General features: G+C 37.7%; 60 protein-coding genes, 3 pseudogenes and 1 riboswitch. Of the genes and pseudogenes, 43 read left to right on the forward strand and 20 right to left on the reverse strand.

What is annotated here, in order from left to right; genetic code table 11:
* The 3 genes from ACW2QC_RS16640 to ACW2QC_RS16650 all read right to left on the reverse strand — a co-directional run.
* Window positions 1-1,082: DegT/DnrJ/EryC1/StrS family aminotransferase (locus tag ACW2QC_RS16640; protein WP_457545069.1), on the reverse strand; the 1,082-nt coding region annotated here is incomplete at its 3' end.
* Window positions 1,072-2,412, reverse strand: a complete 1,341-nt coding sequence (locus ACW2QC_RS16645; protein WP_457545070.1) for a nucleotide sugar dehydrogenase — start codon at window positions 2,410-2,412, stop codon at window positions 1,072-1,074. The genes ACW2QC_RS16640 and ACW2QC_RS16645, both read right to left, overlap by 11 nt.
* A gap of 112 nt (window positions 2,413-2,524) precedes the next feature.
* Window positions 2,525-3,745 (reverse strand): glycosyltransferase, encoded by a 1,221-nt coding sequence (locus ACW2QC_RS16650; protein WP_457545071.1) that lies wholly within the window; start codon window positions 3,743-3,745, stop codon window positions 2,525-2,527.
* Between the two features lie 189 nt (window positions 3,746-3,934).
* On the opposite strand from ACW2QC_RS16650, the gene wecB reads away from it, so the two are divergent.
* On the forward strand, window positions 3,935-5,008 hold the full coding sequence (wecB, locus tag ACW2QC_RS16655; RefSeq protein WP_457545072.1) for a non-hydrolyzing UDP-N-acetylglucosamine 2-epimerase: 1,074 nt from the start codon (window positions 3,935-3,937) through the stop codon (window positions 5,006-5,008).
* Between the two features lie 46 nt (window positions 5,009-5,054).
* Here wecB and ACW2QC_RS16660 read toward each other — a convergent pair whose 3' ends face one another.
* Window positions 5,055-6,059 (reverse strand): glycosyltransferase family 4 protein, encoded by a 1,005-nt coding sequence (locus ACW2QC_RS16660; RefSeq protein WP_457545073.1) that lies wholly within the window; start codon window positions 6,057-6,059, stop codon window positions 5,055-5,057.
* 371 nt (window positions 6,060-6,430) lie between these two features.
* Between ACW2QC_RS16660 and ACW2QC_RS16665 the strand changes: the two genes are divergently transcribed.
* Together ACW2QC_RS16665 and ACW2QC_RS16670 are read left to right on the forward strand one after the other, a co-directional pair.
* Window positions 6,431-7,186, forward strand: a complete 756-nt coding sequence (locus ACW2QC_RS16665; protein WP_457545074.1) for an SDR family NAD(P)-dependent oxidoreductase — start codon at window positions 6,431-6,433, stop codon at window positions 7,184-7,186.
* Between the two features lie 162 nt (window positions 7,187-7,348).
* Window positions 7,349-8,428 carry a dTDP-glucose 4,6-dehydratase gene (locus tag ACW2QC_RS16670; protein ID WP_457545075.1) on the forward strand — a complete coding sequence of 360 codons (1,080 nt, stop codon included), beginning with the start codon at window positions 7,349-7,351 and terminating at the stop codon, window positions 8,426-8,428.
* 125 nt (window positions 8,429-8,553) lie between these two features.
* On the opposite strand, the gene ACW2QC_RS16675 is transcribed toward ACW2QC_RS16670, so the two are convergent.
* The 4 genes from ACW2QC_RS16675 to ACW2QC_RS16690 form a co-directional block, all read right to left on the reverse strand.
* Window positions 8,554-9,561 carry a D-glucuronyl C5-epimerase family protein gene (locus ACW2QC_RS16675; protein ID WP_457545076.1) on the reverse strand — a complete coding sequence of 336 codons (1,008 nt, stop codon included), beginning with the start codon at window positions 9,559-9,561 and terminating at the stop codon, window positions 8,554-8,556.
* Between the two features lie 619 nt (window positions 9,562-10,180).
* Entirely contained in the window at window positions 10,181-11,401 is a 1,221-nt protein-coding gene (locus ACW2QC_RS16680) for a glycosyltransferase (RefSeq protein WP_457545077.1), read from the reverse strand.
* 219 nt (window positions 11,402-11,620) lie between these two features.
* Complete coding sequence (locus ACW2QC_RS16685) at window positions 11,621-12,298, reverse strand: acyltransferase (RefSeq protein ID WP_457545078.1); 678 nt, start codon at window positions 12,296-12,298, stop codon at window positions 11,621-11,623.
* A gap of 19 nt (window positions 12,299-12,317) precedes the next feature.
* The gene (locus tag ACW2QC_RS16690) at window positions 12,318-13,241 is read right to left on the reverse strand and encodes a glycosyltransferase family protein (RefSeq protein ID WP_457545079.1); all 924 of its coding nucleotides are present in this window, start codon (window positions 13,239-13,241) and stop codon (window positions 12,318-12,320) included.
* Between the two features lie 146 nt (window positions 13,242-13,387).
* Between ACW2QC_RS16690 and ACW2QC_RS16695 the strand changes: the two genes are divergently transcribed.
* Entirely contained in the window at window positions 13,388-14,323 is a 936-nt protein-coding gene (locus tag ACW2QC_RS16695) for a Gfo/Idh/MocA family oxidoreductase (protein WP_457545080.1), read from the forward strand.
* Between the two features lie 345 nt (window positions 14,324-14,668).
* Here the strand turns inward: ACW2QC_RS16695 and ACW2QC_RS16700 are convergent, their stop codons facing one another.
* Window positions 14,669-15,076: a spore coat protein gene (locus tag ACW2QC_RS16700; protein WP_457545126.1), complete on the reverse strand. Its 408-nt coding sequence runs from the start codon at window positions 15,074-15,076 to the stop codon at window positions 14,669-14,671.
* A gap of 447 nt (window positions 15,077-15,523) precedes the next feature.
* On the reverse strand, window positions 15,524-15,715 hold the full coding sequence (locus ACW2QC_RS16705; protein ID WP_457545081.1) for a hypothetical protein: 192 nt from the start codon (window positions 15,713-15,715) through the stop codon (window positions 15,524-15,526).
* Window positions 15,716-16,061: 346 nt separating this feature from the next.
* Here ACW2QC_RS16705 and ACW2QC_RS16710 point away from each other — a divergent pair, with 346 nt between their 5' ends.
* Together ACW2QC_RS16710 and ACW2QC_RS16715 are read left to right on the forward strand one after the other, a co-directional pair.
* Window positions 16,062-16,451, forward strand: coding sequence for a DUF2642 domain-containing protein (locus tag ACW2QC_RS16710; protein WP_457545082.1), 390 nt, complete (start codon window positions 16,062-16,064; stop codon window positions 16,449-16,451).
* Window positions 16,452-16,465: 14 nt separating this feature from the next.
* Window positions 16,466-16,678 (forward strand): hypothetical protein, encoded by a 213-nt coding sequence (locus ACW2QC_RS16715; protein WP_457545083.1) that lies wholly within the window; start codon window positions 16,466-16,468, stop codon window positions 16,676-16,678.
* A 61-nt stretch (window positions 16,679-16,739) separates the two neighbouring features.
* Here the strand turns inward: ACW2QC_RS16715 and yidC are convergent, their stop codons facing one another.
* Both yidC and ACW2QC_RS16725 read right to left on the reverse strand, forming a co-directional pair.
* Window positions 16,740-17,534 (reverse strand): membrane protein insertase YidC, encoded by a 795-nt coding sequence (yidC, locus tag ACW2QC_RS16720; RefSeq protein ID WP_457545084.1) that lies wholly within the window; start codon window positions 17,532-17,534, stop codon window positions 16,740-16,742.
* Window positions 17,471-17,854, reverse strand: coding sequence for a hypothetical protein (locus tag ACW2QC_RS16725; RefSeq protein WP_457545085.1), 384 nt, complete (start codon window positions 17,852-17,854; stop codon window positions 17,471-17,473). Before ACW2QC_RS16725 ends, yidC begins: the two co-directional genes overlap by 64 nt.
* A 349-nt stretch (window positions 17,855-18,203) precedes the next feature.
* Between ACW2QC_RS16725 and ACW2QC_RS16730 the strand changes: the two genes are divergently transcribed.
* The 10 genes and pseudogenes from ACW2QC_RS16730 to ACW2QC_RS16775 all read left to right on the forward strand — a co-directional run bounded on the left by ACW2QC_RS16730 (window position 18,204) and on the right by ACW2QC_RS16775 (window position 25,690).
* Window positions 18,204-19,643, forward strand: coding sequence for a sodium/proline symporter (locus ACW2QC_RS16730; RefSeq protein WP_457545086.1), 1,440 nt, complete (start codon window positions 18,204-18,206; stop codon window positions 19,641-19,643).
* A gap of 239 nt (window positions 19,644-19,882) precedes the next feature.
* Complete coding sequence (locus tag ACW2QC_RS16735) at window positions 19,883-20,476, forward strand: Dph6-related ATP pyrophosphatase (RefSeq protein WP_457545087.1); 594 nt, start codon at window positions 19,883-19,885, stop codon at window positions 20,474-20,476.
* 68 nt (window positions 20,477-20,544) lie between these two features.
* Window positions 20,545-20,654: riboswitch (TPP riboswitch) on the forward strand.
* A 170-nt stretch (window positions 20,655-20,824) separates the two neighbouring features.
* Window positions 20,825-21,319: pseudogene (locus ACW2QC_RS16740) on the forward strand (ABC transporter substrate-binding protein); the annotation flags it as partial.
* 59 nt (window positions 21,320-21,378) lie between these two features.
* A complete protein-coding gene (locus tag ACW2QC_RS16745; RefSeq protein ID WP_457545088.1) occupies window positions 21,379-21,669 on the forward strand; it encodes a thiamine-binding protein in 291 nt (96 codons plus the stop codon).
* Window positions 21,669-22,416, forward strand: a pseudogene (locus tag ACW2QC_RS16750) (ABC transporter permease). Before ACW2QC_RS16745 ends, ACW2QC_RS16750 begins: the two are co-directional and overlap by 1 nt.
* 1 nt (window position 22,417) lies before the next feature.
* Entirely contained in the window at window positions 22,418-22,552 is a 135-nt protein-coding gene (locus tag ACW2QC_RS16755) for a hypothetical protein (RefSeq protein WP_457545089.1), read from the forward strand.
* A 497-nt stretch (window positions 22,553-23,049) separates the two neighbouring features.
* The gene (locus tag ACW2QC_RS16760) at window positions 23,050-23,760 is read left to right on the forward strand and encodes a hypothetical protein (RefSeq protein WP_457545090.1); all 711 of its coding nucleotides are present in this window, start codon (window positions 23,050-23,052) and stop codon (window positions 23,758-23,760) included.
* 48 nt (window positions 23,761-23,808) lie between these two features.
* Complete coding sequence (locus ACW2QC_RS16765; protein ID WP_457545091.1) at window positions 23,809-24,099, forward strand: hypothetical protein; 291 nt, start codon at window positions 23,809-23,811, stop codon at window positions 24,097-24,099.
* A 279-nt stretch (window positions 24,100-24,378) separates the two neighbouring features.
* Window positions 24,379-24,912: pseudogene (locus ACW2QC_RS16770) on the forward strand (ABC transporter ATP-binding protein); the annotation flags it as partial.
* Window position 24,913: 1 nt separating this feature from the next.
* Entirely contained in the window at window positions 24,914-25,690 is a 777-nt protein-coding gene (locus ACW2QC_RS16775) for a TatD family hydrolase (RefSeq protein ID WP_457545092.1), read from the forward strand.
* 42 nt (window positions 25,691-25,732) lie between these two features.
* Here the strand turns inward: ACW2QC_RS16775 and ACW2QC_RS16780 are convergent, their stop codons facing one another.
* On the reverse strand, window positions 25,733-26,191 hold the full coding sequence (locus ACW2QC_RS16780) for a hypothetical protein (protein ID WP_457545093.1): 459 nt from the start codon (window positions 26,189-26,191) through the stop codon (window positions 25,733-25,735).
* Window positions 26,192-26,464: 273 nt separating this feature from the next.
* Here ACW2QC_RS16780 and ACW2QC_RS16785 point away from each other — a divergent pair, with 273 nt between their 5' ends.
* Window positions 26,465-27,034, forward strand: a complete 570-nt coding sequence (locus ACW2QC_RS16785; protein ID WP_457545094.1) for a DJ-1/PfpI family protein — start codon at window positions 26,465-26,467, stop codon at window positions 27,032-27,034.
* 47 nt (window positions 27,035-27,081) lie between these two features.
* Here the strand turns inward: ACW2QC_RS16785 and ACW2QC_RS16790 are convergent, their stop codons facing one another.
* Window positions 27,082-27,564: a PaaI family thioesterase gene (locus tag ACW2QC_RS16790; protein WP_457545095.1), complete on the reverse strand. Its 483-nt coding sequence runs from the start codon at window positions 27,562-27,564 to the stop codon at window positions 27,082-27,084.
* 126 nt (window positions 27,565-27,690) lie between these two features.
* Between ACW2QC_RS16790 and ACW2QC_RS16795 the strand changes: the two genes are divergently transcribed.
* Together ACW2QC_RS16795 and ACW2QC_RS16800 are read left to right on the forward strand one after the other, a co-directional pair.
* Window positions 27,691-28,110, forward strand: coding sequence for a CotD family spore coat protein (locus tag ACW2QC_RS16795; RefSeq protein ID WP_457545096.1), 420 nt, complete (start codon window positions 27,691-27,693; stop codon window positions 28,108-28,110).
* Between the two features lie 121 nt (window positions 28,111-28,231).
* Window positions 28,232-28,783, forward strand: a complete 552-nt coding sequence (locus ACW2QC_RS16800) for an SLOG family protein (RefSeq protein WP_457545097.1) — start codon at window positions 28,232-28,234, stop codon at window positions 28,781-28,783.
* Window positions 28,784-28,910: 127 nt separating this feature from the next.
* Here the strand turns inward: ACW2QC_RS16800 and ACW2QC_RS16805 are convergent, their stop codons facing one another.
* A complete protein-coding gene (locus tag ACW2QC_RS16805) occupies window positions 28,911-29,669 on the reverse strand; it encodes a glycoside hydrolase domain-containing protein (RefSeq protein WP_457545098.1) in 759 nt (252 codons plus the stop codon).
* A 282-nt stretch (window positions 29,670-29,951) separates the two neighbouring features.
* Here ACW2QC_RS16805 and ACW2QC_RS16810 point away from each other — a divergent pair, with 282 nt between their 5' ends.
* Window positions 29,952-30,569 carry a DUF47 domain-containing protein gene (locus tag ACW2QC_RS16810; RefSeq protein WP_457545099.1) on the forward strand — a complete coding sequence of 206 codons (618 nt, stop codon included), beginning with the start codon at window positions 29,952-29,954 and terminating at the stop codon, window positions 30,567-30,569.
* Window positions 30,570-30,581: 12 nt separating this feature from the next.
* Window positions 30,582-31,580 carry an anion permease gene (locus ACW2QC_RS16815; RefSeq protein WP_457545100.1) on the forward strand — a complete coding sequence of 333 codons (999 nt, stop codon included), beginning with the start codon at window positions 30,582-30,584 and terminating at the stop codon, window positions 31,578-31,580.
* A 138-nt stretch (window positions 31,581-31,718) separates the two neighbouring features.
* Here ACW2QC_RS16815 and ACW2QC_RS16820 read toward each other — a convergent pair whose 3' ends face one another.
* Complete coding sequence (locus tag ACW2QC_RS16820) at window positions 31,719-32,885, reverse strand: acyl-CoA dehydrogenase family protein (protein ID WP_457545101.1); 1,167 nt, start codon at window positions 32,883-32,885, stop codon at window positions 31,719-31,721.
* 139 nt (window positions 32,886-33,024) lie between these two features.
* On the opposite strand from ACW2QC_RS16820, the gene ACW2QC_RS16825 reads away from it, so the two are divergent.
* From ACW2QC_RS16825 to ACW2QC_RS16860, 8 genes are all read left to right on the forward strand, one after another.
* Window positions 33,025-33,657 (forward strand): YczE/YyaS/YitT family protein, encoded by a 633-nt coding sequence (locus ACW2QC_RS16825; RefSeq protein ID WP_457545102.1) that lies wholly within the window; start codon window positions 33,025-33,027, stop codon window positions 33,655-33,657.
* Between the two features lie 68 nt (window positions 33,658-33,725).
* Window positions 33,726-33,878: a small acid-soluble spore protein P gene (locus ACW2QC_RS16830; protein ID WP_106498234.1), complete on the forward strand. Its 153-nt coding sequence runs from the start codon at window positions 33,726-33,728 to the stop codon at window positions 33,876-33,878.
* A gap of 190 nt (window positions 33,879-34,068) precedes the next feature.
* Window positions 34,069-34,269: a hypothetical protein gene (locus tag ACW2QC_RS16835; protein ID WP_457545103.1), complete on the forward strand. Its 201-nt coding sequence runs from the start codon at window positions 34,069-34,071 to the stop codon at window positions 34,267-34,269.
* 15 nt (window positions 34,270-34,284) lie between these two features.
* Window positions 34,285-34,668: a VOC family protein gene (locus ACW2QC_RS16840; RefSeq protein ID WP_457545104.1), complete on the forward strand. Its 384-nt coding sequence runs from the start codon at window positions 34,285-34,287 to the stop codon at window positions 34,666-34,668.
* A 14-nt stretch (window positions 34,669-34,682) separates the two neighbouring features.
* Complete coding sequence (locus ACW2QC_RS16845) at window positions 34,683-35,096, forward strand: alpha/beta fold hydrolase (protein ID WP_457545105.1); 414 nt, start codon at window positions 34,683-34,685, stop codon at window positions 35,094-35,096.
* 139 nt (window positions 35,097-35,235) lie between these two features.
* Entirely contained in the window at window positions 35,236-35,445 is a 210-nt protein-coding gene (locus ACW2QC_RS16850) for a hypothetical protein (protein ID WP_457545106.1), read from the forward strand.
* 193 nt (window positions 35,446-35,638) lie between these two features.
* On the forward strand, window positions 35,639-35,812 hold the full coding sequence (locus tag ACW2QC_RS16855) for a DUF4025 domain-containing protein (protein ID WP_457545107.1): 174 nt from the start codon (window positions 35,639-35,641) through the stop codon (window positions 35,810-35,812).
* A gap of 238 nt (window positions 35,813-36,050) precedes the next feature.
* On the forward strand, window positions 36,051-36,479 hold the full coding sequence (locus ACW2QC_RS16860) for a cell wall hydrolase (RefSeq protein ID WP_457545108.1): 429 nt from the start codon (window positions 36,051-36,053) through the stop codon (window positions 36,477-36,479).
* A gap of 146 nt (window positions 36,480-36,625) precedes the next feature.
* Here the strand turns inward: ACW2QC_RS16860 and ACW2QC_RS16865 are convergent, their stop codons facing one another.
* Both ACW2QC_RS16865 and ACW2QC_RS16870 read right to left on the reverse strand, forming a co-directional pair.
* Complete coding sequence (locus ACW2QC_RS16865; protein ID WP_457545109.1) at window positions 36,626-37,159, reverse strand: shikimate kinase; 534 nt, start codon at window positions 37,157-37,159, stop codon at window positions 36,626-36,628.
* A 94-nt stretch (window positions 37,160-37,253) separates the two neighbouring features.
* Window positions 37,254-38,138 (reverse strand): aminoglycoside phosphotransferase family protein, encoded by an 885-nt coding sequence (locus tag ACW2QC_RS16870; RefSeq protein ID WP_457545110.1) that lies wholly within the window; start codon window positions 38,136-38,138, stop codon window positions 37,254-37,256.
* A 93-nt stretch (window positions 38,139-38,231) separates the two neighbouring features.
* Between ACW2QC_RS16870 and ACW2QC_RS16875 the strand changes: the two genes are divergently transcribed.
* The 10 genes from ACW2QC_RS16875 to ACW2QC_RS16920 all read left to right on the forward strand — a co-directional run bounded on the left by ACW2QC_RS16875 (window position 38,232) and on the right by ACW2QC_RS16920 (window position 49,048).
* On the forward strand, window positions 38,232-38,690 hold the full coding sequence (locus tag ACW2QC_RS16875; protein WP_457545111.1) for a GNAT family N-acetyltransferase: 459 nt from the start codon (window positions 38,232-38,234) through the stop codon (window positions 38,688-38,690).
* A gap of 317 nt (window positions 38,691-39,007) precedes the next feature.
* Window positions 39,008-39,412, forward strand: coding sequence for a VOC family protein (locus tag ACW2QC_RS16880; RefSeq protein WP_457545112.1), 405 nt, complete (start codon window positions 39,008-39,010; stop codon window positions 39,410-39,412).
* A gap of 262 nt (window positions 39,413-39,674) precedes the next feature.
* Entirely contained in the window at window positions 39,675-40,073 is a 399-nt protein-coding gene (locus ACW2QC_RS16885; protein WP_457545127.1) for an NUDIX hydrolase, read from the forward strand.
* 164 nt (window positions 40,074-40,237) lie between these two features.
* Entirely contained in the window at window positions 40,238-40,537 is a 300-nt protein-coding gene (locus ACW2QC_RS16890; RefSeq protein ID WP_457545113.1) for a hypothetical protein, read from the forward strand.
* Window positions 40,538-40,704: 167 nt separating this feature from the next.
* Complete coding sequence (gene csaA, locus ACW2QC_RS16895) at window positions 40,705-41,034, forward strand: chaperone CsaA (RefSeq protein ID WP_457545114.1); 330 nt, start codon at window positions 40,705-40,707, stop codon at window positions 41,032-41,034.
* A 42-nt stretch (window positions 41,035-41,076) separates the two neighbouring features.
* Window positions 41,077-42,243, forward strand: coding sequence for a lactate 2-monooxygenase (locus tag ACW2QC_RS16900; RefSeq protein ID WP_457545115.1), 1,167 nt, complete (start codon window positions 41,077-41,079; stop codon window positions 42,241-42,243).
* A gap of 32 nt (window positions 42,244-42,275) precedes the next feature.
* Window positions 42,276-43,928, forward strand: a complete 1,653-nt coding sequence (locus tag ACW2QC_RS16905; RefSeq protein ID WP_457545116.1) for an FAD-binding dehydrogenase — start codon at window positions 42,276-42,278, stop codon at window positions 43,926-43,928.
* A 591-nt stretch (window positions 43,929-44,519) separates the two neighbouring features.
* Entirely contained in the window at window positions 44,520-45,995 is a 1,476-nt protein-coding gene (gene putP / locus ACW2QC_RS16910; protein ID WP_457545117.1) for a sodium/proline symporter PutP, read from the forward strand.
* A gap of 886 nt (window positions 45,996-46,881) precedes the next feature.
* Window positions 46,882-48,048 (forward strand): TraB/GumN family protein, encoded by a 1,167-nt coding sequence (locus ACW2QC_RS16915; RefSeq protein ID WP_457545118.1) that lies wholly within the window; start codon window positions 46,882-46,884, stop codon window positions 48,046-48,048.
* A 769-nt stretch (window positions 48,049-48,817) separates the two neighbouring features.
* Window positions 48,818-49,048: a YdbC family protein gene (locus tag ACW2QC_RS16920; RefSeq protein ID WP_457545119.1), complete on the forward strand. Its 231-nt coding sequence runs from the start codon at window positions 48,818-48,820 to the stop codon at window positions 49,046-49,048.
* Window positions 49,049-49,134: 86 nt separating this feature from the next.
* Here the strand turns inward: ACW2QC_RS16920 and ACW2QC_RS16925 are convergent, their stop codons facing one another.
* Entirely contained in the window at window positions 49,135-49,296 is a 162-nt protein-coding gene (locus tag ACW2QC_RS16925) for a hypothetical protein (protein WP_457545120.1), read from the reverse strand.
* A gap of 137 nt (window positions 49,297-49,433) precedes the next feature.
* Between ACW2QC_RS16925 and ACW2QC_RS16930 the strand changes: the two genes are divergently transcribed.
* The 4 genes from ACW2QC_RS16930 (at window position 49,434) to ACW2QC_RS16945 (ending at window position 53,004) form a co-directional block, all read left to right on the forward strand.
* On the forward strand, window positions 49,434-49,976 hold the full coding sequence (locus ACW2QC_RS16930; RefSeq protein WP_457545121.1) for a DinB family protein: 543 nt from the start codon (window positions 49,434-49,436) through the stop codon (window positions 49,974-49,976).
* 227 nt (window positions 49,977-50,203) lie between these two features.
* A complete protein-coding gene (gene proC / locus ACW2QC_RS16935) occupies window positions 50,204-51,046 on the forward strand; it encodes a pyrroline-5-carboxylate reductase (protein ID WP_457545122.1) in 843 nt (280 codons plus the stop codon).
* A 324-nt stretch (window positions 51,047-51,370) separates the two neighbouring features.
* Window positions 51,371-51,934 carry a sigma-70 family RNA polymerase sigma factor gene (locus ACW2QC_RS16940; protein ID WP_457545123.1) on the forward strand — a complete coding sequence of 188 codons (564 nt, stop codon included), beginning with the start codon at window positions 51,371-51,373 and terminating at the stop codon, window positions 51,932-51,934.
* A 5-nt stretch (window positions 51,935-51,939) separates the two neighbouring features.
* Window positions 51,940-53,004: a DUF4030 domain-containing protein gene (locus ACW2QC_RS16945; protein ID WP_457545124.1), complete on the forward strand. Its 1,065-nt coding sequence runs from the start codon at window positions 51,940-51,942 to the stop codon at window positions 53,002-53,004.
* Window positions 53,005-53,272: 268 nt separating this feature from the next.
* Here ACW2QC_RS16945 and ACW2QC_RS16950 read toward each other — a convergent pair whose 3' ends face one another.
* Window positions 53,273-53,635: a calcium-binding protein gene (locus ACW2QC_RS16950; protein ID WP_457545125.1), complete on the reverse strand. Its 363-nt coding sequence runs from the start codon at window positions 53,633-53,635 to the stop codon at window positions 53,273-53,275.
* Between the last annotated feature and the right edge of the window lie 79 nt (window positions 53,636-53,714).

A 53,714-nucleotide genomic window follows, 5' to 3' on the forward strand; every position in this document is an offset into this window, starting at 1 on the left:
ATATAATCCTGGTCATGGAGGGATAGCATAGGGGAAATGGGGAGTGCCATGATGCGTTTGGCTGTTTGCTCGGCGATTGGGAAGTCGCCTTCTTGATACTGAAGATACTGAAAGGCTTTTTGCAGGTGTAAGGGGACGGGATAATAAATAGCTGAGGCAATACCGTGATTTTTTAGCTCTGCTGTGAGTTTGTCTCTTTCCTCCAGTTCGATGCAATATTGGTGAAACGTGTGCGCCCGGTTTTCTGAAATTGGGGGCAGTTTGATGCGGTCGTTCAGATTCTCCGTGTATCTTTTAGCAATCTCTTTTCGTTTGTGCAAAAAAATGTCTAAATAATACAATTTAACTAGCAAAATAGCTGCCTGAAATTCATCAAGTCTACTATTTATACCGATTGCTGCATGCTGATAGGTTGCATCACTTCCATGATTCCGAAGTGTGTGGATTTTTTCATATAATTCCTGTTGATTTGTCACGATTAGCCCAGCGTCACCGAATGCGCCGAGGTTTTTTGATGGAAAGAAGGAAAAACAACCAATGTCGCCAATTGCTCCGACTCTTTTCCCATCGTATTCGGATCCAATTGCTTGGCAGGCATCTTCTATGACACGTAATTTATGGGCCTTTGCAATATCCATAATTTCGTTCATGTTTGCAACTTGCCCAAATAAATGCACAACGATGATTGCTTTTGTGTTTTTCGTTATAGCTGCCTCGATTCTTGTTGGATCGATATTGTACGTTTCTTGATCAATATCAACAAAAACTGGTTTAGCGCCAACTTGTGCAATTACTTCAGCAGTGGCAAAAAAAGTAAATGGTGTTGTGATCACTTCATCACCAGGTCCAATATTTAATGCCATAAGCGATAATTGCAATGCGTCAGTTCCGTTAGCAGTGCCAAGTCCATAAGAGGCATCCACATATTGGGCGACTAATTTTTCAAGTTGTTTTCCCTTTTCTCCTAAAATGTATTCTCCACTATCTAAAACTTCGGTTACCATCTCAACAACTGGTTTTCTAATTAGCGCTAATTCTGCTGTTAAATCAACCATTGATATTTGTTTCTTGTCATTTGTCATGTTCGTCTAACGGCCTCCTTTTGTTGGTTTGATTTCCGATACTTTGATAGTTTATGCCTAAATTGGTTATCGTGTTTTGATCTAATTTGTTTCTACCGTCTAATACAAGTTTACAACTGCGAAAATCGCTGAAATCAATCGTACTATATTCCTGATGGAAGGCTTGAAGGATAACAACATCCAGTTCAGCAACAAACGGGTCGGCCAGGGATATAGGGGTAACGCCATATCCAGCAATTTCCTGATTGGTAAACAATGGATCATTTACATATAGATTCGCCTGTTTCTTTTTAAGTTGGTCAATGAGTAATATGGTTGTTGATTTTGTTGGCTCCTTGACATTTTCACGGTATGATAATCCTAGAATAAGGATATTTTTTCCCTCTAATGATCCGATCTCTTTTTCAATTTTTGTAAGTGCATGGTTTGCCATGTTGTCATTGATTTGCCGTGATAATGGGGTAAGACCCTGATCCAATCCCTTATTAATGAAAAAATAAGGATAGATAGGGATGCAATGGCCTCCTACACCAATACCGGGTGAATGAATATGCGAGTATGGTTGACTATTACTAGCTGGAATTACCTCAGACATGTTAACGTTTTGCTTCTCTGCAAACTGAGCAAGTTCATTTGCGAGCGCAATATTTACGTCACGATATACACACTCAGCAACCTTCGCAAATTCAGCTGTTTCCAATGAGCTTACTTCAATTAATTGGCAGCCTAAAGCTTTTTGATAAAAGTTTGATGCCAGTTCAAGACTTTGCTCATTAATTCCGCCTACAACCTTTGGATAAGATCGCAAGTCCTGGATAATCCGATTTGAATAAACTCGTTCAGGGCTATACGCAAGGTGAAAATCAGTTCCTAATTTCAGACCAGAGATTTCCGCTATTTTCATTCCAAACCTATTTTTCGTATCCCCAGGGGGAAGTGTGGTTTCAAAAATAACCAATGAATTTCTTTTAATTCCTTTAGCTATCTCCTGAACGGCCAAATCAATAAATTGGTAATCGATTTTGTTTTGTTCATCAATTAATACTGGAACAATCACAACGATTACATCCGCCTGAGCAACTGCTTCCATCGTTTTACTCGTCGCCGATAATGTATGATGTTGGTGGGCATTTGCGACCAACTCATCTAATCCAGGCTCATTGTTTATATGGGATTTACCTTGATTTACGGAATCTACAACGTCGTTACTAATATCTGCACCAAATACGTTAAAGTCATTATTGGCAAAAACGGCAGCTAAAGTCAGCCCTATTTTCCCAAGACCAACAACAGCTACATTTGATGATGATTGGTTTTGGTCTATTGTCATATTTCAACCTCATTTCTGTCATAGTAACAAATTTATTAACAGTTTATGTGGCTGAAAAATAAAATGATTGGACTGTTTTGTTAGGTTCACGATCTTTCCAACAACAGCATACTTACCGATCTAATCGGTTGTAAACAGCAGCCAATTTTTTCTCCATTTGTTCCCAACTGAAATGCGTTTCCATTACGCTACGTGCGTTCTTACTCATTTCGAAAATTTGCTTGCGGTTGGAGTGAAGGTGAATTAGTGCCTGAACATAATCTGTCGCATTAGCCTGCCTTTTTTTTACGATATACCCGCAATGATAGGTATCAATGAAATTTTTCATATCGTTGCATTGATTGACTAATATGGGAATGCCATTATTTAAATAGCTAAAAAACTTGTTTGGCATGGCATACCGGTTATTCAGAGAATGTTCCGCATCTAAATCAATCCAGCCGATATCAGCGTACTGCATTGCTTTGGGGATGGAATCATAGTTTAACCACCCGGTAAGTTCTACTTTGTCTGCTAGTTGAGGAGGAATAGGAAGGCTTTTCGTATTATTTGATTTCTTTCTTCCGCCAATAATCCGGACTTTCAGATCAAAAATGTTGTTGCACAGCTTTGCAATGTCCATCAATTTTTTAAAGCTTCCTCGTTTTGGATCAATCATACCTTCAAATGCGATTGTCAGGTCGGTTTGATTACCCTGTCCCGGTTTATGTTCCGTTGTTAGCGGTGGGGAATTATAGATAACATCAATTGGTAGCTTAGAATTTATCGTTTGATACCGAGATTTAATCGATTCGGAAACCGTGATCACACTGTCTGATTCGTTTAGCATCGAGGCAAGCATTTCACTTTTTAGCTTATTTGTATTACGGGATTCTTTGACAAGCGGGTCCGGTTCTAATTCGTGGCTATCATAAATTAATTTACACGCTTTTCCATTTGCTGTTAAAGCACGTTTAATTCCAACCCCGGAATAAAGGGAAAAAAACTCATGGGCGTGGTAAATATCTGCCTGTTGTTCAATTCCTAATTTGGTTAATGGGTCTGTAAAACGGTCATGACCAACGGAATGAAGATTATAATGAAGATTTTTGAGCTGATTTTCCGGTTGTATCTGTTCATATGTAACTACTTTGATACCTTCATGAAAAAATATCGGTGATCGGAACTGGTCACGAAAAATACTGCCATCAATGTCAAACAGATAGCCATTTTTTCTTGGGACAATCATCGTTACTTGATAACCCTGCGTACTAAGACTTTTTGCTTCCTTTTTAAAAATACGTGCATCTAAAAAAGGATGTTCCGTTATGAGAAAACAAACATTTTTGCTCATAAATTATTCCTCCAGCATAGGCTTATAGAAGTTGTTATTCATCTGTGTTCCTGCTATTTCTATCCTATTTGTATTTTCGTGCAATATGTTTAGAACCTGATTTGTTCATTGATTACTATATTTCACTCCAAGACACAAATAGCAAGTGGCGAATACAATGGAATAAATGTTACTTGGAAGGGGAAAACAATGAAAATCTTAACGGTTATAGGAGCGCGGCCACAGTTTATCAAGGCGTGTATGCTATCTGATCGTTTAAGATCGGATTCAGAAATGGATGAAGTTATTGTACACACCGGGCAACATTATGATGAAAATATGTCCGAGATTTTCTTTACACAATTGAAGTTGCCAAAACCAGATTATTATTTAGAGGTGGGGTCTGGATCGCATGGACAACAGACAGGTAAAATGCTGATAGGGTTGGAGGAGGCTATGATCGACGTTAATCCGGACTTAGTATTGGTGTATGGCGATACAAACTCAACGCTTGCTGGAGGATTGGCCGCTTCTAAGCTTCATATTCCAGTGGCGCATGTAGAATCTGGATTGCGTAGCTTTAATAAGAGTATGCCGGAAGAGATCAATCGGATTGTAACAGATCACCTTGCAGATTGGTTATTTTGCCCTTCAAATACTGCCGTTGAGAATTTGAAAATGGAAGGGATTGAAAAGGGAGTATATCGAACGGGGGATATTATGAATGATGCTGTTCTACGTTTTAAACGACATGCACTACAACAATCGACTATACTAAAAGCATTATCACTTACTAAAGCAAATTATTATCTAGCAACGATTCATCGAGCTGAAAATACGGATGATCCCAAACGGTTAAAATCAATTTTGAACGCTTTTCAACAGTTAGATATGGAAGTTGTTCTTCCGCTACACCCTAGAACAAAACAGAAAATAAACCAATTTGGGCTAACTGAACTCATTTCATCCACTCCTGTTAAAATTGTGGAGCCTCAACGCTATTTTGACATGTTAGCTATTGCTTCGCAGGCAAACGCTATATTAACAGATTCGGGTGGGGTACAGAAAGAGGCATACATGTTGCGAGTTCCTTGTATTACTGTACGGGACGAGACGGAGTGGATAGAAACAGTACGATCTGGCTGGAACCACTTGGTGGGTGCTGATACGGGATTAATCGTTGATACGGTGAAGTCGTTCCAAGTTCCTAAACAATATCCACAGCTTTTTGGAGATGGAAAAACATCGAAAAAAATAATTGAAATTCTCAAGCAAAGCTTTTGAAATGGGTGAGAACGCTCACCCATTTCATCATATGAATTCAACGGATTTACAACTTGCTGTAAATTTCAAGATACTGATTGATTACCTTCTGTGTATGATGATGGTTTTCAACATAGGTTCTTCCTTTTACCCCGAGATTCTTCCATTGATTTGGATGGTTGATTAAATCCCGCAAAACCGTTGTAATGGTATCTGGATTCGCATGAACAATGGGAAGTTCTTCTGGATATTTTGCTTTTAGATCTTCCCTAATATAACAAATAACCGGCTTTCCTAATGCCATTGCTTCTGAGCTCAGATAACCGTATGAACCAATTCGTAACTGATCAATCACGATATCTGCAGCTGATAAAAGTTCCATTGTTTCTTGGTGATCCAACCCTTCAATTAGTTTGAAATCAAAAGAAAGACCAGAATTTTGTAGTTGATTAACGGCTTCAATAATGGATTCAGTCCCTTTTAAATTTCGTTTTGTTGGCGCATGAACAACAAGGGGAGAAGGGTTTTTCATTGGTGGATATTGCGGTTTAAATTGATTGAGATCAATTGCATGTGGAATAACATGGACGTATTTATAGAAATCTGAGATATATCCTTCCAATTCATAATCCTGTACAATCGCATGGTCCATATATTTTGATAGAATAGCTAAATTATTTTTTATTTTTTCCTCTGTCCATTCCGGTTTTACTCGAACATAAGGATTATTCTTTTTGGCAACGGAAAGAAGCCGAACGTCAGACCCGTGATGGTGGACAACCATTTTCTTCCCAGCTTGTTTTAAAATTTCCAAGTCCTTTTTATCAGGAAAAAATGTTTCACCAAAATGAAAGTGAAAGATGTCATACGCTGGAATTGATTTTTGTAGGAACTGGTTTATCTTAGCACGTCTTGTTGTTGCCGGAAACAAATTTAGGTTTAAACATAGATCGGGTTTGAAGTTAAAAGGGTGCTCATCAAAGTGACAAGATGTTGACTGAACTCCTCTTAATTGTAACCCTTTTGACAATTCAATCATGGGAGAACCATAAGAAATATGCAGTACTCTCAAATGTATCTGTCCTTTCGTGTAGATAGTTGAATAAGATCATATTATTCAGGAATAAGCTGGATAGAGACAGTTGTTCACTATTATTTTATAGGCACGAAACTATTATAAATAGGTATAAATCATTGTCTATTTCCATCCTTCATTATTTCCTTAATAATTAGTATTAACGTATTAACAACTTTGCTGGATTGTTCATACAAATATAAATAAATGTGCTTAAGAAGATAGAAATGTTGGGGAGGGGTCTTTCAATAGGGAGATATATGTAAGGATATCAGTTGATACGTGACGAACTAAGGAGTCTAGTTTGTTCTAGTTTAGCAACTTTGGAAACAAGAAGTGGGGATGCAAGATTTTGGGAGGAGTCAAAAATGGATTTAAATTTAAAAGGGAAGAAGGTATTAATTACCGGGGGCTCAAGGGGGATTGGCATGGGAATCGCCAAAGCCTTTCTTGAAGAAGGAGCGCATGTTGGAATTGCGGCTAGAAGTAACACAGAACTATTACGTGCAAAGAAAGAGTTAGGCGTACAAATCTATCAAAGTGATCTTGCAAAGTATGAAAATAGAGAGCAGTTAATAAGTGAATTTGTTCATGATTTTAATGGGTTTGATATTCTCATAAATAATATGGGTGCGAGTCATGGGAATAGGGTTTTAGATACAACTCCAAACGTATTTACAGAAGCGATGGAATTGAATTTCATTGCTGCGGTTCATTTAAGTCAATTGTCTAGTAAGCACATGATAGATAATGAGAATGGAGTTATTATTAATGTTGCCTCCATCTATGGGAAAGAGGCTGGGGGATTACCTTCCTATAATGCATCAAAGGCAGCTTTAATAAGTTTTACAAAAGCTTTTAGTTCTGAAGTAATTCAACACAATATTCGTGTCGTTGGAATTGCACCAGGAGCCATTTATCATCCAAATGAAGTGTGGCAACGCAGAATAGAACAGGATTCTAATTTCCTTGAAAACTATGCCCGCGATAAAATACCAGCGGGAAGACTAGGAAAAACAGAGGAAATCGGAAACGTTGCCGTATTTTTGGCCTCCGATAAAGCATCATGGATTGTTGGATCAACTATAAGTGTAGACGGCGGGCAATCCCGATTAAATTTTTAGGCTTGATTCTACAAGATTGGGACTGTGATTACTCGTCCCATCGGAAACATTTGTTGTTTTATAGTTTTTTTGATTGGCGCTTCACCTACTGCTCCGGAAATCAACTATATTAAAAAAATGGCTAATAATTTTGTTATTTTATCCAGCATTAGAGGTTGGAATTTGCAACGCATTATACCAGCGAAGTGTATTTCCGTAGCGGTGAAAGAGCAACAAAATATTACGAAAAGAGCCTTAAATAAACATGCAGAAAGGAATGGACAAAGATTGAAACGACAATCAATTAAGAATAGCACCATTTTAGTTGTTGGAGGTGCCGGTTTTATTGGTAGTCATTTGGTAGATCAACTAATAACAGAGGGTGCTAATCAAGTCATCATTATGGATAATCTATTCATCGGAACAAAAGATAACCTAAATCATGCATTAAATAACGGGGCAATCCTTTATGTAGATAATGCTGAGAATCAGGAAGCACTTACCTACATCATCGAAAAATATGATATTGATATTGTCTTTAACTGTGCAACCAAACCACTAAACTATTCCTTCATAAATCCTGCCAATGCTTTTTTGACAAATGTACTTGTTTTAAAAAATTTATTGGAACTTCAACGAAAAAATGCATTTCAAACATTGTGTCACTTTTCTTCTTCAGAGGCATATGGTTCGGCTCAATACCAGCCTATGGATGAAGGACATCCGCTTATTCCGTTGACAACATATGCAGCCGGGAAGGCCTCAGCTGATTTGATGCTGCAGTCCTATGTAAGGATGTTTGATTTAGATGCTTTTATTGTTCGACCATTTAATAACTATGGCCCAAGACAAAACTTTGAAGGGGAGATGGCAGGAGTCATTCCACTTACAATTAAAAAAATCTTAGAAGGAGCTGCTCCAGAGATCCATGGAGATGGCCAACAGACAAGAGATTATATTTATGTACAAGATACGGCTCATATCGTATTAAAAGTATTTCCTATTATTCCCTCTGGTGAATGTGTAAATGTTACGACGGATCAGCAAACAACGATTAAAACGGTAGTGGAAACCGTGGTTGATAGTATGAAGTATAAAGGATCTATTCTTAAAAAGCCTGCTCGGAAGGCAGATGTTCAAAGTCATCGAGGATCAGTGAAAAAACTTGTTGATATGATTGGCCAAACGCAAAAGACACCTTTTAAGAATGGAATCATGCATACGGTAAATTGGGTGAAAGAGACAAAATATAACAAAGGCTAGTATTTACTAAAAATGCAACAGAAAATGTAAATGATAAAGCGCAAGTTAAAAACAAAAAAACGAAAAAGGAGGTGAGCTAAATCTCACCTATTTTTTCGTGTGTTCTATTATAATAAACGATGGTTCTATTTGACGTTCCCTTTTAAATAACCTTTCCATCTTAGTAAAGCTTCGTTCATTTTCGGGTCTTTCTCGATTGAATTCAGTGCAGCTAGCAAATGAATATGCCCGATATGATATCCCCACGTTGCTACATTTGGGTATCCTCCATCTGTTGTATAATGGGTTAGATCATATGCTGTTCGATTCCCTAAATCATATAACGGAAGCATTCGCTTTAATGAAATGATTCCTTCATCGTATAACCATTTTATCTCTCTATCGCCAGTTGCTTTATATAAATCATATAATCCGATCAAGGCAAACATAAAGCCGTTTAAAATATAGCTAGGAGGATCTGTTGGGCATTCTTCATAAAATAAAAATCTATTTTCAAATTTAGCCTGCACACCATTATTGGCAGATGGCGTTTTAAATAGTGTTTTGGCTTTCAATGCACAACTGCTATATTTCGTATTCTTTGTTAAAAAGTATGCCCGGGATAATACTGACATTGCATTCCCTAAACCTATAGCTGAATACCATGGAGCTTTTAGTTTATCCAATCTATCTGAATAAAAGTCATGATCGAATCTATATGTCCAACCTCCTCGGGAATCTTGGTGATTTACAAACCAATTTGCTACTTTTAAGAATTTACCTTTACTAACTGCATCATTATTTTTCAAATAAAGACTGTAATGCTGCAGACCATATTGAGCAATAGTCGATGGGTTAAAATATTGACCATGCGGATAAATTGTTTTTGGTATCCCTTCAGGTGTAAATGTTACATTCCAATTTTCAACCCTGTTTTTGTCATAATGCAAATAGTTTCCTTTCGCATCATAGTTTTCAATTTCAGATACTTTTGCATTGGTCATATTAATTTTTAACGTGCCCTCTTTTTCATTCCATATTTTACTGACATTGTATCCCTTTTCTAATAGAGGAAGTGGTACATATAATTCTTCTCCAATCTTTTTTCCGGCAGCTTCAAACTGCTCATGTACTACTACTTTAATAGTTTTCATTGATTTTGATTCCAAAAGATCTACACCTCTTTTATATTATGCTGTTTTCTTGAAGTATTGTTGTTACACAATAGATAGAAAATGCGACATAACTAGGAAATTGCTTTCCCGCCGTTCCGGAAATACACTACGCTTTCCGCGGGCGGCTGCTGAGCCTCCTCGAGCTGAGCACTAAGGGGTCTCACCTAGGCCTTTCCTCCCGCCGGAGTCTCCGTGTATTTCCTCCACTGGTATTGCATTTACTACCATTAACTGTAGTAGTACGTGTTATATCAAGTCGCATCCTACCACTTTACTAGTCCGGGTGAGTGGAGGGTGGTGACTCCTGCGGGAACAGCACGTGTCCGAAGACACCAAAGAGTGGTTGGAAAAGGATGGTCGACTAATACCGTCCTTTGCGGACAACGTCGACATACCCCTCGCCGGGGCAAGGAGGCTGAGGCCGTGCCCGCGGAAAGCATCCACCCGGAACGATCCCGGACGGCGGGAAATGCACGTACTTATAGAAAAGAGCCAAGCAGTTACGTCGCATTTTATATCAGCTACGAAATTTAAAAAGTAACAAACATTATGAATAGGGCCTTATATTAAAAGGTTAAAATACAGACCCTAAGTGATTTTACGTGAGGAGTTGTTGGTAAACACGAAATAATCGAATCTCCATCTTTTCCCAGGAATACAAGCTTTCCATTATGCTACGGCCATTTTGACTCATTTGCTTTAATTTGCTTGTATCTTCCTGAAGATGTAGCAATGCTTCTGCGTAATCTTGAGCTGTTGCATTCGTCTTATCGACAACAAAACCACATTGATGTTTACGAATAAAGCTTTCCATTTCATGACATTTGTTCACAAGTACTGGTATACCGTTGTTCAGATAGCTAAAGAATTTATTTGGTAAAGCGTATTTTCGATTCAGGGAATGTTCAACACTTTGAAGATCAATCCAACCAACATCAACATCTTTCAAATGATCAGGAATGGCATGATAATCAACCCATCCGGTTAGTTGTATATTATCTTGAAGATGTTCGGGTATTAAAAATGAACTACCAAAGCGGCCTCCACCAATGACTTTGAATTGAAATGCGACTCTTTTCGAACACATTTCCGTAATGCCGATAATCTTTTCTTTCATCCCATTTTCATCATCAAAATTTCCTTCATAACCAATCGTTACATTATTTGAATGATATTTTTTCGGTAGATGATTTTGGGCGAGTGGAGGGGAGTTATAGATTACTTCGATAGGTAATTTTGGTTTATGCGCTAAATACCATGATTTAATTGAATCGGAAACAGTGATGAGATAGTCTACTTCTTCAAGCATGGAAAGGAGTTTTTGCTGAAGATTCTTTCTCGTTTCCTCAGAATATCTGGTGTCTAAGGGATCGGGTGTCAATTCATGGCTATCGTAAATTAATTTTACATGTTTACCGTTTCGTTTCTTCATCAATCTTTTTATACCAACTCCAGCAAAAAGGGAGAGGTATTCATGGGTGTGATAGATATCAGCATTTTCCTGAATTGCCAGTTGGGTTAAAGGATTGTTAAAACCTTGAGCCTCCCAAACCTCTTCATTGCTTAAAACTTTATTTAAGTGACTTTCACAACTTTCCCAGTTGTATGTGACAATTTTAATTCCTTCAAAGGTAAAAACTTTATTTCTATAACTATTCGTAAAGGGGGTACCGTCGATATCGAATAAATGTCCTTTTTTTCTGGGAACAATCATTGTAACGTTGTATCCCTTTTTTTTTAGACTCTTTGCTTCTTTCTTAAAAATTCTCGCGTCCATAAATGGATGATATGCTACAACCATGCAAACTTTTTTTGGCACAGTTATCCTACCTTTCTCTTAATATTCTTTTAAGTGCGTGTTCAAAAAGTTGCCAAATTAGAAGCAAGGTCGACTAAGAACGTCACGTCCTGTGCGTCAAAGGGTCGAGGCGCGAGCTTTGAGACCCGGAGTGTACATAAATAGGTACATGAGGAGGAGAAAAGCAAGCCAACGAAGAGATTCGCCGCTTATTATTTGGTGACTTTTTGAACAACCTCTTTAAGTTAGTTTCTTCGCTGGAACCCCAGCTGCAACAATATCATCATCCATATTTTTGGTAACAACAGCACCTGCACCGATAACGGTGTTGGACCCTATTACAATTCCTGGCAGGAGGGATGCGTTATTGCCAATTTTAGCTCCCGTTTTAATATAGGGTCCTTTTAAAGAATACTGCTGTGCCCCCATGTACTTATCGTTAGACATGGATACACAAGGACCGATAAAAACATCGTCTTCCAGTGTAGTATCTCCTGTTACATAGGCCTGCGTTTGAATGGTACAGGATTCTCCTATTTTCGTATTTAATTCTACAATAGCGGCTCTCCCAACCACTGACTCCTTGCCAACCGAAACATTTTCTCTAATACTTGCATGATCACCGATAAATACATTATTTTCGATTTTCGTTCCGGCATAGATAGATACTAAATGTCCAATTTGTACGCCAGACCCAATTCCAAGTTGCCTGTTTATTTTGGAAGTCTTTCGCATTCGCTTGCTGACGGCCGGTTTGATTCCCAGGACACAATTACAGCCAATGGAGACGTTATCACCGATTTGGGTTCCTGCCAAAATCGTTGTATGATGCCCAATCACAACATTTTCGCCTATGGTTACATTGTCTTCAATCACGACATGATTACCCAGTTGTGCACTTTCTGGAATGTCAGACAAGTAAAAACCTCCTTTCCTCTTATTGTTGGATTATGCTTTCAATTCTTTTAACAAGCTGTTCTGTTCTGATTTTCACGGAATGCTTTTGTCGGATAAACTGGTATCCCTGCTCTGCAATTTGTTGTCGTTCTGTTTCATTAGCTAAATAATAGGCGGCTTTTTCCATGAAATTATCTTCATCAATTGGCACAAAATGATAATTTGGTATAAAACCGAGTTCCTCTAATTCTGGAAATGTTGGTGCAAGTAGTAGGGATTTACAAGCAAGTACCTCAAAATATTTTATGACCGGATAATAAAATATGGATGGACAGGTGAACACGATTTTTGCCCGATTTAGCTCTTTTGCATAGCTGTGACCAATAAAATGTCGATCTTCTTCATGTTTGCTAAATTTCCGGTATCCTGGATGCTCATGGTAAACAAAATTTGGATTCCCTTCGTTTGCCTTTAAAATTTTTTGCCTTAAGGGATAAACATCATTAACCGCTCCCATCATTAATAAATCGATATCTTTTTGCATGCCATAGTCTTGAAAAATATCCGTCTGAACAAAGTGGGGAAACCACTCCATTTTATTGATGAACTCGGGATATAGCTCGATAAATTTATCCCTTGTAACTGTGAACAAATGAGCAATGTTATGTTTGGATATATAGTTCTTTCTAAGCTTTACAAGGCGATGAACATCATTTACAAAAAGACCAGTGGGAATGCCAGTGCGGGATAGGCCGTTCATCATAGGTTCCATTTGCCGGCCAATGTCATTTAACAGTAGTATAAAATCGGGTCTAGTGAGTAGTTGGTTTAAGATATAATCCATATGACCTGGTTTCCTCCACGTTGTCAAGTTCACTGTCTTGGCGAGTTCCTGCTCCAAATAATAATACATTTTATGTAATTGTTCTGATGTATCATTGGCGATAAACAATATATTTAGCACGCTTTCTTCACCTCGCTTCTAAAAGTCTAGTATTTTTATAACAGTACAAAGGCCAATTTTATTTTTTTTGTTATGGTAGTCTATCTCATCTGAATGCTTGTGCATAGGATATCAATGAGCAGTTATAAAGAGTGAGGAGATATTTTATGAAAGTAGGCGTAATTGGAACAGGTAATATGGGAGAAAATCATGTGCGAACATATTTATCGCTGCATGATCATTGCCAGCTTGTCGGTATATATGATAATGATGAAAAAAAAGGGCATCAAGTTGCTGAAAGGTATAAGGTGAAGCAATTTCAATCGATACATGACTTGCTGCAATCCGTTGATGCCGTCAGTGTTGCTGTACCGACTGAATTTCATTATGATATCGGTTTAAATTGTATTAAACACCACGTACACATGTTAATGGAAAAACCAATTACGAGTACAGTTGCTCAGGCTAAAGATTTAGACCAAAAAGCCTTTGAAGCAGGCGTTAAACTCCAAGTGGGGCACATTGAACTTTTTAATCCATTGATTCAAGTTCTTACAAAAGAGTTAGAAGGCGAGTCTATTATTGGCATTGATTTTCAACGATTGAACCCATATGATGAAAGAATGAAAAAGGTTGATGTTGTGAAGGATTTAATGATTCATGACCTTTATATTTTACATGAACTTCTTAACGATAAAATTGTGAAATTCTATGCACTTGGAAATGTATTGGAGAATACCCCAAAACATGCTGTTGTTATTACCAAACTTTCACAGGGAGTTACAGCACAACTGACGGCAAGTTTTAAAGCCAAGAAAAAAATGAGAACAATAAAAATTTTAACGGAAAATGCTTTTATTGAAGCGAATATCCTAGATGGAGAAATTAATCTGATACGTGTTATGAAAGAGAATACTAACAATTATCCGGTAACAGTAACGCAAACGATTCGCGTTGACAACACCATACAACCACTAACAATTCAACTGTTGGACTTTATAAATTGTATTCAATTTGATACAGAGCCTTTCGTTTCCGGTAAAGATGGAATGAAAACATTAATGATCACCAATGAAATCAGCGAAGTTATTAATAAGTTGTAACCTTTTGCATAGCGGCCCAGTAGTAAATGTATGTCAAAACACTAAGATTTATTTCAGAAATCCCATTCATTTTTTATAAAACTCCTTATGCTGCCTGAGATATCCTCGGGCAGCATTTTTGTATATCTAAACAAGGAGTTTTAAAAGGCGGTGATTGTTTTAGACAAAAAATAAAGACCATTCCAAATTGGAGATGGTCTTGTTAAATTTTGTTTTTTATACTATTTAGCAACGCTCATTTTCAATTTGTCTTCTACTCGAAGTGCTGGGCAATGAGACTTCATCATGTTTATACCGTCTATATTATCCTAGGAAGGAAATGGGGTTGTGTGTTGAAACCTATCATTACAAGATGTCTAATCTAACAACTAATGCAATCAATACTTGTAATAGAAGTTGGGCATTCACTGCGATGTCTGTATCTCTTGTCGTTACATTCACGCCGCGTGAATTTTCAATATAAGTGTGTTGTTTATTTACCTGGCTAGATTTTAATTTTGCATAAAGATCTTGTGTGATAGCATCTCCGGTACTACTATCTGCTATTGATATACTAATAACTAAAGCAATCGCAGCCTGAAGCGCAACTTGAATGTTCAATGCGGCTTGAGTGTCGGTTGATGATACATCCACATCACATGAATCTTTTATAACAATGGATTCAATAGAGCTTTGAAGGTTATTTACTTGTGATGATTGATCTTGTGTGACATCTGTATCAGCATTCGTATTTCCGCACATAGGGTGATCCATCGTTGGGTCTAATGCATTCCACTTGTGATGTGGTTCTGGTCTATGACAGGATTCATGATGGTGGCTTGGTTCTGAATGATGGTCGCAATGATCGCACCGACTATCACAGCGATTATCACAATGATTGTCACAACGATTATCACATAGATCTACTTTACCTCTATGAGCATGAGCTCTTTCTCTTGCTAGCAAAAAATTTTTTTGGTGATTATACATTACCATTATCTCTCCTCCTTCTTGCCGTTTACTTTATGTTATGTATTAGGTTTCAAAGAGTAAGGGTGATTGTCTTATCATAGAAACCTATTTTTAAAATAAGAGGAGATATACATAAGTTAGCCCGGATTATGCTGTTTAATCCGGGCTAGTGTTACTATATTTATAGATATATACCCTAAGCGTTGTAGGGTAAATCTGATATCAATCAATAGACTATTGGTGCCAAATTTATTCTTTTTCTTCTTTCTCTTCACGCGATAAATCCTCGACACTTTTCCTTAAGTTGTCAACCATTTTTTTAATTTGTTCTTTTTCCTTGGGGTCAATTTTACTTGGCTCTAATGTTGCCCCGTGTTTCTTTAATGTTGAATCCACAAGCATATCTATAATTGGTCTTGATGCTTTATTTTCATTACTCATTTATTCCACCTCCAGAACTTATTTTTATATAGTATATTCGTACGAAAACTGATCGTGTTAGCTAATAGTCTAGTTTTGCTTATTCTGTTGATAATAGCTACTCAATCTTAATGTGTACGTACTTTTATTTAAAAAGACCGTATCCATACAAGCAGCCACTGGAAAGTAAAATGTATTCGGGCTGCGGAGCATAAAGCAACAAAAGGGTAAACCTAGTTATCTATCTATATGTATAGGATATTGGTGGAATTAGCTAGGATTGGATGGTAAATGCCCTTACAGAAGGACGGAATAAGAATAAGGTAAATAGAGATAGATATTATATTAACAGAAAGGATGGATACAGTTGGCACTCACAGATCGTCAGACAAATCTATTGAGGTTTCTTAACCAATTGTCACAAAATATTGCTTCAAGTAGTGGGGTAAGTAATGATTTTTCACTTGATTTACCAGGATTAGATGTCGACTTCAATATCGGCGTAGGAAATGGCGATACAGATGGCGATACAGATGGTGGAACAGAAACACCTCCTCCAAGCACGCCAGGTACACCTAATACACTTCGCGACGTATTATTAGATTTGGTCAATGAAACAGTACAAGTGACGACCCCATTTGGTATGGTAACCGGAACATTAATTGCTGTAAGAGATGACTATATTGCAATTATTGAAAGTTCTGGAGATCAAGTATTAGTCCGCATGGAAAAAGTCGAATTTGTTAGTGAAATATAAGAGGAGGGATTTAGATGTTTGCAGATACTTTTGCTGCGGAACTAGCGACAAGAATTGGTTCACGTGTTGAGGTAGCTACAGATAATAATTTAATAGAAGGCATTCTCTCAACAGTTACAGATGAATTGGTGTTAGTCCTTGATGTTAGCAGTGGTTATGGAGAAAATACGAAACTATATACGTCAGTAGATGCGATTGATTTTATCCGTTTTACCGCAGTAGCGTAGGATAATTAGTTGAGTCTATAGCAAATCAAAACAGCACTTCCGTTTTGGAAGTGCTGTTTTTTTATGATTCTTCTTCTTTTTTTAGATATAGTTTTTTTGAAATTAATGTTTGAAAAACTAAGAACAGTCCACTTACTGCCCAATATAATGGCAAAGCGGCAGGGAAATTAAATGAGACAATAAAAATCATAATTGGCGAAATAAAACTAAATAACGCCATTTGTTTTTTCTGTTTTGGATCCATTCCAATTCGTGAAACCATCGCCTGCAATAAATAGATAGCTGCAGCGATAAATGGCAAAATAACATCGGTTTGCCCTAAGTTAAACCAGAGAAAGCTGTGTGTCGCAATTTCCGGAGTTCGCCGGATTGCATAGTAAAGGCCGATGAAAATTGGAACTTGAATGATCATTGGTAAACAGCCTAGAGAAGCAATTGGATTCATCTGATGTTTTTGGTAAAGTTCCATCGTTTCCTGCTGCATTTTCATTTGTGATTCTTTATCTTTTTTGTCTTTATATTTCTCCTTAATTGCATCAATTTCCGGCTTCATAACGTTCATTTTCTCACGCATCTGATTGCTGCTTTTCATTTGCTTTAACATGAAAGGCATCAATATAAGCCGAACAAGCAAAGTAATAACAATAATCGATAAGCCAAAGTTGTCATTTAACAACGAAGCGAGTACTTTAATTAACAAGGAAAAAGGATAAACGAAATAATGATCGAAAAAGCCAGGTGAATCAGCACTGATTGGATCACCATTTGCTCCTTGGCATCCCGTTAAGACGATTAATAAGGTAAAACCGATAAAGCTATATTTTGTAAGGATTGTGAATACAGATTTTCTTTCCATTGTTGTCCTCCTCGTTTTATCTTGTTTGCAGTTGATAACGAGAAGGAATGACTGTCTGTATCATCATCCGGGGCTTCTATTCGTTTCGTTTTTGTCGTGATCCAATTTTGAATTTCGGTATTCACACCGAGTTCTTCCTGCATTGGAAGTAAACGAAATTCGATCGCATGCCATTGTCTGGTAAACATTTCATTGTTTTGATTGATCTGATGTAAATTTATCGATATGCCACGATATGCACATATCATTGATAAAGCTATGCCTAGATACAAGTAAAGTGGAGAAACATCCCCTGTCAGTTGACCCAGTAATTCAATCATCTGTATTCACCTCCTTTTTATTCAACGAATATGGTGATAACTCCTATACGAATCAAAGCTGTATTTGGTTTCAAGTTTTTGTTTAGTTGTCCACTACAATTATAAAGTATTTTTTGATTAATTAACACACTTTCCAAATAGCGTCATTTATATTCGTCTAATTAAATGTAAAACAGAATCTAGGTCAAATTGAATTTATAGGCTGAAATATATCATTGCCCGTTCTTATCTCTTTTTTAAGTACATAAATTTGTAAGAAGAATATTTTAAGAATGAAAGGGGGAAAGACAACGTAACCTTCAGATAGCTTTAAGTCTATGGGGTATATGAGTTAAGGAGGTTAAGATTGATGAATAATATTATTGTCATTGAATTTATTATCTATTTTATTGTTATTATAGGAATTGGTTATGCGACAAGCCGGACAAAGATGGACCATTCTGTATTTCTTTTAGGTGGGAAAAAACTGCCTGGCTGGGTATTGGCATTTTCGGAACGAGCGACTGGTGAATCTGCATGGCTGCTATTAGGTTTTACTGGATTTGTTTTTACTACCGGACTTGCCGGAATCTGGGTTGCTGCTGGTATTGCCTTGGGAATTATTTTCGCATGGCTTTTTCTCGCACGAAAATTCATGCGGGAAACGGATAAACATAACGTCTTAACTCTGCCGGATTATTTGGCCGTTAAGTTTGGAGAAAAGGCCAACTTGATACGGTGGATTGCTAGTATTTTAATTGCCAGCTTTTTTATGTTCTATGTAGGGGCACAGCTTGCTGGGGCTGGAAAGTTGTTTTTGACAACATTTGAAATGAATGAGACGGTTGGGATCATATTGGCGACAATCGTCGTTCTCGCAATTGCTTATTTTGGTGGCTTTTTATCTGTTGTATGGACGGACATGATTCAAAGTATTATGATGTTGATCACGCTTTGTGTGCTGCCGATTATTGCACTTATTTATATCGGCACTCATGATCTGTCGATTAGTCAATCACTTGCAGATGCAGGGGATTCGTTTGATTCATGGTTTGGCGGTGCGACAGGTTTTGCTCTTGGCGTTTTGTTTTTTAATAATTTCTCCTGGTTTTTCGGTTATTTAGGCGGCCAGCCACAACTTAGTACAAGATTTATGGCGCTGAAAAATGAAAAAGAGGCAAAACAAGGTATTTCCGTTGCGATTATTTGGACGATCATGGCCTATACTGGTGCATTTCTGATTGGACTTGCGGCGATTGCAATGTATAGTCAAGGTTCGTTTGCCGATGTAGAGACGATTCTGCCACATATGATCCTTGATTTGCTGCCACCTTGGATTGCGGGATTACTGTTAGCAGGAATAATGGCGGCAATCATTACGACGGCGAATTCACAGTTGATGGTTGTCACGAGTTCAGTAAGTGAGGATATTATTCATAAGGCACTTGGAATGAATTTAACTGATAAACAATTATTATCGATCTCACGGATCATTGTACTCGTGTCAGGAATTATCGGCATGATTATTGCACTAGCCTCAGACTCCCTGTTGTATCTCATCGTCAGCTGGGCTTGGGCAGGTGTGGGCTGTACCTTGTCACCAGCAATATTAATGACCTTTTTCTGGAAACGGTATTCTGGAATTGGGGTTGTTGCAACGATTATTTCTGGGTTTGTTTTTACCGTTTTATGGATCAGCACACCATTAGATGGCATCATTACATCTAAGTTCTCAACCTTTTTTATCGCTGCATTTTTTGGGATTGTATTCAGCTTGTTGTTTCCGGATAAAAAGACTGTTAAACGATGAAACAAAATCTTGTTATAAATAGACTAGATTCTGCTTAAATGTACGGTTGTCTTGAGGAAAATACCAATACAAGTGAGGAAGCGTGCACATAGAATAAAGTATAAATCGAAACAAGACTTGTGGAAGATTTATTACAACCCATGAAACCTCCTGGGGAGAGCCAGCTGACCACTGGCTTTCTTTCTTTTAGGTTTGAATGATATAGTATAGGTAATAAGTAGAAGAAGGAGCCAGTAGTCATGAAAATAGCTTTATCATTCAGCGGTGGGAAAGATAGTTGTTTAGCATTATATCGTTTGCAACAACAAGGTTACGATGTTTCTTGTCTCATTACGACGATATGGCAAGAAAAACAGGAAACAGTCGCACACGGGGAGAAGCTTGATCAAATTGAAAAACAGGCTGAACGTATTGGGATTCCGGTTCATTTTATCAAGACAGACTTTACGGAATATACACAGGATTTTGTTCGTACGTTACAAGATTTAAAAAAGAACAATAAGATTGATAGTGTTGCATTTGGTGATATTTATTTAGAAGGACATCGTGAGTGGGGAGAGCAAGTTGCAGAAAAAGCTGGTGTAGCACCGATTTACCCATTGTGGACGGATCAACATGAGGTATTGGATCTATTAAGAGAATTTGTAGCTTCAAAGTTTCAGGCACGGGTTATCAAAGTAGATAATACAAAACTTCCGGAAAGCTGGATTGGTCGTCTTATAGATGAATCGTTTATTACTGATATTAGCAAGAAGGATGTTTGTCCGCTGGGGGAATCGGGAGAATATCATACAACGGTATTTGGCGGGCCAATCTTTAACGATCTGGTTTGAATATTATGAATCTTCTTGAAAACGGTATCGTAATGTAGTACCTTTAAACATGTAAGATCAAAATTAAATAGATTTTGTGGGGGGACCAGTTGAGCTGGTTGAGATTGTATCCGATAGATACTGACCCTTGGAACCTGATCTGGCTGAAACCAGCGTAGGGAACATCAAAGGTTGTTCAAAAAGTCCGGTAAAAATGACACATTTGAGCACGAATTAAAAGAAAAGGTAAATCTTTCTTTTTTGTATGCACCCCAGGTTTAAAAATGGTGGTGTTTTTTTATTGTCATTTTTAAACCTTTGTGCCGATCATTTTCCTAAACAATATTACAAATACATGGAGGATAGGAAATGAAGAAGCTTTTAATGTTATTAATTATGGTTACCATTCTTGTGGCATGTAACGATAACAATGAGTCAAAGAGTGCGGATCAAGATGAGAACGCCAAGCAGAAAATAAAGTTCGTTTTGGACTGGACACCAAATACGAATCATACTGGCATTTATGTTGCACAGAAAAAGGGATATTTTAATGACAAGGACTGGACGTGGAAATTATGATGCCAGGAGAAGTTGGGGCTGATCAGCTTGTCGCATCAGGAAAGGCCGATTTTGGTGTGGGTGCGCAGGAAAGTATTACAGAAGCACGTGTGCAAGGTGGCAGTGATCCAGCATAATACATCCGGTTTTGCCTCACCAAAAGAAAAAGAAATCACATCACCTAAAGACTTTGCGGGGAAAACGTATGGTGGTTGGGGTGCGCCAGTTGAGAAGGCTGTTCTTACATCCCTTATGAACCAAGAGAATGCTTCCGCTGATGAGGTGGATATTGTCAATATGGGAAACAACTAGATAGCGAAAAAGCTTTTACAAATGAATTTTTACCAAAATAGGAGGGTATTTAAGTGGCAAATGCGTTAGTTAGTGTTCAAATTATACCAAAGACAAAAAACGGGGAAGATCCGATTCCATATGTAGATGCTGCAATAGAGGTTATTGCTCAATCAGGAGTGAAATATGAGGTGAATCCACTTGAAACTACAATGGAAGGCGATTTGCCGGAACTTCTGTCAATTATCGAAAAAATGAATACTAAAATGACGGAAAGCGGGTGTGAAAGTATTATTTCACAGGTGAAAGTGTTTCATAAACCAGATGGAGCTTCAATATCTGAATTGACGGAGAAATATCGCTAATGAAAGGAATCATTAAAAAAGGATGGAAACCGGCTGTGGTTCTCCTCCTTTTGTTCAGTGCGTGGGAGCTTTTCAGTATTCTTTTTAATATACCGGATTGGCTCCTTCCTGCACCATCACAAATAATTCAAACAGGTATAGAAGGTTGGCAAGTGTATCAACATCATTTAGTCTCAACCATTACATTATCGGTTATTGGCTTTTTGATCGGAATAAGCGTTGGGATTCTTGTTGCTGTTTGTCTGCACCTTGTCCCATTTGTTCACGAAGCGTTTTTTCCATTGATGATCCTGTCACAAAATATCCCGATTATTGTGCTTGCTCCGCTCCTAGTCATTTGGTTTGCTACCTAAGATAATTGTCATTACATTGGTTTGCTTCTTTCCTATCGCTGTTGCATCATTGGATGGATTTCGGCAAACGGACCGTGATTTGCTTCATTATATGCAAATGGCCGGAGCAAACAAAAGGCAGATTTTTACCAAATTGGAAATCCCCAGTGCGTTGCCGTCTTTATTTTCTGGATTAAAAATCTCGGCAACCTACAGTGTAATGGGAGCGGTTATTTCCGAATGGCTTGGTGCGAATGAGGGAATAGGCGTCTATATGACATTGGCCTCATCATCATTTCGGACCGATCGCGTTTTTGTTGCGATATTTTTTGTCATGATTTTGAGTCTCTTGTTCTTTTCGTTGATCGCTTTGATAGAAAAAAGAATTCTTAATTGGAAATCAGAGGGGAATTGAGATGGGGAAACTAAAAATCGACAACCTAACAAAATCATATAACCAAAATGTGATATTGAACGATGTATCATTTACCGTACATGAGGGTGAATTTGTTTCCAGACTAGGACCATCTGGTAGCGGAATATATACTTAATCCATCTATATTTTATTTAGTGTCTTATCAGTCTTACCTAATACCCTGGAAATAACTAGAAACGGAACCCAATCCTCATAAAGTTTAATTTCAATATACGTTTTATCCTTATGGAACTTGTTATAAAATACTAGTTCGCAGTCATCCTTCGTTGAATATTAGTTTAGTTAAATCAAGTTAATTCCTTTTGAACACCTGAACGTCTTGCAAGAGTCTTAGAGACATATTATTTAGGGTTGGGTATAGGGGAAAATTGCCCCATTTTGTTATAGGAAATAAAAACTAGCATCATGGGTAATATATACCCTTTTTATACTATTCTGTTTATTCACATAAATAAGTATTTTACAATAATATATGAACTAGTTCCAATGAATGACCAAAAGTATACTTTTGATCACTTTTATCTATCACCTACATCTCCGAGTCCGCATAACTAATTTCATGTATCAACATAATAAGTAGCTACCATTTATTGTTAAAGGGGGAGAAATAAAATGAAAAAGAAGATTAGTTTGTTTTTTATAATTGCGGTGTTATTTCTTACACAATCTTTTTCAAGTGTTTCGGCAAATGAACTAGATTCTAGTAAAATTACAGAGGTAGATGACTATACACTTGAAACTGTTGAAGAAAACGATAACTATTATAAGATAAAGATAACTGAAGAAAAGACAGGTAATATTGAGTATCTTGAGTGGATCAATGAAGATGGGGAAGCTCGTTTTATAGCTACAGATAGTGATGGAAAGGAAACAGTTATAACTGACGAAGATATAGAGAACTCCATCGAACCAACAACTCAAGATAATACAATTGATAACACAAGTAACAAAAGTGAACCACCTATAACAACCTTTTCAAACGATGCTGGTGGTGGGGGAGGAAGTAAATGGATGCCCGCCGGAGGTTGGAGAGCATCAAGATCAGCACTATATACTAGTTTTTCTGCATGTGTAGGTGCTTTAACTGGATTTTTAACTAATGGAATAGCTAATGCAGGTGCAGCGTACCTTGTAGGAACCGTTTCGGGAATAGCAAGCAATATGGTTAGTTACGGTATTCATGATATTTGGTTTGATGCAAAAACATATTATAATGTAAATGACACATGTGAATTAAAAGATAGTGTACTAGTTTATAGATACCCTGATTATACTGGCTTTTTAGGGGCAACTACTAGACATTGGAGGAACTGTAGATGGTGACTTTTAAGGTCTAATAGTTTTTGATATTTTACTGTAGGAGGCGATGACATGACCAAAAAGAATATTTTTATTGCAATTTTTAGTGATAAGTATTCTTCATTTAAACTATTCATTGCTTTATTCTCACAACTATTCCTATTTATTATTTTTTTGGAATACCAAAATACATTTAATCCGTTGGGAATGTCATTGCTTTCTACTACAAGTATTGTGATCATTTACACATGGTTAAAAATATTTTTTTATGATAATGTAAATAAGAAAAAGGAAACCAGCCGATTGGTTATGTATATTATCGTATTTATTTTATCAGTGTGTCTTGCCATCTTTCATGTATAATTTCCTGAGGATAAAACTAATTATTTGCTAAAGAAAAAACGGGATATACCCTGAAACTGCAAGGTAACTGAAATTTTCCCTGCAATCTTTGTCATTCATTGTGACATGTTACCAGTTACCTTCATTTAATTTAATCACTTCTTCTGGATTCATTAACCATTCCGTCCATGTATCTCCATCATCATCAATTAAACTGATTCCTTTTTGTGTGATACAACCTTTGCGATTACATGATCTTCTATATCATTTTCTCCACCCAAATCATTATAGGTAACAAGTCTAAACGGGACGAAAGGGGCTATTAGCTATACGCCTCAGTCTCCATCTCTGTTGCCTTGGCGAAGTATTTTGAAAAATGTGTTGCTTGGTGCCGAAATAGCTGGGAGGGGAAATGAAGCGGATGCGATGCGGATGATCGAACGCGCTGGGCTAAAGGGGTACGAGCATGCATATCCACATGAACTTTCCGGGGGAATGCAACAGCGTGCAGCTTTTATCCGCAGCTTGCTAAGTCCACAATCGATCATTTGTTTAGATGAGCCATTTTCAGCATTAGACGAATTTACTCGATTGGCGATGCAATAGTGGATGTTATCGATCTGGGAGGAAGACATACGCTCTATTTTATTTGTGACACATAGCATGGAGGAAGCCATTTATCTTTCTGATCGGGTAATTGTGTTAACTGATAAACCCGCAACAGTGAAAAAAGAAATTTCTATCCCATACTCACGTCCTAGAAAAGAAGAAATCCTGTTGTCAGAGGAATTTTTGCAATGGAAAAGGCTAATCTATCGGGAACTAGGTGAGTAATATGGAAAATCAGATTATCGATGCACATATACATTTGGACATGTACGATGAACCAGATCGAAATAAGTTGTTAAAGGAACTGAAGCACCATCATGTTGCTGCGTTAATTGCTGTATCGAGTCATTTGCAATCCGCCGAAATGAATCTAGAACTTTCCCGGATTGATGAACGAATCAAACCTGCCATTGGTTATCACCCGGAACAGGAACCACCGTCAGACTACATATTGGAGCAAATTAAAGCGTTCATGCATAGACATCAGGAGGAGATGGTTGCTGTTGGGGAAGTTGGATTGCCATATTATTCACGGCAAAAAAATCCCAAGCTTCAAGTAGATCCTTATCTGGAGATCTTGGAATTGTTTATTCAACAAGTTGTGACGTTAGATAAGCCGATTGTTTTGCATGCTGTATATGATGATGCTCCACTTGTCTGTGATTTGTTGGAAAAGCATTCAGTGAAAAAAGCTCATTTTCACTGGTTTAAAGGTGATTATAAAACAATTGAGCGTATGCAGCAAAATGGTTATTACATATCCATTACGCCGGATGTATTGTATGAAAAGGAAATCCAGCAGCTTGTTAAACGTTACCCTTTATCGAACATGATGGTAGAGACGGATGGCCCTTGGCAGTTCAAGGGGCCTTTCATGGGTGAAATTACAAATCCAAAAATGATTCATAAATCCATAGCAAAAATTGCGAAGTTGAAGGGATTAAATTTAGAGGAGGTTTATTGTCGTTTATATGAAAATACGACCGAATTTTACCTCTGTTAAAGCCAAAGAAGATAGGTGTGCCTTTTCTGACATACCTGCCACTTATTTTTGGGCAAAGATTGTTTCTTGCCAGCGCTGATAGACATAAAGCACTAGAGAAATGAAAAACATAACAAGAAAGTATTGCCATTCTGAAATGGTATGCATGGTTGCGACACCAATCACTCTAAGAATGTTCATCCCAGCAAAGCCCATAAAAAGATCAAAAACAATGTTGGTTAAAACAAACACCCAAAGCTTTCCATATGTAAAATAAAAAATCCAAAATGTTCCCATCATAAATAAGCCATAAGCAAAGCTAGTATCTGTTATGTATCCCCAAGGGAAAAGGTATTCATGAATCGTCCACCAGTTATATGCGTGGGCAATTTCAAAAATAATGGTCATAATAAGCCCGGTTAAAATAGTTACAGGCATGAACTTTTTGAGGCTGTATTTGTTGGCCCAAATTAGTGTTAACCAAGGTAGTATAAAAGCTAGGATTAAAGCGATTTTTAACATATGTATTTTCTCCTATTTCTTAAGATAGGTTTAGCTTGCTTTAATTGTGACGAAATATGTAATGCCAGTCCTAAATAATTGAAGTCTGATTTTTCATGTAAAAGAGATACCCAATAAAGAGGGGATATGATAAAATGAATCCCATATTGTTTGGTTAGCGGATAGATTCATTCTTAAAAACTTTAAGAAACTTTAAGAAGGAGCTTAGGCCGATGTTATTCGATACTCATTTACTTCCAAACTAAATCCAAAAAAATGGAGGTAAATATATTTATGCGAAAAGCACTTTTGTTAATCTATGATGGTTTTGCTGATTTTGAGGTTAATTTGTTAAGCTTTTTTCTGAAAGATAAGGGTTATCAGGTTGAGACATTTACAATTGATACAGAAAAGAGGCTTATCATTGGTGAATCAGGATTTCTCATTCAACCTCACACTGTCATCGCCAATATAGACGATGTGGGGGCGTATGATGTATTGGGAATTCCAGGTGGGCCAATTTTTGATGTCATGCATGATCAGGCATTACTAAAGCTTGTCCGTCAATTTTATGAGAAAGATAAATGGCTAGCCGCAATTTGTGCAGGAACCGCATTATTAGCTGAAGCAAATGTGATGGCAGGTATCCATTTTTCAACGTCATTAAGCGAAGATGAGGAAGATGTCAGGCACATACATGATTGGAATGTTAAACAAGAAGCGGATGTAATAGTGGACCAGAACATCATTACTGCCAAAGGATCGGCTTATGTGGAATTTGCCGTTCAGGTTATTAAAGTTCTAGAACTTTTTGAGCCTGGTGAAGTTAATGAGACACTTGCTTATTTTAAGAACCAACTTTAACTATTAAGAGTTGTATGATTATTAGGCTCATACAACTCTTTTTGTGCTTATTTTTCCAAAAACGTACTTGGCATAACAACCGCCACAACTTCTCCTTTGGCACAAACCTTCCCGTTTGCAAATACCTCCGTATGTACCTTCCATTTCTTCGGATGGACTTCTTCAATTGTTCCAACTGCTTTTAACGGTGTGTCATGTGGTGTAGGTTTAATAAAGTCAACGTGTAATGAGCCTGTTACAAATCGTGGCGGTTCCACACCATCACCAGGTTCATGCCCGTTTTTTCGATGTAATGCTAGGGAAGCTGAACCAGTCCCATGGCAATCAATTATCGAAGCGATTAAACCGCCGTAAACAAAACCTGGTAATGCTGTATGTTCTGGTCGTGGTGTATAAATTGTGACGGTATTTTCGCCGTCCCATCCGGTTCGGAAGTGGTAGCCATCATCATTCAATCTTCCACAACCATAACACCATGAGAAGTCTTCTGGGTATTCATCTTGGACTGCCTTTTTCACTGAATCTGTCATTATTACTCCCCCTTTTCAGAAAAGTATATCATAAAATCATTCAATGAAATAGGTTACTGTCTTATACAACCGAAAGGCATCTATCATAGGTTAGTAGTGTACCTATCAAGGAAAGGGGCTTTTTATATGAGACATCAACATGGACCACACTGCGGGTGCCCTAAACAAATTGTGCATCCGGTAAAGCATAATTGTGTTCATCATTGCACGGAAAGTGTGGTAGAACACGTTCATCCTTCTCATACAACCGTTATGAATCATCATTTAGTAAAAAATAAACATGTATTTCCACATTCTACGTCAATACAAAATACAGAGGACTGTGTGGATGAATATGGTGGATCTTTTAATTATCCACCACAAACTTCTCCGGGATTTGGACCAGGAAACCAAGTTGCGGGCGCAATGTCCCCGGGTAATTTCGGAATGGAGCAAGGAAATAATCAAATTGCAGGTGCAATGAACCATGGCAATCCAAGCATGGGACACTGTGGTCAACCACCAATGGGGATGGATAACTGGAAAAAACCGAATAAATGGTGTTAATCTTAAAAGGAGTTGGCATTCGATTGCCGACTCCTTTTAAGATTCGAGGTTGATCGGTATAGTCAGCCCCGTCCGGCTCAGGTGGAAAGGATGCTTTTGTTCGGAAAGAGAGGCAATATAAATGAAAGTTTTAACTGTAACAGGGTATAAACCAATGGAATTAAATATATTTAAAGAAGATGATCATCGGATATCGTTCATTAAGGCGGCAATTGAAAAGCGATTAATATCATTTATTGAGGATGGGCTGGAATGGGTTCTGCTTTCGGGTCAAATGGGTGTTGAAATGTGGACAGGGCAGGTTGTATTAGATTTAAAAGAAACGTATGATATTAAACTAGCCCTCATTCCTCCGTTTGAAAATCAAGCAACCCGTTGGCCAGAGCCGATACAACAGGCATATCAGGAACTTACTTTGACTGCAGATTTCTATAAACCCCTTTACGTTGGCGATTATAAAGGTGCCTTTCAGTTCAAGGCTAAAAATAAATGGCTTATTAATAAAAGTGATGGATGCCTCATTTTAATGGATGAGGAATTTCCTGGGAGCGGACGTTTCTTATATCAAGAAGCAACGGAATCGAATAATTATTCTATTTACCTAATCACTCCAGCTGATTTGGACGATATCGTCGAAGAATTAAGAATGGCGGATCCAGATTATTGGACGTGAGGTTAATAGGTCATTCATTTAACTGGAAAAATTGCTGCAATTGCATGGACTGAATCCGGCTGGTCGACTATTAAATCAAACAAAAGGCCGTTACATTTAGTAAACGGCCTTTCCGTAATTTAGCTTTTTACCATAAATAATCCAGCATTTCATTTTTAAATAAATTGGTATCGATCGTACATTTGTCTGACTCAATTGCATATTGCCAACCGTAGAGTAAGGCATCATCCGGTCCTTGGGGTTTATATTCTGGAGCATTTTCTTTTGTGGTGATTTTTTCTTGTGGATATGCGGTCCAAATAACTGTATTTTCCTTAGTCTTCGATTCTGTAGCGTTATAAGCCTTCACAATGGCGCTTCCTTTATCAAAAACTCCATATAATCCAGGTTTATAAGCGGATTCGGTAAGTGTATCAGACCAACCCTGCATAAATGCGGAATCGATGGGAAATTTTGGTTCGATATCGCCGAAAATAGCGACACCATCTGGAATTTCGAGTTTTTGAGCTAGGTCGATTGCTTGCTTAGCTTCTTCAACACCGTGATCATAGCCCGTAGCATCTGTAAAATGGTTGTATATAACGAGAATTCGTATATCTTTTTCATGTAAAAATTTAGCCTCGTCAGAACTTAAACCTGTGGAGACATCTTCCTTATCGCCTATATATCTACCCCAAACTTCAGGCTGACCAAAGTTATCCTTTACACATTGATAAACATCTTTACCAGCACTGTTTGCGGAGTCTATGCCCCAGTAAAGTTTTTTCTCATCATCTGAATTGGAATCAGTTGGCTCGCTATCAAAAATAAATACATTTAAAATTATTGGAATGGCTATAACGAATGCTAATCCAAGGATCAAATAAATTAGTTGTTTGTTTAGCAACGTATTAAAAATCCTCCTTTCGTACCTACTGCAGTATATTGAAAGAAAGTTTGGCCCGTGTAGGCAAGATGGTGCTATAGACATAGAACCTAAAAGGCTAATTAATATCGTTGCATTCGCTACTTAGCCAAAGCAAGTGTATAATGAGTGGAAGAATGTTAAAAAATACACCAAAATTCGTGTTTATTCGAGCTTGGATTTGGTATGATAAGGAAAGCTTTTGTTATTTTATACAAAAGAAGTATAATGGGTTAGGGCTTTTTACAAAATGGAGGGTTAAACGTGTTTAATAAAAAACCAGACAAGTTTTCACTTTACCTAGTCGACTTCGCCAAGCATTTAAATGAAGCAGTGGACTATTTTGTTCATTATAAGGTAAAAGATACTGAAACATTAAAGGAATTTGCAGGGAACATTAAGCGACGTGAATCAGAAGCAGATGATAAGGTACATGAGATCATTAAAGATTTAAATCAGGCCTTTATTACACCAATTGAGCGGGAGGACATTCTCCAATTAACCATGAATCTAGATGATATCATGGACGGCATGGAGGAATTTTCCGCTACGATGGATATTTATCATATTTTATCTTCAAATGATTATATGGACCAATTTACCGACTACATATTGAAATGCTCGCAAGAAATTTTAATTTCCACAGAATTAATTGCCAACAACCAATTGAAAGAAGTGGAACCACACGCAATAAAAATTAAAGACTATGAAAGCAACTGTGACGATCTCTATCGTGAATCCTTAAGAAGCCTGTTTCAATTAGAAAAAGATCCAATTAAAGTAATCCAGTACAAAGAAATTTATGAAATACTGGAAGAAATTGCCGATTATTGTCAAAACGTAGCAAGCACATTGCAAAGTATCATAATGAAAAACGCTTAAAGAGGGATTTAAATGGACTTTCTATTTGTAACTGTAATTCTAATTGTAGTTTTTGCACTTATTTTTGATTTTATCAATGGATTTCATGATACGGCCAATGCGATAGCTACATCTGTTTCTACAAAAGCGTTGACCCCAAGAAGGGCAATCATTTTGGCGGCAGTGATGAACTTTTTGGGGGCTTTGACTTTTACTGGGGTTGCTCAAACGATCACAAGCGAAATCACAAACCCGTTTGACTTGGAAAATGGGACAACTGTCATTTTAGCGGCATTGATTGCGGCGATTGTCTGGAATTTGGTTACCTGGTATGCAGGAATTCCAAGTAGTTCCTCCCATGCCATCATTGGCGCGATAACTGGTGCAGTCATTGTTTCAGCAGGGTATTCAGCCATTCGCTTCAATGGATTCACATCGATTCTCGAAGGGCTGTTCTTTTCCCCAGTTCTAGCTTTTGTTATTGGTTTTATTTTGTATAGTATTATTAAAGTCATTTTTAAGAACAGCAACTTAGCAAAAACGAACCGACGCTTTCGTATGGTGCAAGTTCTGACAGCAGCTGTACAGTCTTATGCGCATGGTACCAACGATGCGCAAAAATCAATGGGGATCATAACCATGGCGTTAATTGTTGGTGGAATGCATACAACTACCGATATTCCATTTTGGGTTCAAGTGTCCTGTGCTACCGCAATGGCACTTGGAACTTCCGTTGGCGGATGGAGGATCATTAAGACAGTCGGCGGTAAGATTATGAAAATCCGGCCGGTTAATGGTGTTTCTGCTGATTTAACTGGTGCGGCTGTCATTTTTGGAGCAACGTTGATTCATTTACCTGTCAGCACAACCCATGTTATTTCGTCTAGTATTTTGGGTGTTGGGGCATCCCATCGTGTAAAAGGAGTGAACTGGGGCGTTGCAAAGCGAATGATTGTGACGTGGGTTATTACACTACCGATAACTGCAGCGCTTGGCGGGATTATTTATTATATCTTAGAGTTATTTTTATAGTATATTAAAACGTTTGGTTACAGCATCATAACCAAACGTTTTTTGTTCCGTTTTATGAAGGGTACAAGGAAAAACTCGCCCCGCTATAGACGAGGTGAACACCTAGTTTTTCTGAAAAAAATGCCTAAAAACATGAGATTAATCATCTTTCAAAGCTTGATTGGCAAGCATTTGGATTACCATGTCATCCATTGGTGGGTTATGAAGTCCTGCTCTCACATCACGGTAATATTGCTCAAATCGATTACTTTTGGCGAGACCCTTTCCGCCAGCAATCCGCATTGCTAGGTCGACCACTTCATTGGCGGTATTTGTTGTGACTGTCTTGACAGCAGCCAGTTCGGAGCCAAGTGAATCTCGTTCTTCCGGGTTGTCATCCCATTTTTCAGCAATACGATACATGAAATGACGTGCTTGCATTAATTTTAAATCCATTTCGCCGATTTTTTGTTTTACATGTGGTACTTCTGAAATCGTTGTGTCTAAGCTGTTCGGCTGATAACTTTTAGCAAAAGCTATCGCCTCATTACGTGCAGCAATCGCAATTCCTGAATAACAGGCGGGAATATGCAATAACCAGCCTTTTGGTGAAGGTTTTTTAGGACCGTTTGTCAGTTCTACTAATAATTCTTCGGATAATTTTACATCTGTTAAAACAATATCATCACTACCTGTTCCCCGCATTCCAAGTGTATCCCATGTATGTTCAACACGTACTCCAGGGGTTTCTTTACTAATTAAAAACCAACCAACCGCTTCTTTATCTTCAACGTAAGTGGAGACAATATAATAATCTAAAACATCAGCCATTGTTGCAAAAGACTTTCTACCATTGACAATGTAATGATTACCATCACGAACAGCGCGTGTCTCCGGAACACCACCACGAGTTGGACTGCCGGTTGCAGGTTCAGTTGCAACACGATTCAGTACTTTTTTATTTTCACCGATTTCTTTTGCGATCATCGCAAATTTGTCTTGGGACCATAAATTTTGTTCACTTAACTCCATGACAATTCCCATATGCCAGCCAATAGATAAAGCCGTTGAACCGTCGCCAGCTGCAAGTCTTTCTTGTAGGAGAATCAATTCGTAAAGTGATATTTCTTGCCCGCCATATTCTTTTGGAAGCGGTAGGGATACGTAATTTTCCTGTTTTAAATCGGTTAGGTTTTCTAATGGAAATGTGGCATTTCTTTCTGCCTTAGGGACTCGCTGCTCTACTTGCTTTGCTATTTTGTCCGCTTTTGAAAATAAGTCATGTTGCCGTTTGCTTTTCAGAAAGGGTTTAAATAGATCTGACACAATTTTTCACCTCTTATTAAAATTGGTTACAATATAAATCATAGTAAATTTATCAGAATTAGTCCAATTAAAAATCATTGTGTTGGTGGTTTTCCATTGGCTCATTTGTTAGTATCTATAGTGGAGAGGAGCAATGTGTATGCGGCTGATTCGTGCTGGAATTCATTTTTATTGTGCTGGTATTATAATTTTAACGCTTGGTATCGCATTAACGATCCAATCTACATTAGGTGCTTCCCCGTTTGACTCGTTACTTGTCGGCTTACACCATACATTTGGTTTAACGGTTGGCAGTTGGGAAATTGTTGTCGGGCTAACCATGGTTATTGGCAACGCGTTAGCGGAAAAAAGAAGGCCAGAATACGTTGCTTTAGTAACATCATTGGTTACTGGAGTTGGTATCGACTCTTGGTTGTTTGCCCTAGGAGAGTTGGTTGTTCCAAGCACATGGGTTGGTCAGTCGGTTTGTTTAGTGGTAGGTATTATTTTTATTGGAATGGGTGTCGCAGCTTATTTGCAATCAAATTTTGCTCCGAATCCAATGGACCGTTCCATGCTTGTTCTATCAAGAATGACGGGCTGGAGTGTTACTTATTCGCGCGCGTTAATTAGTGTTATCCTAGTAATTTTAGCTTATTTCTTTGATGGAGCTATTGGCATCGGAACATTAATTAATGCATTGTTTTCGGGAGTGATTATTAGCTTCTTTTTACCATATGTCAAGACAATCAAAAAGGCGATTCATAAGCAAGGAGAACATCTTGCTTCTTAACAGGTTTCACGAATAGATCCTACATATCTCCAAAAACTAATCCTATCGATGAAAAGGAGGAGAATGTAATGAGTGGAAAACCAAAAGGACCGAAACAGCAGGAACAACCAAACTTGCCGAAAAGCCCGAAGCAACCATATGGCGAACCGCTTGATGGTTCCCACAAAGTAAAGAACCGCAACCACTCACGGCAAAAAAACGACGCAAACCACGACATGTAAGGGACAAGGGGGACAGCACCTTGTCCCCGTTGTTTTGGGTCAGAGTGGGACATGGGGACAGGTTTCTTGTCCAAGTTAGGGCAAATATTTCTATTTAAGTGGTAGGGTATATGTTATATTATTAGAATATAATGAATAGTTGTGGTGTAACCGTTATAATAAAAGAAATGGAGGTGTTCCTTCGTTTGCAATGGGAGCATTTATAAATTTACTACTATACATAATTGGTTTATTTGTTCTATATCTCATTATTCAAGCTGCTGTCAGAAATGCCATTGATAATTCTGAGGTTGGGAAGATCATTAGGGAAAAATATCGTAATCATGATGGTAATGATAATAATAATGACATAAAACCGTTTATGGGTGATGATTTAGATAAAGATTATTGATGGGGGGAGAATTACGTGAACTTTAAAGAATTCGGCGTAATCCTATTTGTTGAACGATATGAAGCAAGTGTGGAATTTTATCGTGATGTATTGGGGTTAGAAGTTAGAAGTCAAAAGGATATCCTGACAACCTTTAACATTCCTAATGGCTATTTAATGGTTGAAAAGGGCGGAGTTGGTTCTGAAAATGAGAAGGAACGGAACGAAAATCCGGTCGTGCTAAGATTCGATGTTGACTCGCTGGAAACTGAAGTTGCTACGCTTGAAAAACGAGGCGTAAATTTTGTACATAGACAGCGTGCATTTTATTGGGGGACGATTGCGGTAATTTTAGATCCTGATGGAAATCGGATTGAATTGGGAGAGATAAACAGTAACAGTGGATCATACGTCAAATAAATTGGAGAGGGATTATGAACGTAATAACAAGTGATGGTGTTAGGTTATATGTTGAGAAAAGCGGCCAGGGTGATCCTTGTATTTATCTACATGGCGGTCCTGGTTATTGGAGCAAATCCTTTCAATACTTTTCGGAGAATCTTTTGGAAGATGCACTGGAAATGATTTACCTGGATCAACGAGGATGCGGGCGATCGGAATTGGCTAGGGGGAAAAATTACAGTTTAGCACGATTAATTGATGACATAGAAGAAGTGAGGAAGGATTTAGGAATTGAAGCATGGTATGTGATGGGGCATTCATTTGGCGGGATTCTTGCGGTCAATTATGCTCATACATATCCCTCAAGAACGAAAGGATTAATTTTATCCAATGTCACACTTAATATGAAAAAAATCCTTTTGCCACCAAATCAGGAAAGGTCGTGAAATATTAGGAATAACATCAGAAGATATTTCAGCCGATCGACAATCACTATTGATACAGTTTCAGAATGTTCTTGAGAAATTAATTCGGACAGGGAAATACTACAAACTGCAATATCTGGATATTCACAATAGGCATCAAATGGATAAATTAGATAAAGAATTAGGTACGGACACATCTTTCCAACAATACATATTTAATTCAGAGGAATATTTTCAGGACTTTGCGCTTGCCACAGAAAATCTTGACCTTCCTGTATTAGTTCTGACTGGAAAACATGATCATGCTGTTGGCCCCGATCATCATGATACATTCAAGTTACAGCAATTGTTATTCAGGGGAAAGAGTTAAAGCCAGGTTTATTAATGAAAAAGAAGTGAGTGGAATGAAAAGAATTCATGATCGCCTTTTTGGTCAGTGTTACTATGCTTATCTGTATTATTCCAAGGATTTGACGATATTTTTGGTAAATATAGTCATAAGTTTTAATTTCCATTCGGTTCATAATAAAAATGAAGCTGTTTAACGAATGGAGGAATCTTTCATGCCGAAAAAGCAAAACAAGGTTGATCCTAAAGACAGTAGTAAAATCGCTGAGAAAAATTATGACCCATCTTATTATCAGGGAAAAACGCAATTTGAAAAGGGAATTGCAGAAACACATGAACAAGCCACTGATGATTATGTGGAAGGAACAATTGACCAGAAATTAGATTAATGATGATGGGGGATCTGTTTAGGGTCTCCCTCTTTTTAATGTCATAAATTTTTTCAAGAATTGCACTCTCTGGGGTATTTACCATAGACTATATTGTATTAAAAGTAATTAAGCCGATCTGGAACTGATTCGTTTTTAAAGTTTCGTAATAAGATTAGCAAACTCAACTCACATAACAGTAATTAACGAACCACCATAAATGTAATTGTACAGTTCGTCAACAACTGGAGGGGAAAATATGGCCGTTGTAAAGGCTACGGAAAAAGATATCGACCTTTTAGCACGATTGCTTAGAGCAGAGGCTGAAGGTGAAGGCCAACTTGGTATGTTGCTCGTTGGTAACGTTGGAATAAACCGAGTAAGAGTAGATTGTTCCGATTTTACACAGGTACGAACCATCCCAGAAATGGTTTATCAACCACATGCATTTGAGGCTGTTACACATGGATATTTCTACCAACGACCACGAGAAAGTGAAAGACGTTTAGCTCGCAAGGTGATCAATGGAAAAAGATATTGGCCTGCTAAATACAGCTTATGGTACTTTAGGCCACCAGGCGATTGCCCAGCCAATTGGTATGGTCAGCCCCTAGTGGATAGGTATAAGCTTCACTGTTTTTATGAACCAACAGGAGAAGAATGTGAAGGCGTTTATAGCACATTTTAAGCTGGGACATGGGGACAGGTTTCTTGTCCCATTTACACAAAATTAAATTTCAAGACTTAAATGAGGCCAATGTAAATAAGGAAGTGACTGTAAGATAAAACAGTCACTTCTTATTATGATTAAAAATCGTGAACTTGCACCCTCTGTTAGACAAGTTGTAATGTGTTGATGATGTATTCAGCAACTTCCTCTTCATCAAAATCATCAATCATTACCCTTGAATGATGATCAGCATATGTATTTTTACGTTCATAAAATAAGGATTTAATTTCTTCCATAGTCTTACCTTGCAAAACCGGGCGACTATCCACTAACATACCTAGTCGGGTTTTCCACGAATCCCAGGTAATGTCCAAGTGGAAGACGATGCAGTTTGCAAGACATGCATCTCTTATTTCCTTTTGCATGAATGCGCCGCCACCTAATGAGATAATTTTATTTTTTTGCGTTGAATAGTAAATAACAGTTTCTTTTTCCTTTTTCCGAAATGCTTTTTCACCAATTGTATTAAAAATCTCTGTTGTCGGCATTTGGTATTCTTTTTCTATTTTTTCGTCAATGTCGATGAAGTTACGGGATAGTTTGCTTGCGATCAATTTACCGACAGTTGTTTTTCCCACTCCCATAAAACCTACCAAAACAATACTTTTTTCTTTGAGCGGGATTTTATTATTTTTCATTGGAAAGCACCCTTTGATTATTAGTGAAAATATAATAGTTTTAATGATTATAATATACAGGGATGATTCTGTCCAAAGCGTAACAGGTTATAAATTATTTTACATTCTTTAACTGAGAAAATTTTGACAATGCCGTATCCCAATTAACAGCTTCCTCATTATGAACTGCATGCAATAATTCATGAAACACCGGCTGTAATCCATAAAAATTTTTAACCCTATCGTATAACGATTCTACAGATTCTGAACCATTATAATAGGACAAAACATTTCTCGTGAAAGTTGGACCAATATCCCAATAGAACCCGGCAAAATCAAAAGCTGGATCACCCAATTGTGCATCGGTAAAGTCAATAATTCCATTTATTAGCCCTTTTTGATTGTCATAGATAATGTTTGAGGCACCAAGATCCCCATGTATTATAGATTTTTGGAATAATTGTTTCGGATATAAATCAATAAATCCGGAAAAAGTTTGATGGATTTCTTGCTGCTGTATTTTGTTTAAAAAGGGGAAGATGTCCTCTTTTACTGATGTATAAAGATCGTTCCAGTAGTCATAAATTTGCACCGACTGAAAATTACCCACCTTATTTTTAACACAATGCAATTCACTTAAAAATTCGCCTATTACTTTTGCATTTTTAGTCTTATTTTGCAAGTTCCTTGGTCCATATTCTTTTAACGAAGTCCCGTGTATATATTTATAATATACACATTTTAGTTGGTTTCTATCGTCATATAGTGTTTTATAATTGGGAACTGCCACAGCGGATTTAACCCTATTCAATTCGGTCATTAACTTTGCCTCACTCTGTACTTTTCTAGCAATATCGTTGTTTTTCGGAAAACGGAAAACGATATCTTCATTAATAACAATAATATCATTGTCCCACCCGGTTTGATTGAACTGTATATGGTTTATTTTTAGCTCCGGTATCGCATTTTTAATGAAGTTAATCATTTCTTTTTCGGTCATCACAATAATCCTCTCACATGAATTACTTCAGATTCTACCATATTAAAGGATAATTAACTTGTTAAATAGAATGTTATTAAATGGAGGTGCATCATGGAAATTCGCAAACTAAAATCATATGAATCACCACCAATGGACTTATTACTTTTGGCTGATCCATCACGGAAAATGATAGAGGAATATTTAACGAGTGGGCATTGTTATGTCGCTATTATTGAAAAGGCAATGGTGGGAGTTTATGTAATGACCGTAACAAATCCTGAGACAGTCGAAATAGCTAATGTAGCTGTAATGGAAGGAAAACAAGGCAAGGGTATTGGGAAAATGTTGGTCACACATGCGATAAATAATGCAAGAACACAGGGTTTTATAAAAATAGAGATAGGAACAGGAAATTCAAGTATAGGGCAGCTAGCACTTTATCAAAAATGCGGCTTTAGGATTGCAGGAATTTCAAAAGACTTTTTCACAGTGAACTATCCGGAGAAAATAATTGAGAATAGTATTATTTGCAGAGACATGATTCGGCTGGCAATGGATTTGCGGGTGTAAAGTAAGGAGTTGATCAACGAATGGCGTACTTTTTTATCGGTTTAGTTATACTTGTTGTTATTATATCTCTGTACAAAAGAATAAAGGGAAAAAATCACAAGGTGAAGCATATACACCCACAAGTGACCTCTACAGGGAGCGAACAAATAGCTTCTCAGACAATAAACCTACTGTGGAAACAACGAGGAAAGCTCCGTATGAAGAAAATGATATTGAATAAGTTCAAAGAGGGAAGATAGGTTTTATTACTAATTTCTCGTGGTAACAATCGAATTTACCTAGGGGAATTATCTTTAAAATAGAAGGGTGCTGAGAATATGGAAATTGAAGATTTTACAGTTGCGCAATTTAGAGTTGCCAGACCAACCGATAAATTTGAGGAGATAATCAATTTTTATGAAAACGGAATTGGGTTGCCCCGTCTAACTGACTTTTCTGGCCACCGGGGATACAAAGGGGTAATATATGGACTTCCAGGTTCTTCTTATCATCTTGAATTTACTACACATGAAAGTGGTAGTCCGTGCCCTGCCCCAACCGAAGATAACTTACTGGTTTTGTATATTCCAGATAAAGCCCAAGTTGATAAAATTGCTGCTAGACTGTTTCGCATGGGATACGAAGAAGTGGCGCCGGAAAATCCATACTGGGAAGAGGAAGGCATCACTATTGAAGATCCTGATGGTTGGAGGGTTGTGTTAATGAATACGAATGGAATATAAATTTGAAGTAATAGTTTGTATGTATGGAAAGCAGATACAATAGAAAAACAGTTTTAATACGGAGGAGCGGTAAAATTAATCTCCAAAAATTTACATTTCCTGATAATGTATTATCAAATAATGTGCTGAAAAAATCAGCTTCACAATGAAAGGAAAGTTAAGTGGATATCTGTATCAAAGTAAACTCTTCCATTATACGTTGATATATTCGATCTTAAAACGGAATGGACTAAGAAAATTTTGAATGGGGAATAGAATGGGAATGAAAAAGTGGTTTGGTTCTGCAGGTGTATGTGTACATGAAAAAAGTCAAATACTTATGGTGAAACAGGGCAGACCCAAGGAAAAAAGGCTTTGGTCAATCCCGTCTGGTGGCAAAGAATTAAATGAAACTTTTGAAGTGTGTTGCATCAGGGAAATTAGAGAAGAAACAGGATATGATGTAAGTGTAGTTAGACCGCTGTTCGTAAAGGAATGTGCAGAATTTGGTGTTGAGATCGAAATACATTATTTTGAGGTTAAGCTAGATGGTGGTGAAGCGATGATTCAAGATCCTGACAGCCTAATCTATGCCATTGACTGGAAATCATTTGATGAAATAGACGAATTGGAACTTTCTTTTCCTGAGGATAGAAAATTTCTGCTAGATTTTTTAAAGTGAAATCCTTTTAGCAAAAATGATGAGGTTATTTATGTGGATTTGAAATTAATGGACATGAAGTCATAAGAATACCGAACAACACGCAGCAATAAGCCAATTTTATTAAGAAACCAATACAATTACATATGAAATAAAGTCAATTAAGCTAGAAACGGAGTGTACATATGAGAGTTTTACTAGAGTTACTTCGCATCATTTTTATTTTTGCTTTACTTGGAGGATTAGCATGGCTGGTTGTAGGTGAAGTCTATGCAATAAATGCTGAAACGCAAAAATATCAATGGATTGGTGCCATTGGAATTTATACATTACTTTTTGTTTTATATCGGAATAGATTACAGTTTTCTGGCTGGTATAAGGGCAGTGGAAGAAAAAAGTTATCTAAAAAGGTATCTTTATCGTTAATTTGTTTGTCTGTATTGTTGCTAGCTATGCCGATTATGATAGGGTTTTATCAGGCGTAAAAAAAGTAAGTTGATCGAGAAATACAAGAAAAGGTATTATTCGTGTGTGAAGTGGGGATGTTACATTTAGTAATTTTCCCGCAACTTTATTAACATAGATAATTATTTGATAATTTTAAATTAACTATGTATTATTATAAGTAAAAAGTCGGAGGTTTGATCAAATTATGGCAACCATCAAGGATTTTATGGAGTTGGATATTCGAATCGGTACTGTAGTAAAAGCAGAGCCATTTCCGGAGGCACGGAAACCTGCGATAAAATTAGAAATCGACTTTGGTGAACTTGGGATGAAACAATCATCTGCCCAAATTACAGAAAGGTATAATCCTGAACAACTAATTGGTCGCCAAGTGGTTGGAGTAGTTAATTTCCCCCCAATGCGGATTGCAGGATTTAAATCGGAAGTGCTTGTTATTGGTGGCGTTCCAGGAGAAGGAGATGTTGTACTTTTGCGTCCAGATGAACCTGTTGAAAATGGAACGCATGTGTCGTGAGTGGATAATTTAATTACAAACAAGTTTGAGAGGAGAACCATTATGTCAAATTTCGGTAATGATGTTCAGTTTAGCGTGTATCAAACAATGCCAAATCCAAATCCTAATAGACTTCCAGTAGTTTATGAAGACTGGGAAAAGAGCGCTCGTGAAGCATTAGATGATGGCCCGTTTTATTATGTGGCTGGTGGTGCTGGTGGAGAAAAGACAATGAAAGCAAATCTTGAAGCGTTTGATCGCTGGAAAATTGTTCCGAGAATGCTGCGGAATGTGGAAGATCGAGATTTGACCGTAGAACTATTTGGTGATACATATAATTTCCCTGTTTTACATGCGCCAATTGGAGTGCAATCGATTATTCATAAAGAGGGGGATTTAGGTTCAGCACGAGCATGTGCCAAAATGGGCGTTCCATTCATCGCAAGTTCCGCATCAACAATACCAATGGAAAAAATTGCTGAAGTGATGGGAGATGCACCACGTTGGTTTCAATTGTACTGGAGTAAGGATCCGGATGTTACAGCAAGTTTCCTAAAGCGTGCAGAGGCTTCAGGGTATTCGGCGATCGTAGTGACACTGGATACGCCAATGATGGCTTGGCGTGAGAATGATTTGAAAAACGTATATTTACCTTTTTTAATCGGAGAAGGCGTTGGTAATTATCTGACCGATCCAGCCTTTTGTGCCAAACTTGAGAAATCACCAAAAGAAGATCCAACAGCAGCTATTATGCATTGGACAAAGGTGTTTGGAAATGCAAGTTTAACATGGGACGATATAGCTTTTTTACGAAAACATACGAAACTACCAATTTTGGTAAAAGGAATCCTTCATCCTGATGATGCGAAATTAGCAATTGAGCATGGGGTTGATGGCATTATCGTGTCCAATCATGGTGGGCGTCAAGTGGATGGAGCAACTAGCGCTTTGGAAGCACTTCCACTTGTCAATGAGGTTGTACAAGATCAAATTCCCGTACTTATGGACAGCGGTATTCGTCGCGGGTCAGATATCATCAAAGCAATGGCACTAGGGGCGAAAGCAGTGCTAGTTGGAAGACCGTGTATGTATGGACTGGCCACTGCGGGCGAAAAGGGCGTTAAAGAAGTTTTGCAAAATATGGTCGCTGATCTGGATATTACAATGGCATTAGCTGGAGAACGGTCTGTACGCAACCTTAGCAAATCAATACTTAGAGAAACGAAATAACACAAATTAGTTTCATAAAAGGAGGATTTGCTGTGGAATACGACGTGATTGTAGTAGGAGCAGGACTCGCTGGTCTTGTCGCAACAGCGGAAATAGCAGATGGCGGTAAAAAAGTATTGCTACTGGATCAAGAGCCTGAAAGTTCGTTAGGCGGACAGGCATGGTGGTCATTTGGTGGATTATTTCTTGTTGATTCACCTGAACAGCGCCGGATGGGGATAAAGGATTCAAAAGAGTTAGCATGGCAGGATTGGATGGGAACAGCCGGTTTTGATCGAGAAGCCGATGAAGATTATTGGGGACGAAAATGGGCGGAAGCTTACGTTGATTTTGCTGCCGGGGAAAAACGCGCCTGGTTACATGAAATGGGAGTGCGTATTTTTCCAGTAGTTGGCTGGGCTGAACGAGGTGGTTATCTTGCTGAAGGACACGGTAATTCTGTGCCTCGGTTTCACATTGTTTGGGGAACAGGTCCCGGAATTGTAGCCCCATTTGAACGGCGTGTCCGAAAACACATAGATAACGGGCTTGTTACATATAAACCAAGATATCGTGTTGATCGTTTGCTTAAACATAATGGTGTCATTGTTGGTGTGAGTGGCTCTGTTCTCGAACCAAGTACAGCTGCTCGTGGAGAAAAAAGCTCCAGAAAAGTGGTAGATGATTTCGAACATCAGGCACAAGCAGTGGTCGTTACTAGTGGTGGTATTGGCGCGGACCTAGACTTGGTCCGAAAAAATTGGCCGAAGCGTCTTGGGGAACCACCAAAGCAAATGATTTCTGGCGTACCCGCACATGTTGATGGGCGCATGCTTTCGATAACGGAAGCGGCTGGTGGACGAATTGTTAACCGTGATCGCATGTGGCACTATACAGAGGGTATAAAAAATTGGAATCCTGTTTGGCCTGACCATGGCATTCGTATACTTCCGGGACCATCATCCATTTGGCTTGATGCAGAAGGGAACCGTTTTTCTGCACCTAATTTCCCAGGATTTGATACATTAGGTACACTCGAAGCTATTCAAACCGGATACGATTATTCTTGGTTTATTTTGACACAAAAGATAATTGAGCGTGAATTTGCCCTTTCCGGGTCTGAGCAAAATCCTGATTTAACTGGGAAAAGTATTAAACAAGTATTGGGTAGAGCACTGCCAGGCGCATCTTCCCCTGTACAAGCATTTATGGACAAGGGAAAAGATTTTATTGTAGCCGACAATATTGACAATCTTGTTATTGGAATGAATAAATTAATTGGAAAAAAACGACTGAATGCTGAACATGTTGAACGGCAAATCCAGGCTCGTGACAGGGAAATTGATAATGCCTTTACAAAAGATCTACAAGTAACAGCAATGCATGGAGCGCGAAACTACCTTGGCGATAAATTAATTCGCGTTGCGGCCCCACACAAAATTTTAGATCGGAAAAACGGTCCGCTTATCGCTGTTCGCCTAAATATTTTAAGTCGAAAAACATTAGGTGGATTACAAACTGATTTGTCTGGTAACGTACTGAATGATGAGGGTGTTGCGATACCTGGTCTCTATGCAGCTGGGGAAGTGTCCGGATTTGGCGGTGGAGGTGTTCACGGATATCGTTCGTTGGAGGGTACGTTTGTTGGTGGTTGTCTGTTTACTGGTCGAGAAACAGGTAGGGCTATACTGAAGGAATTGGGTTGATTTTCGTCTCACTACACCTTACCAACATAGGTTTAATTTTTTCCGTTTTGAGGGACGATAACTACAATGAAGTTTTCACTCGAAATGGAGGAGATTAGCAATCGGACGCTTGATTAGAAAACTAATTAAATATGGACCAATCATCTATCCTATTATTAAAAAGTTCATTGATAAACGGAGAGGCAAAAAGAATTATGATCAATCGTAAAAAATAACGAAGCTGGTTTGATTGTTAAACCAGCTTCGTTATTTTAACTAAGGACCAAAACAATTTTTGTAAATAAGTGCTAGTTGTCAAAGGAAATCAGTAATAGAAAACATGTCTCAAAAAAGCACCTGATTTACTTTTCATAATCTTACTTCTTTTATATTTTTTGCAAGCGTATACAATTCTGCAATAATAGTGTATACGCTTATTTTGCTTTTTTCCCTATTTCATGGGTTCGCTTGAATGTCGCTCTTTTGAATGTTAACTTGTATAACCGTTGACGGTTTTTTTGCTTTTGCTTATTCGTATGCAACTTGAGATTGATAGATTAAGAAGTTGCATAACCTTCAAAAAAGCAAACAAAAACTAGAAGGAGCGATTTGGTGAAATTTGGAGTTTTTATTTCGCTAGGTATTTATATGCTTGGCATGCTATTAATTGGATACTGGTCCTACCGAAAAACATCTAATTTATCGGATTATATGTTAGGCGGACGTGGATTAGGGCCAGCAGTAACAGCTTTATCAGCAGGTGCATCTGACATGAGTGGTTGGATGGTTATGGCGCTGCCTGGTGCAATGTATGCAACAGGGTTTGCCAGTGCATGGCTTGCGATTGGGCTGACAGTAGGTGCGTATGTGAATTATCTTGTGTTGGCACCTAGATTAAGAACGTATACAGAAGTTGCGAATGATTCGATTACGATCCCTGATTATTTAGAAAATAGATTTCATGATAAATCTAATATGCTAAGACTTGTTTCCGGTATTGTAATTTTGATCTTTTTTGCGTTATATGCATCAGCCGGAATGGTCTCAGGTGGTAAATTATTTGAAAGTGCATTTGGTTTGGATTATAAAATTGGCTTATTTCTAACTGTCGGTGTTATTGTAGCCTATACGTTATTCGGCGGCTTCTTAGCAGTTAGTATGACGGATTTTGTGCAAGGTGTTATTATGTTTCTAGCGTTAATTTTGGTCCCGATTGTTGCGCTGACAGATGTTGGTGGAACACAAGAAGCATGGGATCATATTCAACGCATTGATCCTTCGCTACTTGATTTCTTCAAGGGGACATCCGTTCTTGGTATTTTATCATTTTTAGCATGGGGTCTTGGTTACTTTGGACAACCTCATATTATTGTGCGGTTTATGGCAATCAGTTCAGTTAAAGAATTGAAGACAGCGCGTCGTATCGGGATCGGTTGGATGGCCATATCGATTATAGGTGCAATGGCAGCTGGTCTGATTGGTGTTGCATACTTCGCTGATCATCCTGGACAACTCGGAGATCCAGAAACAGTTCTGATTGTATTTGCGAATGTATTGTTCAATCCGTATATAACTGGATTCATTCTAGCGGCAGTGCTAGCTGCGATTATGAGTACCGTATCCTCACAACTGCTTGTTACTTCAAGTGCGGTTACAGAGGATTTCTACCGGACATTCTTTCGGAAAAAAGCAACTGACAAAGAACTAGTTTTAATCGGTCGGTTGGCAGTATTAGTTGTTGCAGTCATCAGTTTGATTCTCGCTTATACGCCAAATGATACGATTTTAGGTCTTGTCGGTAATGCTTGGGCAGGATTTGGTGCAGCATTTGGTCCAGTTGTATTATTAAGCTTGTATTGGAAACGGATGACCAAATGGGGAGCACTTGCCGGAATGATTGCCGGTGGTTTGACTGTAATTATTTGGCTCGCTATTCCAGGTCTGTCTGAATTCCTTTACGAGATCATACCTGGATTCATTATCAGTTTGATTGCCGTTATTGTTGTTAGTAAAATGACGAATAATCCGGAAAAAGCTGTACAAGAACAATTTGAACAAATGGAGCAAAAATTATCTGAAGAAGAATAAATGTGTTCAAACGTCACTATCTATGGAAATAGATGGTGACGTTTTTTTACTTTCAAAAAAGGGATGAAATCATATATGAACGAAAACCTATGGAGATTAGAACGAGCCGATACATGCATGAATTGAGGATCAACATATTTTTTTGGTTGTTTTTTTAAAGTTTTTTTTCATAATGTTTGTTGCTTTTTTATTTCGTAGTTGATATAGAATGCGATGTAGTGACAATTCTTTTTTGTGACGTTTTCTCTCACTCTAATGTGACCTGAGTGTTTGAACCCGCTACGGCAGAATACTTCGCTTTCCGTGGACACGGTTTCAGCCTCCTCAGAAGCAAAAACCACTTCCTGCGGGGTCTTTTCAGACACGTGCTGTTCCCACAGGACAAGTGATGCTTCGTCAGCGTTACATCGCACGCAGAAAATTGATCTGTATTTTCAAGGAGTCTCCGTATTCTGCCTCCGCTAGCAAAAGTTTTCTGGCTAGAGAGAAGTTATTGATTTAAAGTTCCATGATTTTCTTCTCACTTGAAGAGAAAGACTTTTTCAGGCTTGGGGAAAATGCGAGACTCCTATGGAAAAAGGAACAGTCTGAAGACCCACAGGAAGTGGTTTTCTTCCGAGGAGGCTGAAGCGTTCCCCATGGAAAGCGAGTATTTTCCCCAAGCCGCGAATTACCATTCATCTTGTAAAGGACGGGAGAAAGCCAGGTAAAGGTTGTGCCGCATTCTATATCTATTGTGTAAAAAACAACAATATTAGAAAAACAGCTTTTTGAAAAAATATCAAAGAAAAGATAGAAATTAATTCTATTTTCGTTCGTTCTAGTTTATCATTATATAATAGTAGAAATTATTTTAAAGTTGATGGTCATAAAAGGAAGGTAATATATGTCGGAAGAAAACATTACGAGACTCAAATTAGATGATAAGGAATTTATACTTATTGGGACTGCCCATGTTTCCAAAAACAGTGCCGAACAGGTGAAAGAAGTTGTCGATTCCGAAAACCCGGACGCTATTTGTATTGAATTGGATGAGCAGCGGTATCAATCAATTGTGGAAGAAAACAAATGGCGAGATACAGATATTTTCAAAGTTATTAAGGAGAAAAAAGCCTCTTTATTGTTAATGAACCTTGCCATATCCTCTTTTCAAAATCGCATGGCAAAACAATTTGGTATTAATCCCGGGCAGGAAATGATTCAGGGAATCCGTTCGGCTGAGGAAACAGGGGCAGATCTTGTCTTAGCTGATCGAAATATTCAAACAACATTTTCCAGAATATGGGGTGGGATTGGACTTAAAGGGAAAGCTACCCTGCTCATGCAAATCATCGGAAGTATTTTCAGTAAAGAGAGTATTACAGAAGAAGAACTGGAAAAAATGAAAAATCAGGATACGATTAATACAATTCTGAATGAGTTTACGGAGAGTTTTCCTAAATTAAAAACACCTTTGATCGACGAACGTGATCAATATTTAGCGCAAAAAATTAAGGATGCACCTGGTAAAAAGGTAATCGCGGTGCTTGGTGCTGCTCATGTTCCGGGGATAACAAAAGAGATAAAAAAAGATCATGACTTGAAACGATTGACTGAAATTCCGCCAAAATCCAAGGTTCCTAAAATAATTGGCTGGTCGATCCCTATCCTAATTATTGCACTAATTGCCTATACGTTTATCTCCAATCCATCTGCCGGATATCAGCAGACACTCAGTTGGATATTATGGAATGGTTCGTTTTCGGCACTTGGCGTTATAATTGCATTAGGACATCCATTAACCATCCTTACTGCCTTTGTTGCGGCACCGATCTCATCGTTAAATCCACTCATAGCTGCAGGCTGGTTTGCGGGCATTGTCCAAGCCTATATTCGCCGGCCTAGTGTACGCGACTTTGAGAAACTTTCAGAGGATGTTTTCAGTATAAAAGGCTTTTGGCATAATAGCGTCACACGTATTTTACTGATTGTTGTCTTAGCAAATTTAGGTAGCTCACTGGGAACCTTCATTGGTGGTGCAGACGTTGTTCGGTTATTTTTTGAAAATATCTAGTAATGATTTGGATAAGATTGGACAAAATGAGATGTATGGAAAATATAAAAGCGCTCTGTTATACGTAACAGAGCGTTTTTTATTTGGTGAAAATCCCGATATAAGTATTTACTAACTGGTTAGAACCACTATATTCAGTTCCAGAATCGGGAGCTTTAAAACTATTAATGAGCATTTGACTTTCATTTTTGACGAAAAAGTTTTATAATAATTTAAAACAGTTTTTATATTATGTTTTTTAATAAAAACGTCCTGAGTACATCGCAGTATGAGAGGGTGCTGGAATGCTAAGCGGCGTTAGATTAATAAATGGTGGGGAACTTTCCTAAATATATAAAATTCCTGGCCTAAATATAGCCGTCTCAAAAGAAATCCTTTTGGGGGCGGCTTTTTCATTGGGAAAGGTAAAATAATCGAATGAACAATATGCAAACTGATTTCCCAAAGGAGTACAAAAGTTGCATCGCGTACCAAGGAATGAGCATCATATAGCTATTTTTTCGATTTGCAAAATAGCTATATTTCTCCATAAAAAGCGAGAAACAAGGCATCTAATTTTTGTGGAAATGAAAAATGCTGCTATAAACCTGTAATTCTCCTAACGTTTGAATTTGAAAACAGGATTTTCGTTATTTGCATAAAATTGAGGGCGCATTATAATGGAGTAAATATCCTGGAAATGAGGAAGATCAATATGAAGATAGTTAACGCACGGAATTATGCTGTGCGCTCACCATTAATTAAAATATAAAAAAGAGGAGCTGTTAGCATGGCAGAACTAAAATATGAGATTATCGAAACAATTGCAGTACTTTCCGAATCGCCAAAAGGCTGGACAAAAGAGCTTAATTTCATTAGTTGGAATGGCCGAGAACCAAAATATGATTTACGAGATTGGGCACCAAATAAGGAAAAGATGGGGAAAGGTGTTACGCTAACAGAAGAAGAACTATCAAATCTGAAAGTTGCTTTATCAAAAAAACTAAATCATAAATTTTAGAACATGAATGATGCATGGACCATAATCAATACGAATAAGTTAATTATGGTCCATTATTTTAGCTGGTATAAATCGTTGAAGGTCATTCAACGATCCTCATGTTTCCAAGTCGTTTCTTTCCCACTAATAGGACATACCGGGAAATCTTCATCTTCACTAAATGTTACTCTTTTACCTGATTGGCAGATATATTCCCCATTTACGGGAACACCTTGACCAGTTCGATATTCTCGATAATTTTCATCCATTTTGACTGCCTCCATTTTATAAAAAAAGACATTGCGTAATGACCTTAATTAGTATAATCACATGCTTTCTTAGTCTGTTATAATTATGAAGGAATATACATATAAGAGCGTAAATAATAGATGGAAGGTGTATTCCCTTGAAAAGTAAGCAAATACGACTTCATTTTCAAAAACTGGAAGCGCAAAGAACTGCTTTTTTCCGAGATAGTAACTTGAATTTTGCGGATTCGTGGACAAGGCCTTTGCCGGAAAAATGGTCAATCGGCGAAACACTCTATCATCTTCTTTTAATGGCAAGGTTGTTCAGGAGATTTTCGCTTGTTTACATACCTGTTATGCTTCCGCTAGCACATCTTAGAAAGAAAAAGGCCTATAAAATAGAAATACACGACATTTATCAAGAATACCGGCTTAAGAAAAAACGTGCTATGAATGCGCCATTTCTAATAAAACCACCGGCTGATCTGGAGGAAAAGTGGAATGTTGAAGAAATAAAAAGCTTTCTTGAACAGGAGACAGATAGGTTGATGGATATCCTTAATAATATCGATCAGGATGTGGCGGGGCAGATTTATTACCCTGATCCGATTGCAGCATACCCTAACTTGATACAATGCATCCATTTACTCGCGATTCATGAGCAGCATCATTTTACTATTACGAAAAAATATTATCGTTAAATTGAGTAATAAAGGTTTTCATACACACGTCATATAACACGATACAGCGGAATTATAACTGGTGTGTCTCGATTTACTAATGCTTATAACCGAATGGCACCGCTTTCTCTCACTAATTGAACCTTATACGCACTATTTTGGCTTACCCCCTTGCAACATTGTGCACAGATGTTATCCTACATAGTGTTGTGAACGAACGGAAGAAACTACATCTGGAGGAGATTCACATGTTAAAACAAAAGATAATTGCATTTTTGGGTGCAGGTTCTATGGCTGAAGCAATGATTTCTGGGATGATCCAAACGGAAAAAGTGCCAGCTGAGCAAATTATCGTAACAAATAAATGTAATCAAGAACGTTTAAATACAATTGAAAATAAATATGGAGTCCGGACAGTTCCACTAGCTGAATTGCCCTATGCGGAAATTGACTACTTTATTTTAGCAATGAAGCCAAATGGTGCGGAGGAAACACTTGCGGCGATTAAGGACATTATTCGTGTTGATCAAGTGGTTGTTTCCGTGTTAGCAGGGATTTCGACTTCTTACATGGAAGAGCGATTAAACGTTGGGCAAGAGGTAATTCGCGTTATGCCGAATACGTCAAGCATGATTCAAGCATCCGCCACAGCTATGACACCGGGAAGACATACGAAGGAAGACAATGTAAATATCGCGAAAGAACTACTTGAATGTATGGGGAAAGTTTACATTATTGAAGAAGATCAAATGGACATTTTCACTGGCTTAGCAGGAAGTGGACCAGCATATTTCTATTATTTAATGGAACAAATGGAGAACATCGGAAAAGTTAGTGGAATGGATGGGGAGCAGGCACGAAATATTGCCGCTCAAACACTTTATGGCGCTGCAAAAATGATTATAGAGCGTCAGGAATCCCCAGCAGACCTACGCAAAAAAGTTACATCACCAAATGGTACGACTGCCGCCGGACTTGAGGCACTTGAGAAATATCACGGTGGGGAAGCTATTTCACAGGCAGTCAGCCATGCAGCGAATCGATCTAAAGAAATTAGCAAAGAACTTGACCGAGTATTGGTTACTTCTTAATCCTGATAGAACGCACCAACAGCATACTACCAATCATTTTGCCTTGTTACACGTATGGAGCGTGTGACAAGGCAATTTTTTGATTCAGGAAATTTATCATTCCTTTATGAAAGGCATATACAAGTGATCCTACCGTAAAAGGTTGTTCATATATTTGAATATGGAAAAATAGCGGGGATAATCACAAACTACCCCTGTTATTTTATTAAGCGATTTGCTTTCTTTCTTAAAGAGAACGTCTTCTAGATTTTTTTATGTTTAAAAAAAATGAAACATAATTATAATTTCATGGGTCTTATAAGTGCATGGCAAGGAGGATTTTACATGAAGGATTATCGCGATTATCCAACTAAATTAAATAAAGATCAACTTTATGCAGCTGATAAAGAAGAAATAATAAGCGATCTAATGGCAGCTCATTCGAACAAGGTATACTTACTTGCTTACTCTTATGTGAAAGACCATGGAATAGCTGAAGATGTCGCTCAAGAAGTTTTTATTAAATGCTATCGACACTTGGATAAGTACCGAGGAGAGGCATCTATTACTTCCTGGATTTATCGAATAACGGTGAACACATCAAAAGATTTTTTAAGGAAAAACAAATTTATGAATATCATATATCCACGTCATTTTTTTGATGGCTTTATGCGCAGTGAAAGCTCTGAAGATACGTATCTAAAACAAAATAGAAAAGAAGAAATGTTACAGACCATTTTTGCCCTGCCAATAAAATACCGAGAAATTTTGGTTTTATATTATTTCCATGAGCAAAAGATCGATGAAATTGCAAATTCCCTTAAAATTAATGCCAACACAGTAAGAACTAGATTGGTCAGGGGCAGGAAGAAACTAAAACAAAAGTTGTATTTTGTTGAAGGGAAGTGATTATTATGGATGAAAAATTTAAGAAAATTAAGGATTATTATTACAATAACTACTTTAAACAAGAAACTGCTGAACGAATTAAAAATGGTGTGTTTGACGAAATAAAAAAGAAAAAAGTAAAAACTCCTGTTGGTAAAAAAGTGATGTACTTCAGTTCAGCTATTGTACTGCTATTTGGAATATTAATTGGCTCAGCATTTGTATCGCCTTCTGTTGCCAATGTTTTAGCACAAATTCCAGTTCTAAACGGACTTTTTGAGAAAGATTCTCCTTCTTCCTCTTTAGGCAAATCCGTAACAGATGAATTGAGGGAATTGGATTACAATATTGGCGGTTCATTCCTTGATGTTCGGAAAAAAACAATCGGAGTAGGAATAATAGGATCGGAAAGTTATTTTAATGAAGTGAAAAAAGATGTCGAGCAAGAAATAGAGGACATATTACATGAAAAAGGATTGGATGCCTATCATGTAAAAGTAGGGCGTGAAGAAGAAAGAGTACCTGTTGAAAGTGAAATTTCCGATGAACAAAAGAAAGAAATTGAAGCCTATATGAAAAAAAGCAAAGATCTCGAAAATGCTATTTTGAATGAATTGGCTAAACAGAATTATGATATTCTTTCAGCACATGTAAGAATTAACAAGATAGAGAAGTTTATCCCGTTAGAAATACCAGTATCTGAAACTAGGGTCGAGGAGATCAAACAAGTTGTAAATAATATCGTGGAAGAAAAGAATTTAGATGATTTCAAAATTAAAGTATATAAAATTGATCCAGAGAAAGAAAAAGCTGATAGAAGATGGAGCCCGGTTATTACTACGATTGCGGAAGGGCTAATTGGAATGAAAGAGTTAAAAGTTGAAGGCGTAGGATATTCCTTCTATCCATCCCCGTTAACACTTTCAATAAGGACATCGATTGATTCATCAGACTCAAATGCAAAGGAACTTGGTAATGAAATTAAGCGCAAAGTTCGTCAATTTATTGAGTCTAATGAAGTGGCGGAAATCGTGAAAGATGATCCTTATAATATTAACGTTTATAGTAAAGATAAAGAAAAGATAAACTAGGATTCTGCAAAAGAAGAACTATAAAAAGGCTAACTCTAATTTGGTTTAGCCTTTTTGAACATCCTCTTATAGAGGTTGTTCAAAAAGTCACCAAATGGTAAGCGGCGAATCTCTTCGTTGGCTTGTCTTTTCGGTCCTCATGTAGATTTTGCCTACATTCCGGTCCTCAAGACTACACCGCCTCGACCTTCTTGCTTCTAATTTGGCGACTTTTTGAACACGCACTTATAGTGGAAAAAATGTCTTGGAAATCTAACGAATATAGTCTTCAGCATTCCCTAATCCATATCTGATAAAGCTCAATTGCAAAAAGGTTCGCATTCGTATCTTCCACAGTTAACTCAGTAAGCGGAAGCGTCATTTCCTCATCACCACGTTTGCAAACAAGCTTAATCCCATCTGCTTCATCCACATTCATTTCTTGATCTAATCCTACGCAAGTAACCTCAGTTTTTTCGTTTAATGCCAAAAATGGAAACGATAGTTCATCACGTAAATAATCATAAAATGTTAACAACCGTTCTTCATTTACCACAAGTGAATTTGCTTGTTCATTCCCATAATAGTTTTTCAATATAGATGTGGTAGGAGCTCCTAATATTCTCGCTACCTGTACTTTCCAATCGCTCATACCATTTGCCTCCAACGTGCTTTTGTACAGTTTTAGTATAAAAGGTATCCGGAAACGTGTCTATCCATTAGCTCCAAAA

The organism is Virgibacillus sp. FSP13, from assembly GCF_054048505.1.

Excerpts from the sequence above, each read along its gene's own strand:
- ACW2QC_RS16645 (WP_457545070.1), bottom strand. The coding sequence starts at position 2,412 with ATGACAATAGACCAAAACCAATCATCATCAAATGTAGCTGTTGTTGGT.
- ACW2QC_RS16650 (WP_457545071.1), bottom strand. The coding sequence starts at position 3,745 with ATGAGCAAAAATGTTTGTTTTCTCATAACGGAACATCCTTTTTTAGAT.
- wecB (WP_457545072.1), top strand. The coding sequence starts at position 3,935 with ATGAAAATCTTAACGGTTATAGGAGCGCGGCCACAGTTTATCAAGGCG.
- ACW2QC_RS16665 (WP_457545074.1), top strand. The coding sequence starts at position 6,431 with ATGGATTTAAATTTAAAAGGGAAGAAGGTATTAATTACCGGGGGCTCA.
- ACW2QC_RS16675 (WP_457545076.1), bottom strand. The coding sequence starts at position 9,561 with ATGAAAACTATTAAAGTAGTAGTACATGAGCAGTTTGAAGCTGCCGGA.
- ACW2QC_RS16695 (WP_457545080.1), top strand. The coding sequence starts at position 13,388 with ATGAAAGTAGGCGTAATTGGAACAGGTAATATGGGAGAAAATCATGTG.
- ACW2QC_RS16700 (WP_457545126.1), bottom strand. The coding sequence starts at position 15,076 with ATGGATCACCCTATGTGCGGAAATACGAATGCTGATACAGATGTCACA.
- ACW2QC_RS16705 (WP_457545081.1), bottom strand. The coding sequence starts at position 15,715 with ATGAGTAATGAAAATAAAGCATCAAGACCAATTATAGATATGCTTGTG.
- ACW2QC_RS16715 (WP_457545083.1), top strand. The coding sequence starts at position 16,466 with ATGTTTGCAGATACTTTTGCTGCGGAACTAGCGACAAGAATTGGTTCA.
- yidC (WP_457545084.1), bottom strand. The coding sequence starts at position 17,534 with ATGGAAAGAAAATCTGTATTCACAATCCTTACAAAATATAGCTTTATC.
- ACW2QC_RS16725 (WP_457545085.1), bottom strand. The coding sequence starts at position 17,854 with ATGATTGAATTACTGGGTCAACTGACAGGGGATGTTTCTCCACTTTAC.
- ACW2QC_RS16730 (WP_457545086.1), top strand. The coding sequence starts at position 18,204 with ATGAATAATATTATTGTCATTGAATTTATTATCTATTTTATTGTTATT.
- ACW2QC_RS16735 (WP_457545087.1), top strand. The coding sequence starts at position 19,883 with ATGAAAATAGCTTTATCATTCAGCGGTGGGAAAGATAGTTGTTTAGCA.
- ACW2QC_RS16755 (WP_457545089.1), top strand. The coding sequence starts at position 22,418 with ATGGGGAAACTAAAAATCGACAACCTAACAAAATCATATAACCAAAAT.
- ACW2QC_RS16760 (WP_457545090.1), top strand. The coding sequence starts at position 23,050 with ATGAAAAAGAAGATTAGTTTGTTTTTTATAATTGCGGTGTTATTTCTT.
- ACW2QC_RS16765 (WP_457545091.1), top strand. The coding sequence starts at position 23,809 with ATGACCAAAAAGAATATTTTTATTGCAATTTTTAGTGATAAGTATTCT.
- ACW2QC_RS16775 (WP_457545092.1), top strand. The coding sequence starts at position 24,914 with ATGGAAAATCAGATTATCGATGCACATATACATTTGGACATGTACGAT.
- ACW2QC_RS16780 (WP_457545093.1), bottom strand. The coding sequence starts at position 26,191 with ATGTTAAAAATCGCTTTAATCCTAGCTTTTATACTACCTTGGTTAACA.
- ACW2QC_RS16785 (WP_457545094.1), top strand. The coding sequence starts at position 26,465 with ATGCGAAAAGCACTTTTGTTAATCTATGATGGTTTTGCTGATTTTGAG.
- ACW2QC_RS16790 (WP_457545095.1), bottom strand. The coding sequence starts at position 27,564 with ATGACAGATTCAGTGAAAAAGGCAGTCCAAGATGAATACCCAGAAGAC.
- ACW2QC_RS16795 (WP_457545096.1), top strand. The coding sequence starts at position 27,691 with ATGAGACATCAACATGGACCACACTGCGGGTGCCCTAAACAAATTGTG.
- ACW2QC_RS16800 (WP_457545097.1), top strand. The coding sequence starts at position 28,232 with ATGAAAGTTTTAACTGTAACAGGGTATAAACCAATGGAATTAAATATA.
- ACW2QC_RS16815 (WP_457545100.1), top strand. The coding sequence starts at position 30,582 with ATGGACTTTCTATTTGTAACTGTAATTCTAATTGTAGTTTTTGCACTT.
- ACW2QC_RS16825 (WP_457545102.1), top strand. The coding sequence starts at position 33,025 with ATGCGGCTGATTCGTGCTGGAATTCATTTTTATTGTGCTGGTATTATA.
- ACW2QC_RS16830 (WP_106498234.1), top strand. The coding sequence starts at position 33,726 with ATGAGTGGAAAACCAAAAGGACCGAAACAGCAGGAACAACCAAACTTG.
- ACW2QC_RS16835 (WP_457545103.1), top strand. The coding sequence starts at position 34,069 with ATGGGAGCATTTATAAATTTACTACTATACATAATTGGTTTATTTGTT.
- ACW2QC_RS16845 (WP_457545105.1), top strand. The coding sequence starts at position 34,683 with ATGAACGTAATAACAAGTGATGGTGTTAGGTTATATGTTGAGAAAAGC.
- ACW2QC_RS16850 (WP_457545106.1), top strand. The coding sequence starts at position 35,236 with ATGGATAAATTAGATAAAGAATTAGGTACGGACACATCTTTCCAACAA.
- ACW2QC_RS16855 (WP_457545107.1), top strand. The coding sequence starts at position 35,639 with ATGCCGAAAAAGCAAAACAAGGTTGATCCTAAAGACAGTAGTAAAATC.
- ACW2QC_RS16860 (WP_457545108.1), top strand. The coding sequence starts at position 36,051 with ATGGCCGTTGTAAAGGCTACGGAAAAAGATATCGACCTTTTAGCACGA.
- ACW2QC_RS16865 (WP_457545109.1), bottom strand. The coding sequence starts at position 37,159 with ATGAAAAATAATAAAATCCCGCTCAAAGAAAAAAGTATTGTTTTGGTA.
- ACW2QC_RS16870 (WP_457545110.1), bottom strand. The coding sequence starts at position 38,138 with ATGACCGAAAAAGAAATGATTAACTTCATTAAAAATGCGATACCGGAG.
- ACW2QC_RS16875 (WP_457545111.1), top strand. The coding sequence starts at position 38,232 with ATGGAAATTCGCAAACTAAAATCATATGAATCACCACCAATGGACTTA.
- ACW2QC_RS16880 (WP_457545112.1), top strand. The coding sequence starts at position 39,008 with ATGGAAATTGAAGATTTTACAGTTGCGCAATTTAGAGTTGCCAGACCA.
- ACW2QC_RS16885 (WP_457545127.1), top strand. The coding sequence starts at position 39,675 with ATGAAAAAGTGGTTTGGTTCTGCAGGTGTATGTGTACATGAAAAAAGT.
- ACW2QC_RS16890 (WP_457545113.1), top strand. The coding sequence starts at position 40,238 with ATGAGAGTTTTACTAGAGTTACTTCGCATCATTTTTATTTTTGCTTTA.
- csaA (WP_457545114.1), top strand. The coding sequence starts at position 40,705 with ATGGCAACCATCAAGGATTTTATGGAGTTGGATATTCGAATCGGTACT.
- ACW2QC_RS16900 (WP_457545115.1), top strand. The coding sequence starts at position 41,077 with ATGTCAAATTTCGGTAATGATGTTCAGTTTAGCGTGTATCAAACAATG.
- ACW2QC_RS16915 (WP_457545118.1), top strand. The coding sequence starts at position 46,882 with ATGTCGGAAGAAAACATTACGAGACTCAAATTAGATGATAAGGAATTT.
- ACW2QC_RS16920 (WP_457545119.1), top strand. The coding sequence starts at position 48,818 with ATGGCAGAACTAAAATATGAGATTATCGAAACAATTGCAGTACTTTCC.
- ACW2QC_RS16925 (WP_457545120.1), bottom strand. The coding sequence starts at position 49,296 with ATGGATGAAAATTATCGAGAATATCGAACTGGTCAAGGTGTTCCCGTA.
- proC (WP_457545122.1), top strand. The coding sequence starts at position 50,204 with ATGTTAAAACAAAAGATAATTGCATTTTTGGGTGCAGGTTCTATGGCT.
- ACW2QC_RS16940 (WP_457545123.1), top strand. The coding sequence starts at position 51,371 with ATGAAGGATTATCGCGATTATCCAACTAAATTAAATAAAGATCAACTT.
- ACW2QC_RS16945 (WP_457545124.1), top strand. The coding sequence starts at position 51,940 with ATGGATGAAAAATTTAAGAAAATTAAGGATTATTATTACAATAACTAC.
- ACW2QC_RS16950 (WP_457545125.1), bottom strand. The coding sequence starts at position 53,635 with ATGAGCGATTGGAAAGTACAGGTAGCGAGAATATTAGGAGCTCCTACC.